Consider the following 57,061-nt stretch of genomic DNA (forward strand, 5'->3'; position numbering starts at 1 on the left):
CACGCTCCGGCAAGATCATGCGCCGCATCCTGCGCAAAATCGCCGAAAACGACTACGCAGCCCTCGGCGACACATCAACACTCGCAGACCCAACAGTCGTCAACGACCTCATCGATAACAGAATGAACCGGGCGTGATGGCGATGGATGGCGCGAACACCCCCGCAACCGCCCCGGTTCTGATCCTGCTTGGCCCTCCGGGGGCCGGAAAAGGCACCCAGGCCAGGATCCTCGAAGACAGGTTTGGTCTCGTGCAACTGTCCACCGGCGATTTGCTCCGCGCAGCCGTCGCCGCAGGCACGGATGCGGGCAAGCGCGCCAAGGCTGTGATGGAAGCGGGCGATCTGGTCAGCGATGACATCGTCATCGCGATCCTGCGCGACCGTCTGGCCGAAGCGGACTGCGCCAAGGGCGTGATCCTGGACGGTTTTCCGCGCACCACGGTGCAGGCCGAGGCGCTTGACGCGTTGCTGGCGGAAAGCGGCCAGCAAATCAACGCAGCCATCAGCCTGGAGGTGAACGACGCGGAAATGGTTACCCGGATCTCGGGCCGGTTCACCTGCGGCACCTGCGGCGAGGGCTATCACGACACGTTCAAGGCACCGGCCAAGACCGAAACCTGCGACAAATGCGGCGGCACGGATATGAAACGCCGCGCCGACGACAATGCCGAAACCGTTGCCAGCAGGCTGGAAGCCTATCACGCCCAGACCGCTCCGCTGATCACCTATTATGACGAAAAGGGGGCGCTGCACGGTATTCCAGCGATGGGTGCAATCGACGAAATCTCGGCAGATCTGGCCAAGGTCGTGTCCAAAGCTACCGGCTGAGGCGCGCGGTCAGCCGGACAGAATTCCCGCCCGGAAACGGGCGGGCCCTACAACGCCCGGCAGCGGGCATTGCGAAATATGTCCGTTTTACGGGCATTCATGAGGAAGAGGAGGACTCACATCATGGCGGATAAAACACCGCAAAGTGCTGCACCAGCGACCGAAGCCGACAAAGGCTATTGGGCGGCGAATGTACGCATCATCATCATCAGCCTGATCATCTGGGCAATCGTATCTTTCGGGTTCGGCATTCTGCTGCGCCCTGCCCTGTCGGGCATCTCGGTCGGCGGTTCCGACCTGGGCTTTTGGTTCGCGCAACAAGGCTCGATCATCGTCTTTCTGGCGCTGATCTTCTTCTACGCCTGGCGCATGAACAAGCTCGACCGTGAATTCGGCGTCGAGGAGGAATAATACATGGATCAATTTACCATCAACCTGATCTTTGTGGGTGCAAGCTTCGCGCTTTACATCGGCATCGCGGTCTGGGCCCGCGCCGGGTCCACCTCGGAATTCTACGCTGCGGGCCGCGGCGTGCACCCGGTTACCAACGGCATGGCCACGGCGGCCGACTGGATGTCGGCGGCCTCTTTCATCTCCATGGCAGGTCTTATCGCGTTTGTGGGTTATGACAACTCCACCTACCTGATGGGCTGGACCGGCGGCTATGTGCTTCTGGCGCTGCTTCTGGCACCCTATCTGCGCAAGTTCGGCAAGTTCACTGTCTCCGAATTCATCGGCGACCGGTTCTACAGCCCGACCGCCCGCATGGTTGCGGTTGCCTGTCTCATCATCGCCTCGACCACGTATGTGATCGGACAGATGACCGGCGTGGGCGTGGCCTTTGGCCGTTTCCTTGAAGTGTCCAACACAACCGGCCTGCTGGTCGGTGCGGTCATCGTGTTTGCCTATGCTGTTTTCGGCGGCATGAAAGGTGTGACATACACGCAGGTCGCGCAGTATTGCGTGCTGATCCTGGCCTATACGATCCCGGCCATTTTCATCTCGCTGCAACTGACAGGCAACCCGATCCCGGCGCTTGGCCTGTTTGGCGATCACGTCGCAAGTGGCGAACCGCTGCTGACAAAACTTGATCAGATCGTTCGTGAACTGGGCTTCAGCGAATATACCGCCCATCACACCGACACGCTGAACATGGTGCTGTTCACGCTGAGCCTGATGATCGGTACTGCCGGTCTGCCCCATGTCATCATGCGTTTCTTCACCGTTCCCCGCGTGGCTGATGCCCGCTGGTCGGCCGGTTGGGCGCTGGTGTTCATCGCGCTGCTGTATCTGACGGCCCCGGCTGTCGGCGCAATGGCTCGTCTGAACATCACAGAGCTGATGTGGCCCAACGGCACGGATGGCGAAGCCGTTTCGGTGCAGATGATTGCCGAAGATGACGAGTATGACTGGATGGCCACCTGGCAGAAAACCGGTCTTCTCGGCTTTGAGGACAAGAACGGTGACGGCCGCATCCAGTATTACAACGATGCCAACCCGGAAATGCAGGCCAAAGCGGCAGAAAACGGCTGGGAAGGCAACGAGCTGACCAACTTCAACCGTGACATTCTGGTGCTTGCGAACCCTGAAATTGCCAACCTGCCGGGTTGGGTGATCGGCCTTGTTGCGGCGGGTGGTCTTGCGGCTGCTCTGTCCACGGCTGCCGGTCTGCTTCTGGCGATTTCCTCGGCTGTCAGCCACGACCTGATCAAGGGGCAGCTGAACCCGTCGATTTCGGAAAAGGGCGAGCTGTTGTCGGCGCGTATCGCCATGGCGGTTGCCATTGTTGTGGCCACCTATCTGGGCCTCAATCCTCCGGGCTTTGCCGCGCAAACCGTGGCGCTCGCCTTTGGTCTTGCTGCGGCTTCGATCTTCCCTGCGCTGATGATGGGCATCTTCTCGAAGAAGGTGAACAATGTCGGGGCTGTGGCCGGGATGCTGGCAGGTCTGGTTGTGACGCTGGTCTACATCTTCCTGCACAAGGGCTGGTTCTTCATCCCCGACACGAACAGCTTCACCGATGCTGATCCGCTGTTGGGTACCATCCAGTCGACATCCTTCGGCGCGGTAGGGGCAATGATCAACTTCGTCGTGGCCTATGTCGTCTCCGGCATGACCAAGGAAACCCCGCAGGAGATCAAGGATCTGGTCGAAAGCGTCCGGTTCCCCCGTGGTGCGGGCGCGGCCCAGGACCACTGATCATGAACAGACCGGGACCATACCGGTCCCGGTCTACACCCCAAGCTTCCGCTCCTGTCCGGACTCGTTCGGGCAGGAGTTTCTTTGAAATGACGGGACGGACAGACCCATGACCCTCACACCGGACGAGCTGAAACGCTTTCTCGACGGCGTCCATCCTTACGACACCCTGCCCGCCCCCCGACTAGAAGCGATCCTGCCCGAAATTCGGCAGGAAACGGTATCGGTCGGAACCTCGATCTACGAATTGGGCGATGACCTTCAGGGCCTTTATATCATTCATCAGGGCGAGGTAGAGATCCAGGACGCAAATGGCGTTCAGGTGTCCCTGCTCGGCCCAAGAAATTCTTTTGGCGAGCGTGGCTTGCTGCGCGGCGGAGTTGCAGTGACACAGGCTCGCGCGGTCACCGACAGCCTGCTTCTGGTGCTGCCGCGCGATGTTCTGGTGCAGTTAATCGACGACAGTGACACCGCCGCACGATTCTTCAACAGGAAGGGTCCCGTCCGTCCACGCCGCCATGATCTTGCCACCACCATGGTCGACACACTGATGGCGCGTCAGCCCGTCACCTGCCCCTCTACCGCCACGGTGCAAGATGTCGCCCGGCAAATGCGCAAGGCACACACCTCGTCTGTCTGCGTAACCGACGCCAGCAGATTGACCGGCATCGTCACCTCGCGCGATCTGGCGGAAAAGGTGGTGGCCGAGGGATTGCCCGCCACCACGCCTGTGGCACAAGTGATGACGCCGGACCCCGTGACATTGTCGCCCGCCTCCATCGGATCGGACGTTCTGCACATGATGCTTGAACGGCGCATCGGCCATGTGCCGGTGACAGAGGCGGGTCTGTTGGTCGGCATCGTCACCCAGACCGACCTGACACGGTTTCAGGCGATCAGTTCCGCCGAATTGGTGGCAGAGGTTTCCAGCGCCGATGACGCCGCGCGCATGGCCGAGATTACCGCCCGCATCCCGCGCCTTCTGGTGCAGCTGGTGGCAGGCGGCAACCGGCACGAGGTTGTCACTCGCCTGATCACCGACATTGCTGATACGGCCACACGGCGGCTGCTCATCCTGGCAGAGCAAGCCATCGGCCCCGCGCCAGTGCCCTATCTATGGCTGGCCTGCGGCAGTCAGGGGCGGCAGGAACAGACAGGCGTCAGCGATCAGGACAATTGCCTGATCATCGACGATGCCGTGACCGAAGCGCACATGGGCTATTTTCACGAGCTTGCGCAGTTTGTCTGCGACGGGCTGAACACCTGCGGCTACGTCTATTGTCCCGGCGATATGATGGCCAGCAATCCGCGCTGGTGTCAGCCGCTGAAGGTCTGGCAGGGGTATTTTCAAGGCTGGATCAAACGCCCCGATCCAGAGGCGCAAATGCTGGCCAGCGTGATGTTTGACCTGCGCCCGATCGGCGGAACCACCTCGCTGTTTGACGGGCTGCAAACCGAGACGCTGAAAGCCGCCTCCGACAACTCGATCTTCGTGGCGCATATGGTGACCAACTCGCTGAAACACGCGCCACCCCTGGGGCTGCTGCGCGGTTTCGCTACAATCCGCTCGGGCGAGCACAAGAACCATGTTGATCTGAAGCATAACGGAGTCGTGCCGGTGGTCGATCTTGGGCGGATCTACGCCCTTCGGGGGCAGCTTACACAGGTCAATACCCGCGCCCGACTGGCATCTGCGATTGCGGCGGGGGTGTTGTCGACATCAGGTGGGCAAGACCTTCTGGACGCTTACGATCTGATTGCAGAGCGGCGGCTGGCGCATCAGGCCGCTCGGGTTCGCAGAGGGTCCGCGCCGAACAACTATCTGTCGCCTTCGGATCTGTCGGATTTTGAACGCAGCCACCTGCGTAACGCCTTTGTCGTGGTCAAGACGATGCAATCTGCCATCGGGCATGGCCGCGGAATGCTGGGATAGCGCTGGCGCGTCGGCCAAAAATAGCATTGCTTTCCTCTCGTTTCGGGGGAGAGTCACCAATACGGGCCGGCTTTGGAGCGGCAACCATGGGCTGCTACGCCGTGGGCCTTGCCGGAAAAGACCATTAAAGGGAAGAGTAAGCGATGTTTCTGGAACTGATCGCCACATTCGTGGCCGGCATTGCGGGCGCAGGCATCATGATGCTGCTCAACCGGATAACCGGTAACCGTTTGCCCCGCTGGCTGGTCCCGGTCGCGGCCGGGGCGGCGATGCTGACCATGACCATCTCCAGCGAATATGCGTGGTACGGGCGCACGACGCAGAACATGCCTGACCGGCTTGAAGTGATCAAAACCGTCGAAAGCCGTGCTGCGTACCGTCCCTGGACCTATGTCGTGCCATATATAAACCGTTTCATCGCCCTGGACCGCGCCGGGGTGCAGGCCAATGCCGAACAACCGCAGATGCGTCTGGCCGATCTGTTGTTCTACGGGCGCTGGAAGCCCACCAAAGCCGTTCAGATCATGGTGGATTGCGACCGTAACGCCCGCGCCGATCCAGGCGAAAGCGGGCTGGAAACGCAAAACCTGCGCTGGCGTGAGGTCGGCGCGGACGATCCCTTTGTCGCGTCGATCTGTAAAGAGGGGTAGCGCATGTTTTCGCTGCGGACGCGGGTCTTTCTGTTCTTCTGCCTCATCGCGGTAAGCGGTCTGGCAATCCTATGGGGTGCCTTGTGGCTTGGCGTCTCGCGCAACCCTGACGATCTGAGCGGCGCAATCGTGCTGGCGGGTATTTCGGGGAGCTTTGCGTTGATCGCACTTACTGTCGCGGCTTGGTTGCTCTTTGACGAAATCGTGGTGAAACCGATCCAGCGACTGGCGGCCTCCATGCGCGCACGCGCGCATACCGGTGTAGATGTCGAGGTGGACACATATTCGGCGCGTTTTCTGGGTGACCTTGCCCCAGCGGTTCACGCGGTCAGCCGCCGGATTTCCGACAGCGCCATGGAGACCGCGCGCGCCGTCACATCCGAAACCTCTCGGCTGGCCGAGGAAAAGGCCCGTCTGACCGCCCTTCTGACCGAAATTCCCGTCGCCACGATTCTGGCAAATGCCGCGCATCAGATCGTGCTGTATGACGGACAGGCCGCCGAAGTTCTGGCCCAAGGCGGCGTACCGCGTCTCAACGCGCCGCTTTTCGATTATTTCGACGAAGACAGCCTGCGTGTCGGGCTGGACCGGATGAACAAGACCGGGCTGGAACAGAAATTCGAGTTGAAAGGCCTGGACGATGGGCTGGTCTTCGAAGCCGTGCTCAAACCGCTGGATGAGGGCGATTACATGCTTCTGATAGAGGGTCAGACCATGAACACGTCCCCCAACGTCGCGCGTCCGCTGGTCTATGATTTCGAGCTTCTCGGACAACGCCCGACCGGCGATCTGGCTACAACGCCGCTGCGGTCCTTGGTCTATACGGTGTTTGATACTGAAACGACGGGCCTGTTGCCGCATAAGGACGAGATCGTCCAGATCGGTGCCGTGCGTATCGTCAATGGCCGCATTGTTGCCGGCGAAGAGATCAACCAGTTGGTCAATCCCGGCATTCCGATCCCTACCTCCACCACGCAGGTGCATGGCGTATCCGACAGGATGGTGCAGGACGCCCCCGATATTGTCCACGCAGCCGGCCGGTTTCACCACTTTGCCCGTAATTCAGTGATCGTGGCGCATAACGCGCCCTTCGACATGGCCTTTCTGCGCCGCCATGCAGAGAAATGCGGACTGGTCTGGGATCATCCCATTCTGGACACGGTGCTGCTGTCCGCGGTGCTGTTCGGGGCAAACGAAACCCATACGCTGGACGCGCTTTGCACCCGGTTGAAAATAGAGATCCCCGAGATGCATCGCCACACGGCGCTTGGCGACGCGACTGCCACGGCACAGGCGCTGGTGCAGATGTTGCCGATGCTCGAAGGCTGCGGTATGCGCAGCTTTGGCGAGGTCATCGAAGAGACGCGCCGCCATGGACGATTGTTGCAGGACATGAACTAATAATGCCTTCGCCGGGGTTCCCTCAGCCCTGTGCAGCGCCTGCCTGCCGGGCCAGCGAAAGTGCACCGTCAAGCGCGGTGCCGACCGGCGGCACAACCGCCTCTGATAATTGTGCGGGCAAAGCGCGAGTATAGAGCGGTCCCAAGCCCCCCAACAGACATAACCGCGCACCGGGTCGCCAACCAAGCCTGTGCAGCCCGCGTTCGATCCACCCCGCCCCGGTGTTCAACAGATCAGCGGCAGCCGGGTCTCCGGCATCCAATGCTTCGGCGATCAAGGGGGCAAATACCGCGAAATCCGCTGGGGTGGCGGTTGACGCGAACCGCACAAGCTCGGCCGGGTCGTTGCCGAACCTGTCCATCACCCTGGCAACCAGCGCCGACGGTTCTGCCAGCCCGTCACGAACATGCAAGGAACGCGCCAGCAGCGCCCGGCCCAGCCAGGCCCCCGACGCCTCATCCCCCAGCGCCAGCCCCCAGCCGCCGACGCGCCGAACCGTGCCTTGCTGACGCCCGGCGAGGAAAGAGCCTGTTCCCAGCCCTGCAACAAACCCGTCGCCCGACGGTCCCAAAGCCCCCGCGACGGCGCAATCAAGATCTTCGCTTGCCGTGACCTCGCCAAGCAGATCCTCAAGCGCTCGGCTCAACGCGGTTGCGTCACTGCTGCTGACAATCCCGGCGGCACCGATATGCGCGCGCGCGCGGCGCAGCTCGGTCACTGCAAGTCCAGCCTTCACCGCACATGATTGCAAGACCGCGCGGATCGCGGCAATGGTCCGGGCCGGATCGGTGGTCCAGTTGCACCCCGGCCCCGCGACCTCGACCCGACCGCGCACGCCTTCGATGATTGCCCGGCACAGCGTGCCACCGCTATCGACGCCAATGAACAACTGAGATTTCTGCATTCCGCCCCTCGCACCGCCGCTCACCCTGATAAGGGGACGCGGCGGCGGAGACCAGCCACGAAGCCTGAATTAAGCGGTAGGCGGCCCACCGCACGGCCGCGGTGATAGCGTGGCCCCCATGACACTCGGGCACCATCGCCAAATATTGCCTATCGTGGTTCGCTGCGAAGGCCCTTGAAGATCGTGTAGCACATCACCAGCATGAGGACCGAGAATGGCAGGCCGGTGGCTGTAACACCCGCCTGTAGGGCTGACAAACCACCACCGATCAAAAGCACAATGGCGATCAACCCTTCGACGACACACCAGAAGATGCGCTGTGGCACCGGAGCATCGACCTTGCCACCCGCCGTGATCGTATCGACCACAAGCGAACCGGAATCCGAGGATGTCACGAAAAACACAAGCGCAAGGAAGATTGCAATGGTCGATGCGATCTTGGTGAATGGCAACTCGTTGAGCATCCCGAAGAGTGAAAGCTCGGGCGAATAACTGTCGATCACGTTGGCTTTGACCAGCGACGTTTCGGGGCTGGTGATAATCTGCTCAATCGCAACACCGCCGAACACCCCCATCCAGATGAAGATGATAAGCGACGGGATCAGCAAGACGCAGATGATGAACTCTCGTACCGTGCGGCCTCTGGAGACGCGGGCGATGAACATGCCGACGAACGGTGCCCAAGAGATCCACCACGCCCAATAGAACGCGGTCCAGCTTTGACGATACGCATCGTCCGTACGGCCGAACGGGTTCGACAGCGGAATGATTTCTCTGGTGTAGGCGACAAGCCCTGTCCAAAACCCGTTCAGACCAACCAGCGTCGGTCCAACAAGCAGAACGAAGAGGAAGAAGAGGACAGCAAGGATCATGTTGAGTTCAGAAAGAACTTTCACGCCGCCATCAAGGCCGCGATAGACCGACACCAGAGCCACCGCTGTCACAAGAATGATGATGACAACCTGCGCGTTGGTCGAGATTTCCAGCCCGAAGGCAAAGTTGAAGCCTGCATTGGCCTGTTGTGCGCCAAGGCCCAAGGATGTTGCCAGCCCGAACAGCGTAGCGAAGACCGCCAGAATATCGATGCAATGACCCCACCAGCCCCAGACGCGATCACCCAGGATCGGGTAAAAGCAAGAGCGGATGGAAAACGGCAAACCCTTATTATAGGTGAAAAGCGCCAGGGCCAGAGCCATGATGGCGTAAACTGCCCAGCCGTGCAGCCCCCAATGGTAAAAGGTTGCCGCCAGCCCCATGGCGCGTGCGGCCTCGACGTTTTCGGCGATGATGCTGCCATCTTCCGCGATGGGGGAGGCAACGCCCAAGGGCCCCGAGACGTTCATGTGGTAGACAGGTTCGAGAACACCGAAAAACAGCAGGCCGATACCCATACCGGCCGCGAAAAGCATCGCAAACCATGCGAGATAGGAATATTCCGGCACGGCGTCCTGTCCGCCCAGCCTGACCTTCGACATTGGCATAAAGATCAATGCGATACAGAATATCACGAAGAAATTCACGACGATCATGAAGAACCAGTCAAGTTTGGTGATCGAAAAGTCGCGTACCGCCGCGAATGCGACCCCCGCCTGCTGCGGAAAGATGAGTGTGAGGATCACAAAGACGACTGCGGTGAGACCGGAAATGACAAATACCGGATTGTGAATATCGAACCCCAGAGGTCCAAGATTGCCGTCTATATTGTCTTGCCCAACCTCAAAGTCCGCTTCAATTTCGCCACTGTCGCTTGCCGGATCTACCATGAAGTCTCCTGCTGTGTTCAGTTTCCAGCGTACGTTTGCACGACGGTCTCGCATCTTTTTCTATCGGTGCAGCGTTGCACGCTCACCTGCACACTGCAAGTTTTACGGGTAACCGTCTTGGCTTGTCCTCTGGGTCGGGCGTGGTCCGGGGCCCGGATCTTCGCTGCCGCGCGCCGCTTCATGCCCTGAGCAAACGAGGCCACTGGGACACGCGTCGCGGTGCGGCTAGATCGGTTGAAAAAACGGAGACTTTCGGCGCTGCCGACCATGCGGCGCGGCGCTTGCGGCGGGCGACCGGTCTGGGCCGCCCCGAGTTTTGCTTTGTCCGCTCGCGATGCGACCTGCTCGAGGCGTGGGCCTCTCTGCGTGGCGCTATCAACCGCGCCCGATATAGGGCATGGCGCTGGCCATCACCGTCATGAACTGGACGTTCGCCTCTAACGGCAGCGACGCCATGTGCAGGACGGATTTGCCGACATTGGACACATCCATCACCGGCTCTACCGCGATGGACCCATCGGCTTGCGGCACGCCCTTGGTCATCTTGCGCGCCATCTCTGTCAGCGCATTGCCGATGTCGATCTGCCCGCAGGCGATGTTGAACGCGCGCCCGTCAAGCGAGATCGTTCGCGTGAGCCCGGTAATCGCGTGTTTGGAGGCGGTATAGGGTGCCGAACCCCAGCGCGGGACATGCGCGGAAATCGAACCATTGTTGATGATCCGTCCGCCCTGCGGGTCTTGCCGCCGCATCTGACCAAAGGCCGCGCGCGCACAAAGGAACGCCCCGTTCAGGTTGACGTTCATCAGGTTCATCCAGTCCTCGACGGCGATCTCGTCGATGGGCGCGCCCTTCAGGCTGACACCGGCATTGTTGAACAAGGTATCCACCCGCCCCCATTCACCGGCCGCCTTGGCGAAGATCGCGTCAACCTCGTCAGGCACGGTTACATCGCCGGACAGCACCAAAGCGTTGTCATAATCGCCTGCGGTCTCCTCCAGTGCCTGCGCGCGACGACCGACAAGGCCGACCTTCCAACCCGCTTCCAGGAACGTGCGGGCAGTGGATTGTCCGATGCCGCTACCCGCGCCTGTGATGATGATGCTTTTGGGGTCGCTCATGGGTTGGTCCCTTCAGTGGTTGTCGCGTGGCAGGTTGCGAACAACCCGTTGATAGGTGGTGGCCAGTTCCAGACAGCCGCCATCCGATAGCTGCCCGACATGGGTGCGGTAGATCTCTTGCCACGGGGTCTGGCTGACAATCTCGGGCGCCTGCCATGCGTCGATGCGGGCCTGCCAGTCGGCGTCATCCACCAGCGCGTTCAGCGTCGAGTCGTTGAGGTTCAGCCGCACGCGGTCGCCGGTTTTCAGATAGGCCAGACCGCCGCCCACCACTGCCTCGGGCGAGGCATTCAGGATAGAGGGGCTTTCGGAAGTGCCTGACTGTCGGCCATCCCCCACGGTGGGCAAGTGCTGCACACCCCGCTTGATGACGGCGTCCGGCGGCTGCATGTTCACCACCTCGGCAGAACCGGGATAGCCCACACATCCGACATTGCGGATGAAGAGGATGCAGTTCTCGTCAATCTCAAGCGACGGGTCGTTCAACCGGTCATGGTAATCCTCGGGGCCTTCAAAGACGATGGCCCGCGCCTCGTAGACGCCTTCGCTACCGGGTTCGGACAGGAACCGTTTCTGGAAGTCCGGCGAAATGACCGAAGTTTTCATCAACGCAGAGTCGAACAGGTTGCCGGATAGGACCAGAAAGCCTGCATTCTTCCGCATCGGATCATCATATGTCTTGATGACGCGCGTATCGCGGCTTTCCCAGCCGGACAGGTTCTCGCTCATCGATTTGCCGGTCACGGTCATGACGTCCTCGTGCAGACGGCCCGCCTTTTTAAGCTCTCCCATCACCGCGGGCACCCCGCCTGCGCGGTAGAAGCTTTCGCCCAGATATTCGCCCGCTGGCTGCATATTGACCAGAAGCGGCACATCGAAGCCGATCTTCTGCCAATCGGTCACATCCAGTTCCACCCCGGCATGGCGCGCGACGGCTTGCAAATGTGGCGGCGCGTTGGTGGACCCGCCGATGGCGGAGTTCACGACAATGGCGTTTTCGAACGCCTCGCGCGTCAGGATGTCCGAGGGCTTGAGGTCGTCATAGACCATATCGACGATGCGGCGACCGGTTTGGTAGGCCATGTTCATCCGCTCGCGGAACGGTGCGGGGATCGCAGAACAGGTGGTCAGGGACATGCCCAGCGCCTCGGCCATGGCGTTCATCGTGCTGGCCGTGCCCATCGTGTTGCAATGACCAAGGCTGGGGGCGGACGCGCAAACCCGGCTCATGAATTCTTCGTAGTCGATCTTGCCTTCGGCCAGCAGGCGGCGGCTTTCCCAGACGATCGTGCCGGACCCTGCCAGTTTGCCGTTCCACCAGCCGTCCAGCATCGGGCCGCCGTTCAGCGCAATGGCGGGCAGGTCCACCGTTGCGGCCCCCATCAGCATGGCGGGCGTGGTCTTGTCGCAGCCGGTGGTCAGCACCACGCCGTCGATCGGGTAGCCATGCAGAACCTCGACAAGGCTGAGATATTGCAGATTGCGGTCCAGCGCCGCTGTCGGCCGTTTGCCGGTTTCCTGGATCGGATGCACCGGAAATTCCATCGGGATGCCGCCAGCGTCGCGGATGCCCGCCTTGACCCGGTCCATCAGGAAGACGTGGATCTTGTTGCACGGCGTCAGGTCGCTGCCGGTCTGGGCAATGCCGATCACCGGACGTTCGCCCTGCAATTCGTCGCGGGTGAAAGCCTGGTTCTGATACCGCTCGACATAGAGCGCGGTCATGCCGGGATTGTTGGGATTGTCGAACCATTCCTGAGACCTGAATCGCTTGTTTGCACGCGTATCGCTCATGTCGGTGAATCTCCCTGCGGATCGTATACGTTGGTTTCAGGTCCACCCTGTCAATTTGGTATACCATTTGCAAGGGCGTTTTCTGGACGAGGTACAAGGCCCCGGATCAGGTCCGGGGCGGGTTGTGATCCGAGGCAGGCGTTACGAGCCAGTCTCGGCAAAAGAGGCGCGTCAAGTGAAGGCGCTTTTCGCGCCAGCGCTTTCCTGTGTGCGAAAGATCGAGGACACATCGCTTGCAGGCGGTAATGGCAGGCGGACCGGCACCTGTTCCAGCCGAGGCGTCAGACAGGGTGCGCCGGTGACCGTGCGGGCCTGCACGTCTTGCCACAATTCGGCTTGCGACAAGCGGTGAAAATAGGAATTCGACCCCAGCAGCGGCCATGCGTCAGCACTTGCAAGTTCGTAGAACAGGATCAGCCGGTTGCGATCGCTGAGGTTCGGCGCGGACCCGTGAAGCGTACGGACGTGATGCACGGTCATGCTGCCCGCCTTCCCGGTCAGCGTCACGGCCCGATCCCGGTGGAAATCCGGATCATCCGGATCGACCGCCCCCGCGAACACGTCGTTCAGGTTGTGGCTGAGGACCGGTCCGCGATGCGATCCGGGGATGACCATCAACGGCCCGTTATCCTCGGTCACATCTTCCAGCATCAGACCAAAGGCCAGAAGGTCATCATTCGTATGTGGATAAAATGCCCAGTCCTGATGCCATTCCACCGCGCGCCCGCCGCCCGGTGCCTTGGTGTTCAGCTTGGAGGTCAAGATCATCGTATCCGGCCCCAGCAGGTCGTTCAGCACCTGCGTCATCCGGGAATTGCGCAGAACATCCCAGAAATAGGGATTCTGCTTATGCGGCACCTTCACCCGCGTCAGGCGCGGCGTTGCCGCACTGTGGCCGCGATCCAGATCATAAAGCGCATTGCTTTCGCTCACAGTGCGCGACCCTTCGATATAGTCGTAGGTCAGGCGTCGCAATTCGGCCAACTGATCAGGGCTGACAGCGTCCTCAACCAGCAAATAGCCATTCTCGGCAAAGTCGCGTTTCTGTGCATCGCTTAGCATGATTTCTCCTCCCTTGGCGGTAAGCTCAGCTCTTGGCGTGGTTCGCGACAATGGCTGCCAGATCCAGCCCGTTCATCTCTGCCACATGGTCGGCCAGCATCGGGACGTAGTGATCGCCCTTGCCCGCGCCTTCGGCCAGCGTGAAATAATGCTTGATCGCCGCCCCCATGATATTGGCCACGCCAGCATCACTGGCCATGTTTGCGGCATAGCGCACATCCTTGGAAGCGTTTGCGATGGCGAATTTATGCGCATCACGATCCCGGCCCACGGCATATTTCATAAACGTGTCGAAGAACCCGTTGCCCAACCGGCTGGAGCCGATCACCTGTTCGATCATCTGCGGCGCCAGTCCGACGCCCGCTCCCAGCGTCACCGCCTCTGCATACAGCGCGGCATAGCCCATCGAGATGAAATTCATAATCAGCTTCATCTGATGCGCTGACCCGCTCTCGCCCACATGGTTGATATTCCCGGCCCAACATTCGACGACCGGCAGGATCTTTCGATAGGTCGCGTCATCGCAACCGATCATCGCATCCAACGTGCCCTCTTCGGCCTCTTTCGGCGTGCGGCCCAATGGGGCGTCGACCAGCGTCATGCCCTTCTCGGCCAGTTCTGCCGCCAAGGCGGTGGTCGAGGTCGGATCGGCAGTCGTCGCATCCAACACGATCAGGCCTTTGCGACCGCCTGCGAGGATACCGTCTTCGCCGCGAATGATCGCCTCTACCTGCGGCGAGTTGGACAGGCACAGATGGATCATGTCGCATTGCGCGGCCATTTCCGCAGGCGTCTCGACCTCCGTCGCCCCCTTCGAAAGCAGATCTTCGACCGGCACGCGGTTGCGGTTGCCCTTCACCACCAGAGGATAGCCGCCGCGCAGGATACTGGCCGCCATTCCGTGCCCCATAAGGCCCACGCCGATGAAGCCGATGACTGGTTTATCACTCATAGTCTTTCCCCTCAGGTCAAAGCGAAACGGAAATGCCGCCATCCACGAACAGCGTATGCCCGTTGACAAAGGTCGACGCGTCCGAACACAGGAAGACACACGCGCCCACCAACTCGTCGATCTGACCCCATCGGCCGGCGGGGGTGCGTTTTTCCAGCCAAGCACTGAACTCCGGATCGGCGACAAGCGCGGCATTCAACGGCGTGTCGAAATAGCCCGGTGCAATGGCATTGCAGGTCAGCCCGTGCTTGGCCCAGTCGGTCGCCATGCCTTTGGTCAGGTTCGCCACCGCCCCCTTGGAGGCCGTGTAGGGCGCAATTCCGGGCCGGGCCAGAGCGGTTTGAACGCTGGCGATATTGACGATCTTGCCGCGCCCGCGCCCGATCATGTGCCGCGCCACGGCTTGCCCGACATAAAAAACCGAATTCACGTTCGTCCGCATCAGCGTATCAAACCTGTCGGGTGGGAAGTCTTCCAACGGACTGCGGTGCTGCATGCCCGCATTATTCACCAGAATATCGAAAGCGCCATGTTCGGCTTCGAACCCGTCAATCGCGCTTGCCACCGCCTTGGCGTCGCAAACGTCAAAGACCAGCGTATCGATCGTGTAGCCGTCGCTGCGCAATGTTTGAGCGGCTTCTTCCAGCCGCTCTGCGTTACGGGCGTTCAGGACAACGCTTGCGCCTGCCTGCGCCAATCCACGCGCCAGCGCAAAGCCGATGCCCATGGATGATCCTGTGACCAAAGCCCTGCGACCGGTCAGATCGAAAATTTTCATGTAGTCTCCTTCGCTGTGGATCCGACAGCATTGATGAAACCGCCAAAAGGCTGCTTGATGATCTCGAAAAATGGTATACCATTTCTGTCGCAATGCAAGCCGCGACGATCAACCGGGCCACCGGGCGGCACGCAGGGAGACAACAATGACCGCGAGTTTCACAACAAACGCCCAGCGGACGCGCTGGCACATGGCCGGGCGACGGCTTGGCGAACGGGATGTTGCGCCCACATGCTGACTTTTGTGACCCCTTTCTTGGTCCTGCGCCACTCCGCAAGACCCGATGTCTGGGAGAAGACGGGTTTGGGGGCGTCCGTTACGTTTGGAAAGCTCTATACTGGCGGGGCGCTATACGGCGTGAACCTGTCCGGCGCAGCGCGATGCCGGATCAACCATAAAACGGTCAAGTCGATGCTGTTGGTTGTCGTGCTGGCCATTGTTTTTGCCACGGGAACAACATGAAGATCACCGCGCTGGAAACCATTCGCATTGCCGAACGACCAAACCTTCTGTGGTTACAGGTCCATACGGACGAAGGCATCACGGGGCTGGGCGAAACCTTTCGCGGTGCCGCAGCGGTCGAGGCCTATATCCACGAGACGCTGGCCCCACGCATGCTGGGCGAAAATCCCGCCCGGATCGAACATCTGTCGCAGCGCGCCAAGGGCTATCTGGGGTTCCGGTCTTCGGGCGTAGAAGTGCGCGGCAATTCAGCCTTCGACATCGCGCTGTACGACCTCTGGGGCAAGGCAATCGGGCAACCCGTGGCGCAGCTTCTGGGCGGGTTCACGCGCGACCGCATCCGCACCTACAACACCTGTGCCGGCACCGAATACATGAAGACCGATACCGGGCAGCGGACTGCCAATTTCGGGCTGAGCAAGGGCGGCGAATATGACGACTTGAACGGATTTTTGCACCGCGCAGACGAGCTGGCGCATTCCCTGCTGGAGGATGGTATAACAGCCATGAAGATCTGGCCATTCGACTTCGCGGCCGAAAAGACCGGCGGGCAAGACATCACGGCCGAGGATCTGAAATCCGCGCTGGAACCTTTCGACAAGATCCGCAAAGCCGTGGGCGACAAGATGGAGATCATGGTCGAGTTCCACTCGATGTGGAAGCTGCTGCCCGCGATGAAAATCGCCCGCGCGCTTGCGCCATACGGCACCTATTGGCACGAAGACCCGATCAAGATGGACAGCCTTGCGCTGCTGAAACGCTATGCCGAGGCCAGCGAAGCGCCAATCTGCGCCTCGGAAACCCTGGGCGGGCTTGGCGCTTTCCGAGACTTGCTGGAAACCGGCGTTGCGGGCATCATCATGCTGGACATCGCCTGGTGCGGCGGGCTGACAGAGGCACGCAAAATCGCCCATATGGCAGAGGCCTGGCACCTGCCCGTCGCCCCGCATGACTGCACCGGACCGGTGGTTCTGACGGCCTCTACCCACCTGTCGCTGGCAGCGTCCAACGCCTTAGTGCAGGAAAGCGTGCGCGCCTACTACCGCACCTGGTATCGCGATCTTCTGACCGCGCTTCCCGATATAGCCGGCGGCACCATCACCGTCCCTCCCGGCCCAGGCCTGGGGACAGAACTCAATCCCGACCTCGACCAGGCCTTCAACACCTCTCGCAGGATTTCAACGAAAGACGAACGATGACACATGCAACCTATTCCGGCATCTGGCCGGTCGCTCCGACCCCTTTCAACCCCGATGGCAGCCTTGATCTGCCGGGCATGCGCCGCGTTCTGGACTGCATGATCGACCAGCATGTCGACGGCATCTGTATCCTGGCGAACTACTCGGAACAGTTCCTTATTTCCGATGCAGAGCGCGAAACGCTGACCCGTCTTAGCCTGGAACATGTCGCGGGACGTGTGCCGGTGATCGTGACCATCAGCCATTACGCAACCCCTATCGTGGTCGAGCGCGCGCAGCTGGCCAAGGATCTGGGCGCGCATAGCGTGATGATCATGGCTCCCTATCACGGTGCCCTCCTGAAAGGCACAGCCGAGCAGACGTATGAGCAGTTCGCCGCCGTGGGCGAGGTCGGCATTCCCATCATGTTGCAGGACGCGCCCCTGTCCGGCGTCGATCTGCCTGTGCCGCTGCTGGTTCGGATGGCAAACGAGATCGAGATGCTGAAGCTGTTCAAGATCGAATGCCCACAGGCAGCCGCCAAGCTGCGCAGCCTGATCGCCGAAGGTGGTGCAGCCATCGAAGGGCCGTTCGACGGTGAAGAGGCCATCACTCTGCTGGCCGATCTGGACGCCGGTGCCACGGGCACGATGACCAGCGCGATGATCCCGGACCTGATCAAGCCCATCCTGACCGATTTCCTTGCCGGAAACCGACAGGCGGCAATTGACGGCTATGCCCGCGTGCTGCCAGCCGTGAACCATGAAAACCGGCAATGCGGTTTTCGGGCGGCCAAGGCGGCCATGCTCGAAGGTGGCGTGATCGCGTCCGACTTCTGCCGCCATCCGGTTGTACCGCTGCACGCGGACACTCGCGCGATGTTGCTGGAACTGATCCGCCCGCTTGATCCCGTGGTCCTGAAATGGGGGAAATGACAGCATGAGCATCGCGTCCGCCATTGACGCATTGACGTCGATATTCGGCGACCGGTTGTCCACGTCGGACGCGCTGCGCGAACAGCACGGCACGAATGAAAGCCATTTCGCGCTGACCCTTCCGGATGCCGTGGTCTTTCCCGAGACCACGCAGGAAGTGTCCGAGCTTATGCGCCTGTGCCATGCGCATAGCTGCCCGGTCGTGGCCTTTGGGACCGGCACCTCGCTGGAAGGTCATCATCTGGCCGTTCAGGGCGGCATCAGTCTGGATATGAGCCGGATGAACAAGGTCTTGCAGGTCAATGCCGAGGATCTGGATGTCGTGATCCAACCCGGCCTGACCCGCGAAGAGCTGAATGTGGATCTGCGCGCGACGGGCCTGTATTTCCCCATCGACCCCGGTGCCAATGCGTCGCTGGGCGGCATGGCCGCAACGCGGGCCTCTGGCACGACGGCGGTAAAATTCGGCACGATGAAGGACAATGTTCTGGCGTTGGAGGTTGTGCTGGCCGATGGCCGGGTGATCCGCACCGGGTCTCGCGCGCGCAAAACCAGCGCGGGCTATGACCTGACGCGGTTGATCGTCGGCTCCGAAGGGACGCTTGGCATCATCACAGAGCTGACATTACGGCTGCAAGGCCAGCCAGAGGCCGTATCCGCAGCCACCTGCCGGTTTGCCTCGGTCGAGGATGCGGTGAACTGTGTCATCACCACGATCCAGACCGGCATTCCCATGGCCCGGATCGAACTGGTCGATGAAATGATGGTGCGCGGTTTCAACCTGCATATGAAAAAAGACCTGCCTGAAGCACCGCATTTGTTCCTCGAATTTCAAGGCTCGCCCGCCAGCGTCGCCGAACAGGCAGAGACCTTCGGGGCCATCGCCGAGGATTTTGGCGGCAATGGATTCAACTGGACCGACCGCGCCGAAGAGCGCAATGAATTGTGGAAGATGCGCCATAACGGGCATTACGCCAACAATGCGCTCAACCCCGGCAAAAAGACTTTGGCAACGGATGTCTGCGTGCCGATCTCGCAACTGGCAGAGGCTGTCACCACGGCACAAAGGCGCAGCCGCGAGTTGGGCATCACCTGCACCATCGTCGGCCATGTGGGCGACGGCAATTTCCATTGTGGATGCCGGGTTGATCCGACCGATGCCGAGGAACTGGCCCGCGTCACCGGCTTTGCAGAAGAACTTGCCGACATGGCGCTGCGCCTGCATGGCACCGTCACTGGCGAACACGGCATCGGCCTTGGCAAGATGAAATACATGCAAAAAGAGCACGGGCCCGACGCTTTGGATGCCATGCGCGCGATCAAGCTGGCGCTCGATCCCAAGAATATCCTCAATCCCGGCAAGATCCTGCCAGCGACCAATCAATAGGGAGACATAAATGTTGCCTGTAACCAATGACCACGCAAATGCCACACTGATCGGCCGTATCTGGCGCGAAGGGGTTGGGCCTGCGCTGGTCCGGCTCGACGGTGACGCCGTGATCGACATCACCAGCGCCGAGGCACCGACCATGCGCGACCTGCTGGAGCTTGACGATCCGGCGGCCTATGCGCGCAATGCGCCGGGCACGCAGGTCACGACGCTGACGGATCTGGTGGCGGGCTCTGTCGAGGGCGCGGAAGGGCTGCGCCTGCTGCCGCCCTGCGATTTGCAGGCGATCAAGGCCAGCGGCGTCACCTTCGCGGAATCGATGGTCGAACGGGTCATCGAGGAACAGGCCGCAGGCAATGCCGACCGCGCGCAGGAAATCCGGCTGAAAGTGCAATCGGTCATCGGCGACTCGCTGTCGGGGATCGAACCGGGCAGCGATCAGGCGATGCAGGTGAAGGCCGTGCTACAGAAGGAAGGCCTTTGGTCGCAATATCTCGAGGTCGGCATTGGCCCGGATGCCGAGGTGTTCACCAAGGCCCAGCCGATGGCCTCTGTCGGATACGGTGCCAGTGTCGGTCTGCACCCGATGTCACATTGGAACAACCCGGAGCCGGAAATCGTGCTGGCCATCGACAGCCGCGGGCGCATTCTGGGCGCGACGCTTGGCAACGACGTGAACCTGCGCGATGTCGAAGGGCGCTCTGCCCTACTGCTGGGCAAGGCCAAGGACAATAACGCGTCCTGTTCGATCGGACCGTTCCTGCGGTTGTTCGATGACAGCTACGGCATGGAAGACGTCCGCCGCGCCGAACTGACTTTGCGGGTCAAGGGCGAGGACGGTTTTGTCATGGACGGGCATTCCAGCATGACCAAGATCAGCCGCCGCCCCGAGGATATCGTCTCGCAGACCATCGGCAGGCATCACCAATATCCGGACGGGTTCATGCTGTTTCTGGGCACGCTGTTTGCGCCGATACAGGACCGCGATGCGCCGGGACAGGGGTTCACCCACAAGACCGGCGATGTGGTCACGATCAGCGAACCGTCGCTTGGGGCCTTGACGAACACCGTTCGCCTGTCCACCGAATGTCCCGAGTGGACGTTTGGCACAGGCGCGCTGATGCGCAGCCTGTCGGAAAGGGGTCTTTTATGATCGGTATATATGACGAGACCCGCTGCTCCTTGGGCGAAGGCCCTCTGTGGCATCCGGACCTGTCGGCGCTGTTCTGGTGTGACATCAACAATCGTCGCATTCTGACGCGCGGCGTGGAAGATACTGCGTTCTGGCAGATGGGCGAGCATGTCTCGGCGCTCGGTCGGCTGGGAAACCGCCTTTTCGTGGCCGGGGAAACCGGGCTGTTCGCCTTTGACCCCGCCACAGGCGACCGCGAGGACATCGCCCCGCTGGAGGCCGAGAACGAGGTCACACGCTCCAACGATGGCCGCGCCGACCCGTGGGGCGGCTTCTGGATCGGCACGATGGGCAAATCCGCCGAAGAGGGTGCCGGGACGATCTATCGCTTCTATCGCGGCGAGATCCGCGCAATGTATGGCAAGATCACCATCCCCAATGCGATCTGCTTTGCGCCGGACGGATCCTGCGGCTATTTCGCTGACACATCGACACGCCAGATCTGGCGGCAGCCGTTGAACCACAAGGATGGCTGGCCAAAGGGCGATCCTGAAAAATTCGCCTTGTTGCCCCGCCCCGATGGCGCGGTCGTCGACACGGATGGCAACCTGTGGTGTGCCAATTACGGCGTCGGGCTGCTGACCTGCCATGACAAGGCGGGCAACCTGATCCAGCAAATGCAAATGCCTGCAAGTCAGGTGACCTGCCCCGCTTTTGGCGGCGAGGGAAGTTCGCGGATGTTCATAACCAGTGCGGCCCAGGGCCTGTCCGATCCCAATCCCAAAGATGGCCAGACATTCGAGATCGAGGCCGATGGCGAAGGCCAGCAAGAATTCGAGGTGATCCTGTAAGATGAAGCGTTTTCTGACACTTGGCGAGTGTATGGTGGAACTGGCCCCGGCGGGCGATCAACTCTACCATAGGGGGTTTGCCGGCGACACGTTCAACACCGCCTATTACGCGCGCCGCCTGCTGCCGCAGGACTGGACCGTTGGGTATTGCAGCGCCGTCGGCCAGGACGCGGTCTCGGAGGATATGCTGGATCTGATGCGCGGCCACGGGATCGACATCAGCGCCATTCGGCAGGTCGCGGACCGCACGCTGGGGCTTTACATGATCCAGCTGAAAAATGGCGAGCGCAGCTTTTCCTATTGGCGCGGGCAATCAGCGGCCAAACTGCTTGCTGACGACCCCGCATGGCTGGCAGCGCAGCTGGAAGGCGCGTCCATGGCGCAATTTTCGGGCATCACACTGGCGATCCTGTCGCCCGAAGGGCGCAATACGCTCTGCGCCGCGTTGGCGCGGGCGCGCGCAAACGGAACGCATGTGGCCTTTGACACGAACCTGCGGCCCCGGCTTTGGGAAGATGAGGCCACGATGCGCGCGGGTCTGCGCATGGGGGCCGAGGTGTCCGACACGGTCCTGCCTTCATTTGACGAGGAAGAAGGGCTGTTTGGCGATGCCACTCCGACAGACACAATTGCCCGCTACCGCGACTGCGGTGCGTCCACCATCGCGGTCAAGGACGGCGCGGGCACGCTGACCATCTGGGACAAGACCGAAGGCACACAGGAATTCCAGCCGGTCAAGATTGACCCGGTGATCGACACGACCGCCGCAGGCGACAGCTTTGGCGCGGGCTTTCTTGCGGGCCTCGCGATGGAACGCGGCATCGCCGCCTCGGCGCATCTGGCAATGGCCGTCGCGGCACAGGTGGTGCAGGCCCGCGGCGCATTGGTGGATTTGGACATGACGGATATCGAAGGAACACAGGCATGAACATTCTTATCATTGGCGGTGGCGGTCTGATTGGCCAGAAACTCGCACATAAATTGATCGACAAGGGCGAGTTGCGCGGGCAGGAAATCACGGGCATGGTGCTGGCCGACATTGTCGATCCTGCCCTGCCCGACGCGCCGTTTCCCATCAGCGCCGCAAGCTGCGACATCGGCGAGCCTGAGGCTGTGGCCGGACTGATCGACAAGGACATCGACGTCATCTATCTGCTCGCGGCCGTGGTCTCGGGCCAGGCTGAAAGCGATTTCGACATCGGGATACGGGTCAACCTGCATGGCACGCTGAACGTGCTGGAACGGTGCCGGGCGCTGGAAACCACGCCGGTGGTGGTCTTCACCTCTTCGATGGCGGTGTTCGGCGGCGACGTGCCGGACCCGATCGAGGATTGGACCATTCCCAATCCGCAAACTTCCTACGGCACGCAGAAGGCGATCGGCGAACTTCTGGTCAACGACTATTCCCGCAAGGGGTTTATCGACGGGCGGGCCTTTCGGCTACCGACAATCTCGGTCAGGCCCGGCAAACCGAACCTTGCCGCATCCAGCTTCATGTCCTCGATCTTCCGCGAACCGCTGAACGGACAAGAGGCGATCTGCCCGGTCGACAAGGATTTTGCGCATTTCTACCTGTCGCCACGGCGCTGCGTGGAGAACTTGGTTCACGGCGCAGAGATCGACGGCGATGCGATGGGCACCAGCCGCACAATGATGATGCCGGGACGCACCTGGACCATCGGTCAGATGATCGACGCCATGACCGCGGTGGCTGGCCCAGAGCCTGCGCGCCTGATCCGGTTCGAGGATCAACCCGAAATCCAGGCAATCGTTAAAGGTTGGAAATTTGATCTCAACCCTGCAAAAGCCCTGTCGCTGGGACTTTCGGCAGACGAGAGTTTTGAGGAAAATATACGCTATTATCTGGAGGACGACCTGCCCCGGGCGTAAGACCCGGGGCCTCGCGGTCCTGATGTCACCGCACTGGCGGCGTAGGCTTCGCAACATGTCCCAGCCTACGCTCCCGCCACCAGATATAGATGCCGGACCCCACGATGATCAGGGATCCGACAAGCGTCCAGATCGTCGGCCAGGTATTGAATACCAGCACACCCGCCGCAGTGGCCGAGATCAACTGGACATAGGCCATAGGTGCCAGCAGGGACGCATCCGCCAACCGATGCGCCGCAGTCGCTGCCGCATGCCCGCCAAACCCGAACGCGCCGATGACACCCATCACGATCCAACCGAGCGGGCTGTCAGGCCATTGCCAGCTTTGCATCACGAATGGCAATATGCAGATCGCCGCCAGGCCGCTGCTCCAGATCTGGCTCGTGGCGTTGGATTCATGCCCGGCCAGCATCCGGGTTACGACGAAATACAGCGACGCGCAGCAAAGCGCGCCCAGAGACAGGAACATCGCGGGATGAAAATCCGCGCCCCACGGCTGCACAACCACAAGCACGCCGCTAAATCCCGCAAGCACCGCCAGAAATCGACGCAATCCGACAGTTTCCCCCAAAAGCAGAACCGAAAGCAGCGTCACAGTCACCGGCATGCTGAACATGATCGCTGTCGTCACGGTGATCGGCAGAAATTGCAGCGCCGCGAAATTAAGCCCGGTGCTGCCCAGAAGAAAGGCTGACCGGGCAAGCTGAAGGCGCGGGCTTTGCGACCGCAGCGCCTCTTTGCCTTCGGTTGGCAGAAACACCGCAAGCGCCAGCACAAAATGCCCCAGATAGCGCATGAACACGACCTGCAACGCCCCCAGCCCCGACAGCATCAGCCATTTGGCCGAGGTGTCGATACAGGTAAAGCCCAGAACGCCCAAGGCCATCAGGGCCAGCCCGGCGCTGGCCCTGTCCTCCTTTGGTTTCAGCGCGCGCATGGGACCGTCAACCGTTGGCCCAACCGCCGTCGATCACATGCGCCTGTCCGGTGGTGAACCCACTTTCATCAGAGCCAAGGTAGACCGCAAGATGCGCAATCTCTTCGGGCAGTCCGATGCGCCCCATGGGTTGACGCGCGATGAAGGCCTCAAGCGCCGCTTCATAATTCCCGGTCGCACGCAGCCGGTCATGCAGGCTGGGACTGTCCACCGTGCCGGGGCAGATCGCATTGGCCCGCACACCCTTTTGAACATAGTCGACCGCCACCGATTTTGTCGATGCGATGACCGCCGCCTTGGAGGTCGCGTAAAGATAGCGATTGGGCGCGGCCAGGATGGTCGAGGCGACCGAGGCGATATTCACGATCGACCCGCCCCCCCGTTCGACCATGCCCGGCAGCGCTGCCTGCATGGAGTGAAACTGTGCCCGTACATTCAGGTTCATCGCAAAGTCGAATTCGTCATCCGTCGCGTCGGCGATGCTGCCCGCGTGCACCACGCCCGCGCAGTTTACCAGAATGTCCGGGGCCGCATCGGCCACCGCAGATTGCAGCGCCGCCCTGTCGGTCACGTCCAGCGCAAAGCAGCGCGCGCCATCCAGCCCTGCCAGAAGCCCGTCGTTCAGATCCGTCGCGGTCACGTCGGCACCTTCGCGCAGATAGGCTTCTGCGATGGCACGTCCGATACCTTGCCCTGCGGCGGTGATGAATGCCCGTTTACCTTGCAGCCTCATTTCGCTTTCATCTTTCCGTGTAGAAAATCAACCATTTCCGGCACCATATGGTCACCGAACCCGTCCGTGACCGCCTCGTTCAGCGTGGCATCGGCAGCACCCGACATGCGCGAGGTCACGCCCAGATCCTTGGCCATGGTGCGGTAATAGCCCACATCCTTGCTGGCATTCGCGACCGAGAAGGCCAGATCGATCTGGCCGTCCTTGGCGTAGTTGCGGATGAATTCCATCATGCCGGACTTCAGCGGCCCTGCGGACACGGCGCTATACATCGTCTCGCGGGGGATACCGGCCGCGTCAGCCATCGCAAACGCCTCTGACATGGCGCAGGCGGTGGTCATGGCGAAGAAGTTGTTGATCAGCTTGATCGTGTGCCCGGCACCGGACTCGCCCAGATGAAAGACGTTCTCGCCCAGATCGTCCAGCACCGGCTTTAAGCGCGCGTAGGCGGCCTCGTCGCCTGCGCACATGATGTTGAGCAGACCGTCCTTGGCATGGGCCGGAGTGCGCCCCAGAGGCGCATCCAGATAGGCCGAGCCGCGCTCTGCCACATCTGCGGCAATCTTGCGGGTGGAGTCGGGAAGCGAGGTGCCGAAGTCGATCACGACAGAGCCAGAGCGCAACCCTTCCAATACGCCATCCGCGCCGTAAACACGGCTTTCCACCTGATCAGAAGTGCCCATGCAGAACATGATGATGTCGCTGACCGCTGCGAGCGATGCGGATGTTTCGGCTTCGGCCGCACCACGCGCGACAGCGGCATCTACCGCCTGGCGCGATTTGTTTGCCATGACCGTCACGGAATAGCCCTTGTCCTGCAACCGGCCGACCATGGCCGCGCCCATCAGGCCGAGGCCGATAAATCCAATGCTGGGTTTGCTCATGTGAGTCTCCATTTTTTGATGCGTGAACGACGTCCGGCCCCGCAATCATGTGTTTCAATCCTTGTGGCGCATTCCAGCCGGGCCGCGCCCTGCCCGTCGCTACATCACGGCACCGATCTGCCACGGCACGAATTCATAATCGCCCAAGCCCTGTGCTTCGGACTTTGTCTTCTCTCCGCTGGCCACACGCAAGAGCGTCTCGTAGATCTGTCGGCCGACCTGCTCAACACTGGCACCATCGCTCAGAATCGTGCCCGCGTTGATATCCATATCCTCGGTCATGCGGTTATACATCTCGGTATTTGTCGCGATCTTCAGAGACGGCGACGGCTTTGCCCCGAAGGCCGATCCGCGGCCGGTGGTAAAGGTCACAAGGTTGCACCCGGACGCGATCTGCCCTGTCACGCTGGCCGGGTCGTAGCCGGGGCTGTCCATGAAGGCAAAGCCGGGTTTGGTCACCGGCTCGGCGTATTTATAGACGCCGGTCAGGGGGGTGGTGCCCCCCTTGGCCGCGGCACCCAGCGACTTTTCAAGGATGGTGGTCAGGCCACCCTTCTTGTTACCGGGGCTGGGGTTGTTGTCCATGCTACCCAGATTTCGGGTGGTGTAATCCTCCCACCAGCGGATGAGACCGATCAGCTTGTCGCCGGTCTCCCGGTCTGCGGCACGGGCGGTCAGCAGATGCTCGGCGCCATAGATCTCGGGCGTTTCGGCCAACACCCCGGTGCCGCCCTGCGCCACGAGCAGATCGCAGGCATAACCAAGCGCCGGATTGGCGGTGATGCCGGACCAGGCGTCGGACCCGCCGCATTGCAGCGCGACCATCAGCTCCGATGCAGGGCATTCCTCGCGCTGCACGTCATTGACCAGCGGCAGCATCGTCTCGATCTTCTTGATGCCCAGTTCGACCGACTTGCGCAGCCCGCCCACGTCCTGAATGTTCATCGACTGGAACAACGGCCCCGGCACCAGACCGTATGCCTCGATCAACCAGTCGATCTGGTTCATCTCGCAGCCCAGCCCCGCCATCAGCACGGCGGCCACATTGGGGTTGCGGGCATAGCCCCACATGACGCGCTGCAATGCCTCGAACCCGTCGCCGGACCCGGCCATGCCGCAGCCGGTGCCATGTACGAAGGCCACCACGCCATCGACATTGGGATATTCCGCCAGACGCTCGTCGGTGAAATGCGCGGCGATCTTGCGCGCGGCGGTCGCCGAACAGTTCACCGATGTCAGCACGGCAATATAGTTGCGCGTGCCCACGCGTCCGCTGGCGCGGCGATACCCCATGAAGGTATCACGCGTCTCGGTCGGCGCGACAGGGCGCAGGTTGGTCGAATATTCGTATTCCGTATCCACGTTTCGAAATTCAAGGTTCTGCGTATGCACATGCGCGCCCTGAGCAATATCCTCGGCGGCGTAGCCGATGACCTGCGCATATTTGATCACCGGCGCACCCTTGGGGATCGCCACGGCAGACATCTTGTGGCCACGCGGTATCAGCGCCGAGGCACCTGCGTCCCCGACAGCAAGCGGGGAAATGGCAGTGACGACATTGTCCTCGGCGGACAGTCGAACGGTTTTCATGGTGAGTCCTCACACGGGAATCGGGCCTAGAGCAAGCCCGGTAGGTCTGTTGTACGGCCCGGCGACGCAATGGCCGCCGGGCCGGGTTATTCAAGCGCTACAAGAAGAGTGTGACGATCGGCGGCCAGATCAGCAAGATCGCCAATGCGATCAACTGAATGGCGATGAACGGCAGGAACCCTTTGAAGATGTCGGTCAGCGAAATCTCGGGCGGGGCCACTGATTTCAGATAGAAGGCCGCCGGACCAAAGGGTGGCGACAGAAAGCTGACCTGCATGTTCATGCAGAACACCACGCCGAACCAGATCGGGACGTAGCGCGCGTCGACATGACCCAGAAAGCCGATCTCTTCGGCCGGAAGCCGCACGACGATGGGCAGGAAAACCGGCATGATCAGCAGCACGATACCCACCCAGTCCATGAACATCCCCATGATCAGGAAGATGAACATCATCACGAGGATGACCCCCATGGTCGGCATCTCGGCCCCGACGATCAGGTTGGCGACATAGGTCGGCCCGCCGGCCAGCGTATAGGCCGCCGCCAGCGCCGCCGCACCGATCGTCACCCAGATGATGGTGCCGGTCGACTTCAGCGTCCGGATCAGGCTGTCCCAGACGATGTCAAAGCTCATCTCGCGGCGCAGCGCACCAATGACAAAGACCGCGACGACCCCCATGCCGGCGGCCTCGGTAATGCCGGTGATGCCGCCATAGATCGACCCCAAGACAACGCCGATCACCACGGTGGGCGCGATCAGACCCTTGCCCATTTCCCAGCCGATGGCGGTGCGTTCTCTGCCGACGATGACAAAGACAACCACCGCGAACAGGACGAACGCCCCGATAAGCCAGGGCAGATCAGACACCATGCCAAGGAAGATCGGATCAACCCCTTCGGTGACGATATTCGCGCTGGTGACGGTGAAGAACAGTGCCCGCAGGATCAGAACAGCGGTGACCCACATGCCGAAACGCGCCAGAAATCCAAGGAAGAGCAGCCCCTTTTCCTTGCCCTTCGGATCATCGGGATCGTCCGGCGGAAGCGGTGCCAGACTTGGGTTCAACTGGGTGCGGATGATGATGTAGATGATGAAGAATGACGCCAGCATGAACCCCGGCAGGAAAGACGCGGTGAACAGCGCCTTGATCGAGGTTTCCGTGACCAACCCGTAGAAGATCAGCACGATCGACGGCGGGATCATCGTCCCGAGTGACCCGCTCGCACAGATCGTCCCGATGGCGAGGTTCTGGTTATAGCCAAGGCGCAGCATCTGCGGCAGCGCGATCAGGCCCAGCAAAACGACCTCGCCGCCGATGATGCCCGACATTGCCGCCATGATGACCGCCATGATCGAGGTGACAAAGGCGATGCCGCCACGGGTGCGCGACAGCCAGACATTGAGCGAGGAATACATATCGCGGGCGATGCCTGATCGTTCCAGTAGCGCCGCCATGAAGATGAACAGCGGCACAGAGATCAGCACGTAATTCGTCATCTGCCGGTAGACCGCCTGCCCCAGCACCGACAAAGGCCCCTGTCCGAATGTGCGGAACAGAATGTCGACGTCGAACTTCAGCACAAGTGTGACCACAGCCAGAAACGCAGAGGCAAACCCAAGCGGCATACCAATGGCCAGCAGCGCGAACATACCCAGCAACAGGATCAGGGACAGTGTTCCGATATCGACCATTACTTGTTCTCCGCAAGCGTGCGGCGGATATTCTCGATCTCCACCTCGTCGATATCGTCAGCGGCCGAATGATGTTCCGGCGACTTGTTCCAGTCGGCAATCAGATTGGATATGGCCTGAATGGTCACCAGCACGATGATGATCAGGATCGCAGGCTTCACCGTGCCCGGAATGGGCGGATCCCAGGCGGTGCCAAATGTTTCCATCCGCAGAAGGCGCCGCATGGCGTCATTATAGCCACCCCAGACCAGCGCGAAGGTGAAGGTGCAGATCAGCCCGACAGAGATGACATCGGCGGTCTTCTGCATCCAGCGGGGCATGATGTCGTAGACAACATAGATCCGGATATGGCTGCGTTGCTGCATGGCGTATTGTCCGGCAAGCAGGAAGACCAAGGCGGCAATCCACAGTGACAGTTCATTGGCCCAGAGTGTCGGCTTGCTGAAGACGTAACGCGACACTACCTCATAGAACATCACCAACACGATCAGCCCGATGGCAATCATCGACAGCCTTGCGCAAACCAGTGAGAAATAGTCGAAGAACCCCTCTGGCTTTGCTTCAATGGCGCCGACGGTGTCCGACAGAAACAGCGACGTGCTCAGCAACGTCCCCGCCACCAGAAACAACATGAGTACCACCATGGGTCGCCCGGCAGGCCGGATCATTTCCTGCATTCCGATGGCATTGTCGGAGATGAAGATCATCGCCACCATCCAGAGAAAAATCAGTCCCGTCGCCGCGGCAAATCCGATCATCGCGATGCGGATCGGCTCCCGCAATGGACCGAGCCAGACACTCTTGCGTTCCATTATTGCCTCCCAGTCTCACCCTGCATGCGTCTACGCAGGAGATTTAGACAAAACGGGCGGGCTCGGAAGGAGCCCGCCTCATAGTTTCAGGCATGCATCACACGCTGACGGATCACTCGGCAATCAGACCAAGCTGCGTCAGGTACTCGCGGTGGCTTGCTACCAAAGCTGCGGCTTCCGGGGTCTTTTCCGCCCAGCCGTCCCACGCGGTTTGCGCAGCAGCACGGAACGCAGCCTTGTCCTCGTCGGACCAACTGTGAATCGTCACGCCCTGCTCTTTCAGCATGGCCGCTGCTTCGGCATTGTTCTTCTCGTTTGAAATAGCAGTATGTAGCGCCAGCTTCTGCATCGAGGTGTCCATGATGCGCCGCTGTGCATCGGTCAGCCCGTCCCAAACGGCCTTGTTGCACGCAAGGTGGTCAGACGGCATCGAGTGGAAGCCGGGATAGTTGGCGTGCTTGACGATATCATAGAGCCCAAGGCCCACGTTGTTGGCCAGACCCGAAGCATCCGCCCCGTCGATGATGCCGGTTTCCAGCGCGGTGAAGATCTCGGTGAAATCCATCACGATCGGAGTGGCTCCGAGTTCTGTGAAAATCTCGGTTTCCAGACCCGGAGGTGAACGGAATTTCCAACCCTTCAAATCTTCTGGACCTGCAATCGGTTTGGACGAGGCCAAGGATTCTTGACCGTAGATCCACCAGCCCACCAACTGCATCTCATTGGCGTTATAGAGTTCCTGAGCCGCATCGTAGCCGCCACCATAATACAGCCACGACAGCTGTTGGTAAGGCGTGTCATAGCCGCCCATGATATCACCGACGAACTGAAATGCCGGATTCTTGCCGGTCTGATAAGCGCCGCCGGTCATATCACAATCGATAATGCCGTTGACGGCCGCGTCCCATGTCTCGGTCGTGGCGACGACGGAAGAAGAATAGAACATCTCGATATCAATGGAACCGCCGGACATGGTTTCGACGTCGTCGACGAACTGTGCCGCCAGTTTGCCCGAGGGGTGCTCGGTTGCATAGTGGGTCTGGATGCGCAGTGTCACGTCCTGCGCGTTCGCAGTGCCGGCAAGCAACGCTGCCGCTGCGGCCGTTTTCATCATCTGAGCAATATTCATGTTTTCCTCCCTAAAAGACATGTTCTGCTTCTGCATGCTGCGATCTTGGTTCGCGGCGCCAAGTGGTATACCACCAGTAGTGGCACGCTAACGATGTCGTTATCGACAATCAATCTTTTTTGGTATACCAAATAAAACAATATCGACCAACAACAGCAGCGCTTTGAAAAATAAGACCTTTTCAAACGGCGGAGGTGAAGCGGAGACCATGACGGACAACAGCCTGGCCGAAAAAATCGCCACTTCGCTGCGCCGAGACATTCTGCGCGGAGCCCTCGCACCCGGTGCCCAGATCAAGGAACGCGACAGCGCGCAGGAGATGGGCGTCAGCCGCACGCCCATGCGCGAAGCAATCCGCATTCTTGCCAAGGAAGGCCTGGTGATGTTGCGCGCGTCGCGTAGTCCTGTGGTTGCCGATCCGTCTTTGAAAGAGGTCACAGACGCAATCGTCGTCCTGTCGGCGCTGGAGACGTTGTCGGGCAAACTGGCCTGCCGCAACGCCACCGACCAGGACATCGCAAACATCCGCGGTATCCATGAGCATTTCGTCAACGCTTACGATCATTCCGATACGCTTGATCTGTTCGAAATCGACATGTCGTTTCACCTTGCCATCGCCAGCGCCTCGCAAAATACTTCGTTGGCCGACACCCACCGCAGCTATCTTGAACGCCTCTGGCGGGCACGATTTCTGTCAGCGCGCAGGCGCAGGGCGCGGGACCGCGTCCTGAAACAGCATGGCGAAATCATCGCCGGACTGGAGGCGCGAGACGTGATCCGCGTCACTGGAGAAATCGAGCGACATCTGGAGCATCTTGTGTTGAATATCGAAACCTATTTCGAAGAACGCGCAGCGGAAGACGCATCTGGGGCCGCGCCACAGGACAAACACGACCAACCCCGAAAGGAAGAAAAATGAAACTACTTAGATTCGGCAATGCTGGACAGGAAAAACCCGGCTTGCTGGATGGCGACGGGAACGTCCGCGATCTGTCCGCCCATGTTGATGATTTCGCCGGGCCGACCGTGGCGCTCGACGCGTTGGAGGCCTTGCGCGCCCTTGACCCCGCAGATCTGCCATTGGTCGCAGAGCCGGGTCGGATCGGCTCTTGCGTCGCCAGTGTACCGAACTTCTTCTGCATCGGGTTGAACTATACCAAACATGCCGAAGAAACCGGATCGAAGCCCCCCAAGGAACCGATCATCTTTTCCAAGGCCAGTTCTGCCTTGTCCGGGCCGTTTGATCCTGTGATCATTCCGCGTGGCTCTGAAAAGGGCGATTGGGAGGTCGAGTTGGGCGTCGTGATCGGGCGCGAGTGTCTGTACGTTTCCGAAGACGAGGCGCTGGACTATGTTGCGGGCTATTGCACCATCAACGACGTGTCGGAGCGATCGTTCCAGATCGAACGTGGCGGCCAGTGGATCAAGGGCAAATCGGCCCCCACCTTCGGCCCTGTCGGTCCTTGGCTGGTGACCGCTGACGAGGTCGGTGACCCGCAGAAGCTGGATGTGAAGCTGACCCTGAACGGCGAAGTCGTGCAGGATTCCAACACCTCCGACATGATCTTCACCGTCGCGCAGTGTATCTCGCACATGTCGCAATTCATGAAGCTGGTGCCAGGCGACATCATCGCCACCGGCACGCCGTCCGGTGTTGGCATGGGCATGAAGCCGCCGCGCTTCCTGCGCCCCGGCGACGTGATGGAAATAGAAGTGCAAGGGCTTGGCGCGCAGCGTCAGGATACCGTCGCCGCAAAGTAACCAACGATCTGTCCGATTATTTCGGATCGGGCGTCAGCCCGATCCGACCGGGGGCGCGGGGTTTAATCCCGCGCCCCCGAACGCAAGAAGGATATGAAATGCGCGTCATTTCCGGCCCACGCCGTCCGTGAAGCTGCTATCGCTGAGGTCCGGCCTGATCTTTATGGCATGCGCTTGTGCCGGAACACTGTCAGGCTGAAGAACCTGATTTCCGTCGCAACGGTTACTTGTCTCAAGACGTATTTCGGTGGCGGCAAACCGGTGCGCGGCCTCCCGCCCCTTTAAGTGGCTTCCAGACCGGTCGCTGCTTAATTCACCGGCGTTTTCAGAGGATCACCGGCAAGAAATGCCTCGATATTCGCGAGTTGCAGCTTCGCCATACGGCCGCGCGTCTCGCTGCTGCCGGAGCCTTGATGCGGTTGCAGATGAACATTGTCGAGTTTCAGAAAGCGCGGATCGATCTTCGGTTCGTTCAGGAACACATCAAGTCCCGCACCGGCGATCCGGCCTTCCTCCAACGCGTCGAGCAATGCGGCCTCGTCGATCGTGCTCCCGCGCGAAATATTGATGACAATGCCGCGCGGCCCAAGCGCATCTATCACCTGCCGGGAGACGTGCTTTTCCGTCTCGGCACCGCCAACCAGCGCCACGACAATAACATCCACCGCCTTTGCCATCTCTTCGAGAGAGGCATGGAACGTCCAGCCCGGCGTTTCTTTCTGACTGCGCGATGTGTAGTGGATGTCGCATTTGAAGGCTGCGAGCCGGTCGGCAATCTCGCGTCCGATGCGCCCCAGCCCGACGATACCGACCTTGCTGCCGCTCATCTGCCGGTTCAGCGGCAGGTTTTCACCTGCGGACCAACGGCCGGACCGAACCAGATCATCGCCGGCCACCATGTTGCGACATTGCGCAATCAACATCGCGACGGCCAGATCGGCCACATCGTCGTTCAGCACGTCAGGTGTGTTCGTCACCTTGATGCCACGTTCAGTCGCGGCCGTGACGTCAATCGCGTCATACCCCACGCCGTAATTCGCAATCACGCCAAGGTTTGGAAACAGATCCATTTCCGCGCCGCCAAGCGGGTGGTGTCCTTTCACGGCTATGGCGCGGACCGAACTGCGCACAGCGTCCGGCAGGGCGGCCATGTCGGACGGCCCGGCGACGAAGGCGGATGCCAGCGCAGTTTCAAGACGGGTGCGTTCTTGTTCGGAAAAGCTGTCACCAGAGATAAGAAGGATGGGGTCAGACATGGATAACCTCTTATTGTCAGAGTATTGCGGCGATACGTTCAATCGCGGAACGTATATTCTCGGTTGAGTTGGCGTAGGAGAAACGCAGATACCCCTCGCCGAATTTACCAAAGCTGGTGCCCGCAACCGTGGCAACGCCAGCCTCGTTAAGGAACCGGTCCTGCGCTTCGCGCGAGGTCATTCCGGTGCCTTCGATATTGGGGAACGCATAGAAAGCCCCCGCCGCGTCCGGGCAGCGAAAGCCCGGCAGGCCATTCAGCGCATCCACGATCACCTGACGGCGGGTGTCAAACTGCGCGACCATCTCGCGCACCGCGTCCTGCGGGCCGTTCAGCGCCGCGATCCCGGCGAATTGAGTCGCCGCGTTCACGCAGGAATGATCGTTGATGCACAGCCGCGTGACATGTTCGACGCAGGCATCCGGCCAGACCGCATAGCCCAGCCGCCAGCCGGTCATCGCATAGGTCTTGGACCAGCCATCCAGCATGATCAACCGGTCGCGGATCTCGGGATATTGCAGCAGGCTGGTATGTTCCCGCCCGCCGTATAGCATGTTGGAGTAGATCTCGTCGGACATGAGCGCAACATGAGGATGCGCCTCCAGCCCCTTCACCAGCTTGTCAATTTCCTCTTTTGGCGTGACGCCGCCGGTGGGATTTGCGGGCGAGTTTATGATGATCAGTCGGGTGCGGTCGGTGATCTGCGCCAAAAGCGCCTCGGCCGAGAAGGCAAACCCGTTCTTTTCCTCCAGAGCGATCGGCACCGGCGTGGCACCGGAATAGCGGATCACGGATTCGTAGATCGGAAAGCCGGGATTGGGATACATGATCTCGGTTCCCGGCTGCCCGAACATCAGCACCGCAAAAAACATCGTCGGCTTGCCGCCGGGTACGACGACAACATTGTCAGGATGGACCTCAACCCCGTGTCGGCGGTGCAGATCGGCTGTGACCGCTTCGCGCAAGGGCAGCAACCCGTTTGCCGGAGTATACCCGTGGTGGCCGTCCTGTAGCGCCTTGATGCCCGCCTCGACGATATGATCGGGCGTGCGAAAATCCGGCTGGCCGATGCCAAGATTGATGATGTCGCGCCCCTCGCCCGAAAGCTTTGCGGCACGCGCCAGAACCTCGAACGCGGATTCCGTCCCCAGCCGTCCCAGCGAGTCGGCAAATTTCAACTGTGTCATCTGTGGCTCTCCCTACTGCCGCCGGCGCGAACGCCCCTGTCCCGGATGTCTGATTTGAACAGGTTTCGGACCTTATTCGGGCTTGGTATACCAAACATCCGGGCACGGCAATCGTGCCGAAACACATGCCGCGCAAGGGGATCGCTGCAAGACAAGCACCAACGGCGGAGGGCATATGATTTCGGACCTGCGGGCCTTGGCCGCAAGGCGCGGCAGCCGGCCAAGTTTGACCGCAAGAACGCGGAAAAATGTGCAGATCAACCATGAATAACGCATCAGAGCCGCTTTGGTTCCGGTTAAAAAGCGTCCCTCGCGACCTTTCCCGAAATCTATGCGCTTCTTCGTTTTTTGGATGCAGATCGTGGAACTTTAGCCTGTCGTCGCGCCTTCTTTCAGCAATAGGCGGTCGCGATGGCCGCTGCAATCACCGCGCGATTCAAACCGCGGAATGTTCAGAAGGATGGATATGATGACGCAAGATGACACCGTCCAGAAAGACTTCGAAAGCACCAAAGCTGACGTGAAGGCGGCGGCAGAGGATCTGCGTGACGACGCCCGAGGCGCGGCGCGCCATATGCGCTCTGAGGCAGAAAAGATTGCCGGAGATCAGGCCAACGCTGCCCGCCAGCGTGTTGCCGACGAAGTTGGCAGTCTTGGGGGCGCACTTCGCAAGGCGGCCCGCGACCTTGAAGCCGGCACGATTCAGGAACAGGCGATGTCGCGCGTTGCCGAAGGCATTGCCGACCTGTCCGACAACATCGCCACCGCTGACCTGCGCCAGGGTGTTGACGACATGGCCGGATATGCGCGCCGCCAGCCGGTGGCGTTTCTGGGGGCCGCAGCGCTGCTGGGTTTTGCCGGGGCGCGGTTCCTGAAAGCATCGGATCACGCGCCGTCGCGTGCCGACGACCTGTCGGAAGATTGGCCGGAGTATAGCTGATGACGCCAAACGACCATCCCAAGACCTCTACAGCATCGCTTCTTCAGTCGCTCTTAGAGCAGCTGTCAGGCCTGTTCAGAGGCGAGGTGGACCTGCTGAAGGCCGAGATGTCCGAGAAGGCATCCTCCATAGGCGGAGCGCTGGGGTTGGTTGTCGCGGGTGTGGTGGTGACGCTGGTCGCGTTGCACGCATTCGCCGCCGCCGCCGTGTTCGGGTTGATGGAATACGGGCTGCATCCCGGCCTTGCCGCGCTGGCGATTGGGGCGGTGCTCGCGCTGATCGCGCTGATCATGGTGAAGATCGCCATCGCCAGATTGAAAAACACGTCGCTCACACCCGAGCGTACCGCGAATAACGTCCGCAAGGACGCTCATGTCATAAAGGAGAAAACCCATGCCGGTTGATTCAAGCGAACTCGAACGTGAACTCGAACGTCGTCGCGCCCGTCTCGGTGCGACTCTGGAAGATCTCGGCGACAGGCTGTCGCCCGAAAAGGCCCTGCAAAACGCTTCGGAAATGGCAAATGATCTGGGCCACACTGCCGTGCAAGTCGCCAAGCGCAATCCATTGGCACTGGCCCTTGTCTGTGTCGGTGTAGCGCTGGCCTTGTCGAACACCGGCCCGACTGCCGGACAAATCCGCCGCGGCGGTGAGCGTCTGGGCGACAAGGGTCGCGATCTGGGGCGCAGCCTGCGTGATCGCCTACCCCATGCAGACGATGGTGATGATACAGTTCAAGTCGGTGCCGTGACCGGGCATACAGTCCGCGCCACACCGATGATCAACAGAAGGTCGCCAGCGTGGATGGCCGATGTGCATGATACCCCTGCGGTATCGCAAAGCCGCATCGAAGAACTGCGCGAGAACGCCCGTGCCAAGGGCGAAGAAATCAGCGACGCGGTCGCCAGCCGCCGGGCACGGCTTGTCGCAAAGGCCGAACGGTTGCGCGAAAGGTTTGCCGAAGGCACCGACCATCTGAGCACCGAGGCCCGCAACCGGGTGGTCGAGGCACGCGAGCAGGCTTATGTGCTGAGCCGCCGCGCTCAGGATGCGGCCAGTGAAGGGGCTACGAAGGCGCGTGGATTCTATGAGGAACACCCCTTGGTGGTGGGCGCGCTGGCCATCGCCGGTGGCGCGGCTGTGGGCGCGCTGTTGCAACGCACCGATCGCGAAAACCGGGCCTTCGGTGGGTATTCCGACCGTTTTGTCTCAGAAGCAGAGCGTGTGTTCGAAGAGGAAAGCCGCAAGGCGCTGGACGCCGGACGCGCCGCTTATGAAGAAGGCAAAGCGACGCTGAAGGAAAAAACCGGGGATGCATCGGCAGCAGACGTCAAGGACGCAGCCGAAGAAACCGGAAAACGCGCCGCACAGGCCGCCAAGTCAACGGCAAAAGACGAGGGGCTTGGCAAGCCTACCCACTAGTCCAAAGTTTTTTTTATGAGTTTGCCCGGTGCCCTGCGCACCGGGCTTTTTTTTGGTATGCGCTAAAGACATCGAGCGGTTCGGGCCGAGAGGTGCAGAACCGGGCATCGCAAAAATACGCGGTTTGCAGTTATGCCGGGGTCTCCAAGCGGATCCGCATATCTCGTCGAAAGGTCTGTCAGCGCGTGTTTGGGCGGGCCTCTGTGCCAGATAAACAGCCGACAGCCATTGATTTGGCCTTCCGCAAGTCAGCGCCAGCAGAATGCGGAAGGCAATACAGCACCTTTGGCCTACCCTAAGCGTTCCACGGCCGATCGCCGCTGTCGTCCCGGATCATGGTGGGCAGCCCCATACGGTCGAGCAGCGTGAAGAACGGTTTCGGGTCCAGTTCCTCGACATTTTTCATCGCCTTGGCATCCCATTCGCCCGAAGCGACCAGTATGGCCGCAGCAACAGGCGGCACGCCGGCGGTATAGCTGATGCCCTGGCTGCCCACTTCCTTATACGCTTCGGCATGATCGGCGACGTTATAGACAAATAGTTCGATTTCTTTCCCGTCCTTCACACCTTTGACAAAATCGCCAATGCAGGTTTTGCCGGTATAGCCCGGCGCAAGCGAGGCCGGATCGGGCAGCACCGCCTTGACCACTTTCAGCGGAACAACCTCCTGCCCCTCGGCGGTCGTCACCGGTTGTTCGGACAAAAGCCCAAGGTTCTGAAGAACGGTGAACACGTTGATGTAATGTTCGCCAAAGCCCATCCAGAACCGGACATCCGCCTGCGGGTAATTTGCCGAAAGCGAATGCACCTCGTCATGCCCGGACATATAGGCCATCTGCTTGCCCACCACGGGCAGATCCCATTCGCGGCCGACCTCGAACATGGCGTTTTCCTGCCATGCGCCGTTCTGCCAGGAATAGACGGTCCCGGTGAATTCACGGAAATTGATCTCGGGGTCGAAATTGGTTGCGAAATACTTGCCGTGTGAGCCTGCGTTGATGTCAACGATGTCGATGCTGTGCACCTCGTCCATCCGGTCGGCGGCAAAGCGGGCGAAGGCGTTGACGACGCCCGGATCGAATCCGGCGCCAAGGATCGCGGTCACGCCCTTTTCGGCACACAGGTCGCGCTTTTTCCATTCGTAATTGCCGTACCAGGGCGGCGTTTCGCAGATCTTGTCAGGGTCTTCGTGAATCGCCGTGTCGATATAGGCGGCACCGGTTTCAATACAGGCATCCAGCACCGTCATGTTCACGAAAGCCGAACCGACGTTGATCACGATCTGCGCGCCGGTCTCGCGGATCAGCGCGGCCACCGCGGCACTGTCCATCGCGTCAACCTGATGTGCGGCCAGCACGCCATCCTGCTTCATCGCCGATTTCTCGTGGACCGAGGCGATGATCCCTTCGCATTTGGACAAGGTCCGGCTGGCGATATGAATATCGCCCAACACATCATTGTTCTGCGCGCATTTATGCGCAACGACCTGAGCAACGCCGCCGGCGCCGACGATGAGAACGTGTTTTTTCAACTGACAGAACCCCTTTTTCGTTCGCAAGTATTCCTGGCGCGTAATTTTAACGCCCATGCGCGAGAGTCACGACAAGGCCGCCGCAAAATCGCCATATGTGAAGTCGCGGACCAGCCGCTCTGTCCCGTCCATCTCGCGGATCGCTATGGCGGGCATTTTCACGCCATTGAACCAGTTTTTCTTGACCATTGTGTAACCACCCGCGTCTTGCATCGACAACCGGTCACCGGGTTTCAGCGGCGCAGGAAAGCGGAACTCGCCAAAAATATCGCCCGCAAGGCAGGATTTGCCGCAGATCATCCACTCCTCCGGCCCGTCATTCGGCGTGACCTTGGCGCTTTCGCGGTAGATCAACAGATCAAGCATATGTGCCTCGATCGAGCTGTCGACGATGGCAAGGTTCTTGCCGTTGAACAACGTGTCCAGCACAGTGACTTCCAGCGTGGTGGAATTGGTGATCGCGGCCTCGCCCGGCTCCAGATAGACCTGCACCTCGTTCTCGCCTGCGAAGCGCTTCAACCGTTCGGCCAGCTTGTCCAGCGGATAGCCTTCGCCGGTGAAATGGATGCCGCCGCCAAGGCTGATCCAGCCCATTCGACGGATCAACGTGCCAAAACGCGCCTCGATCATGTCAAGCATCTCGTCGAACCGGGCAAAGTCGCTGTTTTCGCAATTGTTGTGGAACATGAAGCCGCTGATAAGGTCCGCGACGGGTTCTATATCGGCCGGATCATGTTCACCCAGACGGCTGAACGGGCGCGCGGGATCGGCCAGATCAAAACCGGATGTGGACACGCCCGGATTGACGCGCAGCCCGCGAACATGATCGCGGCTGACCGTTTCGAACCGGCGCAGTTGTGCTGCGGTGTTGAAAATCACCTTGTCGGAATTGGCCAACACCTCATCGATCTCATGGTCGGCCCAAGCGACGGAATAGGCATGTGTCTCGCCCGGAAACTTTTCACGCCCCAGCTTTACCTCGAACAGCGAACTGGAGGTGGTGCCATCCATATACCCGCTCATCAGATCAAACACCGACCAGGTGGCGAAACATTTCAACGCCAGCAGTGCCTTGGTGCCTGATGCCTCGCGCAGAAACGCGATCTTTTCGAGGTTCGGCAGCAGCCGCGACTTGTCGATCAGATAATAGGGTGTGTGCAGCATGTCTTTCGCCTTCCGATACGCAGGCACGGAACTGGCGGTATAGGCGAATTGGACCGGTGGAACAAGCCACCGGAGCGCAAGGAAACCCTCGCCAGAGACGCAAGTGCATCTCCTCTGATGTGCCTTTTGACACAGCGTTGCGAGCGTAGATTGCATGTAGCGGACCGGCACTTTCGATCCTCTGCCATAGACGATCTACCAACTCCATCCGACACCGCGCCGGACAAGATTCACTGTCCATAAACCCTGACGCCTTAAGACCGTCGCAGGAAGGGTGCGGTACAGATCGGTCATCGCCCGAACCATTTGAGGACGAAACATGCGCGGTGCCAACCGATATTCAAGGCGTTTATGTCTCTGCTTCGGAATGGCATTAAAACGGCTCGCCCCGTTGCTTTTCCTGTTGTTCCCCTTCGCCGTCGGTGCCGCCCCCCAAGCCGCGTTGGTCATGGACACCCGCAACGGTCAGGTTTACCTGGCCGAGGATGCTGACAAGCAACTGCATCCCGCATCTCTGACCAAGATGATGACGCTCTACATCGCGTTTCAGGCGGCGGGTGCGGGCGAGGTTGATCTTGACGCGCAAGTCACCGTATCGGCCAAAGCCGCAGCAGTGACGGGGTCGTCATTGCATCTGCAAACAGGCGAAAGGATCAGTCTGCGCGACCTTGTAATCGCCACCGCCATCAAATCCGCCAATGATGCGGCCACCGCGCTGGCAGAGGCAATTTCGGGCAATACCGAAGATTTCGTCGCCCGGATGAACACCACGGCCGCGCGGATCGGCATGACCCGGACGCATTTCCGCAACCCCCACGGGCTGACGGCTGACGGCCACCTGTCGACCGCTCGGGACATGTCGCTGCTGGCGCGCCAATTATTCTTCGACCATCCGGCATATTTCGACCTGTTCAGCAAGGTTCACGCATCGGCAGGTGGACGCAAGATCGCGCATACCAACCGGCGGTTTCTGGGTGCCTATTCCGGCGCTGACGGGATCAAGACCGGCTACACGCGCGCCGCCGGATACAACCTGACCGCCTCGGCGCAGCGTGGACAGAAACGTCTGATCGTGACCGTATTCGGCGCGAGGTCCTCCGCTGACAGAACCGCTCGCGTCGCGGCATTGATGAACAAGGGATTTCGTGCTGCCCTGGCTCAGGTCGAATGGGTTCCCCCTGCCCCATCACGACCGAAACTGCCTGGCCACCCGGCAGCTGCCGCTCTTCTTGTCAGCACGCATATGGGGATCAAGCCCGTGCGAGGCCCGCAAGTTGATGGCACACCACATCCCAAAGCCAGTCGGTTCGGGTCGGTCCTCGACCAGCCCCAGACAGCGCGCTTGACGCATCCCTCGGGCAATATGGGATTGCTCAGACCCGACAGCGAGACAACAGACGCGCCGCTCCCCGCCCTGCGTGCGGCCAGCCTTGGCGGTGTCAGTCTTGGAGCCATGCTGCGATAGCTGGGTGTTCCGTCCCGGCACTTGGTGGACTGAATTGACGGTGAGTTGAATGGGTTCTGACGTCCGGATCCTACAGATGTATTCATAGGGCGTGATGCCCTGAATGTGTTGCGCCTTCAGACGAAATTGAGAACCGCCATGACGTCGGCGAGGTGCATTCGCACCTGATCGTGGTTGTCGGAATGGAAAATGCGACCGTGGCGCTGACGCGCGCAGCGACCTCATCGCACTCCACCACTTGCCAAATGGCATTTATTACGTATATATATGCCATAGGAGATTTACCATGCAGTTTGCCACGATCGAACCCACCGCGTCGCGCCCTGACCTTCCCGCCATCACGGACGAGGAGGCCGCAGCCCTCGCGCGCACCACCGTCAACCTGTTTCGCGCCTGGCAGCTCAGCGATATCGAGGCCCGCACGCTGCTGGGCGACATGGCCCAGCGCACCTGGGCCCGCTGGAAGGACGGGAGCATCGGCCGGATCGACCGCGACCTGCGAGCGCGCATGGCGATCCTGATGGGGATTCACAAGGGCCTGCGCTATCTCTTTACCGATCCTGCGCGCGGCTATGACTGGATCAGAAAACCGAACGCGGCCTTCAACGACCAAAGCGCGCTCGACATCATGATGCGCGGCGAGATCACCGACCTGATCGACCTGCGCAGCTATCTGGACGCAGAGCGCGGGGCATGGTGACAGCGCCGGCACGCCGCGTGGTCTGGCCGCGCAGCGTCCGGATCATCCGCTCGATCTATCCGCCGATTGACCTGTTCGAGGACATTGCCGACCCTGCCGATTGGGAGGCGTTGGCCTCGGCCGAAGCCAAGTTCAACCCGCGCATCCGCGACAGCATCGGCGATCTCGCGAAGGTCCCGGTGGGCCGGCGCGTCACAGGAACCGGCGCAAGCTGGGTCATGGCCCCCTTTGTTCACTGCTCGCCTTTGCGGCCGGGGCGGTTCAGCGATGGGACGTTCGGCCTGTATTACGCGGGCGACAGCACCGAGGTAGCCATCGCGGAAACAATCTACCACCACACGAAAACCATGCTGGCCACGGAGGAAGCCCCAGGCTGGACATCGCAGTTCCGCGAATTGATCGGGTCGGTGGACGCCGAGATGGACGATGTGTCGGGCTTCGGTGACCTGCTGGACCCTGACGATTACGGACCCTCTCAGGTGTTCGGTGCCGAACGGCGCGCGGCAGGCTCGAACGGCATAACCTGGCCCAGCGTCCGGTTTGCGGGCGGCACCTGCATCGCCGCATTCTGGCCCGATGTCGTTCCGATCCCCGCACAGGGGGCGCATTTTGCCTACCACTGGAATGGCAGCGCGGTAGATTACGTCAAGAAGCTGGATACCGGAGATATGATGCGGGTTCGATGACCGCTCGTCGGGCGCAGTCAGCCGAACCGCGCAACCGCCGGAATTGCCCTTCGCGAATTCTCCCGCGACTATCCCATGAATTTCGCTGATAAACAGATTTGACCAATGCCTCACGATCTTTCGGGCTTGGGCGAGGTTGGCGAAGATATGTTCATTCAGACACGCATCTCGCTGCCGGCCATTGACGCTTTCCACGACTGCGTTTTGCATTGGCTCGCCGGGGGCGCGATGCAGTGCCAGCCGACACCAGTCCCGCCTTGACCTCGGGCGGCACTCTACATCACGACCGCGCTGCGCGCCTGCGTTTGGCGCGGATCAGGTTCAACCCCTCGACCCCACCCGCAAACACCATCGCCGCGTAGATGAAGCCTCGCTCGACATGCACACCGAATCCATCGGCCATAAGCGCCATGCCGACCATCACCAGAAAGGCCAGCGCCAGCATCTTGGTGGATGGATGCGCCTCGACAAACCGGGAGATCGGCTCGGCCGCCACCATCATCACGAGAATCGCGATCACCACGGCCGCGATCATCACCTCCAGATGATTTGCGATCCCCACGGCGGTAATGACTGAATCGAGCGAAAACACCACGTCAAGCACCATGATCTGCACCAGAACAGAGGCAAAGCTGGCGGCAACCACATTGGCTTCGTGCTTCACGCCTTCGACCTCGTCGAAAATCTCGGTCGAGGCTTTCCAGATCAGAAAAAGGCCACCGGCCAGCAGGATCATGTCACGCCAGCTGAACGGATGCCCGAACACCTCGAAGAGCGGATCCTTGAGCGAAACGATCCACGCGATTGAAAACAGCAGCGCCACACGCAGAACCAGCGCACCAGAAAGCCCGATCAGCCGGGCGGATCGGCGCTGTTCTTCCGGCAGTTTTGCTGCGGCAATCGAGATGAAGATGACGTTGTCCACGCCAAGCACGATCTCAAGCACCGTCAGCGTCAGGAAGGACGCCCAGACGGCGGGATCAGATAGCAGATGCATCATTGTATTACGTCCCGGAACAGTTTCTGCTGCACAAGCATCACACCGACCGATGGGTCAGGCATTGCTCAACACGCGTAAACTTGTGTCGCCGCCCCGGTTCGGCAAGGTTCCGGGGCGACGAATTTCCTAGGCTTCGTATTCGACCAGCAGATCCTTGGCATCAATCTGGGCCCCGGGCTGGACATGCACGGCCGCGACCACCGCGTCACGCTCTGCATGGATGCCGGTTTCCATCTTCATCGCCTCGATTGTCAGCAGCAGGTCGCCATGTTTCACGGGACGTCCAGCCTGCGCCGCAACAGAGGCGACGACACCGGGCATCGGGGCACCGACATGGTTGGCATTGCCCAGTTCCGCCTTGGACCGTGCAGCGGTGCTGGCCTTGGATTTGCGGTCCGGCACGCGGATCACGCGGGGTTGGCCGTTCAGTTCGAAGAACACCCTGACTTCGCCGTTCTCGTCGGTCTCGCCCAGCGTCTGAAGGCGGATCTCCATAGTCTTGCCGGGATCAATCTCGGCCGATATTTCCTCGCCCGGTTCCATCCCGTAAAAGAACGTCCTCGTCGGCAATGACCGCACCGGACCATAGGTCTGGTGGCGCGCCATGTAGTCCAGAAACACCTTGGGATACATGAGATAGCCGTTCAGATCCTCGTCATCCACCTCTGCCCCGTCGAGAAGATCCGAAAGCTCCTTGCGCTTGGCGTCCAGATCAACGGGCACAAGATGCTTGCCCGGACGTTCTGTGTTGGGCTTTTCGCCTTTCAGGATCTTCTTGAGGATACCGTCCGGGAAACCGCCCGGAGGCTGACCAAGGTTGCCGCGCATCATGTCGATGACGGAATCCGGGAAGGCCACATCGGTCTTGGGGTCCTCGACTTCGGCGCGGGTCAGGTTCTGGCTGACCATCATCAACGCCATGTCGCCCACAACTTTCGAGGACGGCGTGACCTTCACGATATCGCCGAACATCCGGTTCACATCGGCATAGGTCTGGGCGACCTCGTGCCAGCGTTCCTCCAGCCCCAGGCTGCGAGCCTGCGCCTTGAGGTTGGTGAACTGGCCGCCGGGCATCTCGTGCAAATAGACCTCGGATGCGGGGGCTTGCAGGCTGGATTCAAACGCCGCGTATTTGCCGCGCACGGCCTCCCAGTAGTTCGAGATTTCGCGCACCGCGCCAATGTCCAGCCCGGTGTCGCGCTCGGTCCAGCGCAAGGCCTCGATCACAGAACCGAGCGTCGGCTGGCTGGTATTGCCAGACAGCGCGTCCATTGCCGCGTCCACCGCATCAACCCCGGCCTGCGCCGCAGCCATCACAGTGGCGATTGCGGCACCGCTGGTGTCATGCGTGTGGAAATGGATCGGCAGGCCCACCTCTTCCTTGAGCGCGGTGATCAGCGGCCCGGCGGCGGCGGGCTTCAACAGCCCTGCCATATCCTTCAGCCCCAGCACATGCGCGCCTGCGGCTTTCAGCTCCTTGCCCATGGCGACATAGTATTTCAGGTCATACTTGGCGCGATCCGGATCGTTGATGTCGCCGGTATAGCAGATCGTGCCTTCGCACACCTTGTTGCTGTCCAGAACCGCATCCATCGCGACGCGCATGTTCTCGACCCAGTTCAGGCTGTCGAAGACGCGGAACACATCCACGCCGGTCTCGGCTGCCTGTTTGACAAAGCTCTGCACCACGTTGTCGGGGTAGTTGGTATAACCGACGCCGTTTGACGCACGCAGCAGCATTTGTGTCATCAGGTTGGGCATACGCGTGCGCAGATCGCGCAAACGCTGCCACGGGCATTCCTGCAAGAAGCGGTATGCCACGTCGAATGTGGCACCGCCCCAGCATTCGACGCTGAACAATTGCGGCAGGTTGGCCGCATAGGCAGGCGCTACATTGATCATGTCGATCGAGCGCATCCGCGTGGCAAGCAGGGACTGGTGCCCGTCGCGCATGGTAGTGTCGGTGATCAGCACCTGCTTCTGGGCCGCCATCCAGTCGGCCACGGCCTGCGGGCCTTTTTCTTCCAGCAGGTTGCGGGTGCCCGGCGCAGGCTCACCACGCACTTGTGGAGCACGCGCCGGCTTGAGATCCGAGGCAGGCAGCACACGGCCCGCTGTCTCGGGATGGCCGTTCACCGAGATGTCGGCGATATAGGTCAGCACCTTGGTGCCCCGGTCCCGCCGCTTGGAGAACTCGAACAGCTCGGGCGTCTCGTCGATGAACTTGGTATGATACTGGTTGTTCAGAAATGTGGGATGCTTCAGCAGGTTTTCGACAAAGGCGATATTGGTGCTGACGCCCCGGATACGAAATTCACGCAAGGCACGGTCCATGCGCGAGATCGCCTTTTCCGGCGTCTGTGCCCAGGTCGTCACCTTTTCCAGCAGGCTGTCGTAAAACCGCGTGATGACCGCACCGGAATAGGCGGTGCCGCCATCCAGCCGCACGCCGTTACCGGTGGCGACGCGGTAGGCTACGATCCGTCCATAATCGGGGATGAAATTGTTCTGCGGATCCTCGGTGGTGATCCGGGTTTGCAGCGCATGACCATTGAGCCGAATGTCATACTGACTGGCCTTGCCCGTCGCCTCGGCAAGCGATTTGCCCTCGGCAATCAGGACCTGCGCCTGGACGATGTCGATTCCGGTGACTTCCTCGGTCACGGTGTGTTCGACCTGCACGCGCGGGTTCACCTCGATGAAGTAGAACTTGCCGGTCTCCATATCCATCAGGAATTCGACCGTCCCCGCACATTCGTAATTCACATGCGCGCAGATCTTGCGGCCAAGCTCGCAGATCTCTTCTCGCTGTGCCTCGGACAGGTAGGGCGCGGGTGCCCGTTCAACGACTTTCTGGTTGCGGCGCTGGACCGAACAATCACGTTCATACAGGTGGTAGATATTGCCGTGGCTATCGCCCAGGATCTGCACCTCGACATGCCGGGCGCGGATGATCATCTTTTCCAGATAGCCTTCGCCATTGCCGAACGCGGCCTCTGCCTCGCGGCGGCCTTCCAGCACCTTTTCCTTCAGCTCGTCAGGGCCGTTGATAGGCCGCATACCGCGACCACCCCCACCCCAGCTGGCCTTGAGCATCAGCGGATAGCCGATCGCTTCGGCCTCTTTCGCAATGGCGTCGAAATCGTCGCCCAGAACCTCGGTCGCGGGGATGACCGGGACCCCGGCATCTATTGCCACCTTGCGGGCGCTGGCCTTGTCGCCCAGAGCGCGCATGGTTTTCGCCTTGGGCCCGATGAAGGTGATGCCGTTCTCGGTGCAGGCATCCACAAAATCCGGGTTCTCCGACAGCAACCCATAACCGGGATGGATCGCGTCAGCGCCGCATTCCTTCGCCACGCGAATGATCTCGTCAATGCTGAGATAGGCGGCTACCGGCCCCATCCCCGCGCCGATACGATAAGCCTCGTCGGCCTTGAACCGGTGAAGCCCCAGCTTGTCCTCTTCGGCGTAGATCGCCACCGTGCGTTTGCCCATCTCGTTCGCGGCGCGCATGATGCGGATCGCAATTTCTCCGCGATTGGCAATGAGGATCTTGTTGAAGTCTGTCATCGTGGCGTTGTCCTGTACTTAAAGTCCATTCGGCATGTCATTTTAATCGCTTACAGTAGCGGCAGATTACAAAGATGCGAATAGTTTTTCGCACATGCAGCATTGCATGGTTCTGGTCACGCTAACGTAAGCAATTTGAAAGGTCCGCGAGGTTTTTTGCCCCGATTTGCCCCATATTGGCGGCCATATCGCGGGTCAGCATGTCAATCAGATGCGGCGGCCCGTCATCGCCCAATGCCGCAAGCGCGAAATGCCAGGCGCTGGCCATCATCACGAAATCGGCCCCCAGCGCCACGGCGCGCAGGATGTCCAGACCGCCCTCGATGCCGCTGTCGAAGATCAAAGGCAGATCGGTCGCGGCGCGGATTTCCGGCAGAACCTCGATGCTGGCCGGTGCGGCGTCAAACTGGCGCCCGGCATGGTTGGACACCCAAAGCGCGTCGACGCCCGCAGCCTCCAATCGCTCGGCGTCGTCGGCACGCATCACGCCCTTGACGACAAACGGCCCGTCCCAGCCATCGCGCAGCCAGCGCAGATAGTCCCATCCCGGCGACGTCCGCAGAAGATAGCCTGCATGTTCCGTGCTGCTGAGGCCGGTCACCTTGGCGGCGTAATCATCAATCAGGCGCATCCTCGGCATGCCCTGCTGCAAGGTCCCCAAGGCCCAAGCCGGGCAGCGCGCCACCTGTGCCAGCACCCGCGGCGTCAGGCGTGGTGGTGAGGTCAGACCAGAACGCAACTGCCGTTCGCGGCGGCTTGCCACGGGCACATCCACCGTCAGCACCAGCACCGAGAATCCCGCGTCTTTGGCGCGGCGCAGCATGTCGGTACGCACGGCCTCGTCCCGTGGTGGATACATCTGAAACCAGCCATTGCCGTCGATATGCGGGGTCAGATCCTCTGGAGTGCGGGTGGCGACGGTCGACAGGCTGTAGGGCAAACCCGCGCGCGTTGCCGCTGCCGCCAGTCTGCGCTCGGCATCCGGCCAAAGCAGCCCGGACATGCCCACCGGGCTGACACCGAAAGGCAAGGGATAGCTTTGGCCAAACAGCGTCGTGGACAGGTCGGGCGTGAATTCGCCATGAAGAATCGAGGGCATGAAAAGGACATCATCCAGCTTGGCCCGGTTGCGTGCCCTCGTGGCCTCGGTTCCGGTAGCGCTGGCCAGATATTCCCATGCGAAATGCGGCACACGCCGCTGCGCGCGGTCCTTCAGGTCGGCGATTGCCGGAAAGCGAGCGTGAAGATCCATGCCGCTTATGTGCGACGGAAGCCGCGTCTTGTCCAGCAGATCGCGGGTCGGCAGAACGCTAAAGTCGGAAATTTCTCCGAAAAGCGGCACGAACATAGCAGGAACGAGCCTTCCCTTCCGTCATATCCTCGACTAGGTTCGGCGCATGAGCAGTTTCGACGAAATGGACGCCTTTGAAGGCGCATCACTTTCCGCACGCGCCATGGCTGCGCGGCCCACCCCCTATCTGGACGGGCTGAACCCCGCGCAGCGCGCTGCGGTCGAGGCGTTGGACGGCCCCGTTCTGATGCTGGCAGGGGCCGGCACCGGCAAGACCAAGGCGCTGACCGCCCGGATCGTGCATCTGCTCAACACCGGACGCGCCCGCCCGAACGAGATCCTCGCCGTGACCTTCACCAACAAGGCCGCGCGCGAGATGAAGAACCGCGTCGGCGGCATGTTGGGGCAGACGATCGAGGGCATGCCATGGCTCGGCACGTTTCATTCGGTCTGCGTCAAGCTGCTGCGCCGCCATGCCGAACTGGCCGGGCTGAAATCCAACTTCACCATTCTGGATACGGACGATCAGATCCGGCTGTTGAAACAACTGATCCGTGCCGCAAACATAGATGACAAGCGCTGGCCCGCGCGACAGTTGGCTGGCATCATTGACGGTTGGAAGAACCGCGCCCTGACGCCATCCAAGGTGCCTGCTGCGGATGCCGGGGCATATAATCAGCGCGGCGCGGAACTGTACGCCCAATATCAGGCGCGGCTGCGAGAGTTGAACGCGGTCGATTTCGGCGACTTGCTTTTGCATGTCGTGACGATCTTTCAGGCGCATCCCGATGTGCTGGAACAGTATCAACGCTGGTTCAAATACATCCTCGTGGACGAGTACCAGGATACCAACGTCGCGCAGTATATGTGGTTGCGGCTGCTGGCAGCCTCGCATAAGAACATCTGCTGCGTGGGCGATGACGATCAGTCGATCTATGGCTGGCGCGGGGCCGAGGTGGGCAATATCCTGCGCTTTGAAAAGGATTTTCCCGGCGCGCATGTGGTGCGGCTGGAACAGAATTACCGCTCTACCCCGCATATCCTTGCCGCCGCATCCGGTGTGATCGACGGCAACACCGGACGGCTGGGCAAGACGCTGTGGACAGAGGCACAGGACGGCGAAAAGGTCCGCCTGATCGGCCATTGGGACGGCGAGGAAGAGGCCCGCTGGATCGGTGAGGAAATCGAGGCGATGCAGAAAGGCACGCGCGGGATGCGCAGCGTGTCGCTGGACGAGATGGCGATTCTGGTCCGCGCCTCACACCAGATGCGGGCGTTCGAGGACCGTTTCCTGACCATCGGCCTGCCCTACCGCGTGATCGGCGGCCCGCGTTTTTACGAACGGTTGGAAATCCGCGATGCGATGGCCTATTTCCGCTGTGTGGTCAGCCCCGATGACGACCTGGCGTTTGAACGCATCGTCAACACGCCCAAGCGCGGGCTGGGCGACAAAGCGCAACAGGTGATCCAGACCACGGCCCGCACCAACGGCGTGTCCCTGATCGACGGAGCCGCGCTGGCCATTGAGCAAGGTTTACTGAAGGGCAAGGGGGCCAGGGAACTTGGCAAGCTGGTCGTGGATCTGGCGCGCTGGGGCCGGATGGCGGGCGACGACGATCTGACCCATATGGAACTGGCCGAGATCATCCTCGACGAATCCGGCTATACCGGCATGTGGCAGAATGACAAAACGCCCGAGGCACCGGGACGGCTGGAAAACCTCAAGGAACTGGTGAAGGCGCTGGAGAATTTCGAAAACCTGCAAGGGTTCCTCGAACATGTCAGTCTGATCATGGACAACGAGACAGACGACGGCGGTGCCAAGGTCAGCATCATGACGCTGCATGCCGCCAAGGGGTTGGAATTCCCTGCGGTGTTTCTGCCCGGTTGGGAGGATGGGCTGTTTCCCTCGCAACGATCCATGGATGAAAGCGGCGTGAAGGGGCTGGAGGAAGAACGGCGACTGGCTTACGTCGGCATCACCCGTGCCGAAGAAATCTGCACCATTTCCTTTGCCGCGAATCGCCGTGTCTTCGGCCAGTGGCAATCGGCCCTGCCGTCGCGCTTCATCGACGAATTGCCCGAAGAGCATGTCGATGTGCTGACCCCGCCGGGCCTTTACGGTGGCGGCTACGGTGCGGCGGGCATGGGCGGATCATCGGGCATCGAACAGCGCGCGGCCGATGCCAATGTCTACAACTCGCCGGGCTGGCGACGCTTGCAGGAACGCTCTGCCCAGCGACCTGTCAGCCAGCCGCGCGAGACCCGAAATACCGTGATCGACCTGCAAGCCGTCTCAAGTTTTGAGACCGGAGAGCGCGTGTTTCACCAGAAATTCGGCTATGGCAGCATCATCGGGATCGAAGGTGACAAGCTGGAAATCGCGTTCGAGAAGGCCGGGACCAAGAAGGTCGTGGCCAGCTATATCTCAGCCGCGGACGACATTCCTTTTTGACCTGATCCTGCGGGGCTGGATTGCAGAACCCATGCGTCCGTCTAGCAGGATAGCAGCACGGAGCGTCCACCTTGTTTGGTTGCACGCATGTTCGGCCATTTTGATCTGTCTTACCGATCTCATCAACAGTCAGCGCAGATCCGTCAGACCCGTGGCGAAGACTGACAAAGAAATTTAATACACGACAGAAAGAGTCGGATTGACATATCTGACTAAATAAGTCACCTAATGGGTGTCCAGCCACCCCACCTGCATCCGGGGAAGCCCGACCACATCATGTGGAGGTATCCCAATGCAGAAATCCTACGACGAACCCACCTATGAACACGTTCAAAGCACCGAACCCCCCGCCTGCCGGTCAGAGCTATGGAGCCTGGCCGAAATCAACAGGGTGCCGGGCGGGGTCAGCATTGAATGGCTGCTCGACCATTTCACGGACCGGGTGGAGGCCGTGAGATGACCGCCCAAATCCCGAACAGAACGCCAAGTGCGGCGGTCCCTGCCCTGCCCCGCTATGAAGCGACGGATCTGACCTGTGGCGGCGATCTCGCGGAAATCGTCCTTGGCGACCAGATCTACCGTCTTCGCATCACGAAGGCCGGCAAGTTGATCCTGACCAAATGACCCAGACAGCACATAATCGCGGCGGCGCGCCCGTCGGCTACCTCACGGAACTTGGCCCGGTCGAGGCCGGTGCCGTCCTTTATCTGCGGCTCTGGTGCGACGGTGCCGAGGCGCAGCAGCAGGTCTGGAACGACTTCTCGACAAGTCTGGGCGCACAGCATGGCCGTTCGGCGCTGCGCAACCTGGAGGATCTGTGCCAGCTTTGCGCGGATCACGGCCGCCGTCCGCTGATGCGGCACCATGTTACCTGCAAATGTCTTGGCGCGGACGAGGCATGTTTTGCCAATTTTGTCGGTGCCGCCACTGACGGTGCCCGCGAAGACGCGATGTTGATGGCAACCTTGCTGGTTCGACCGGACGTCGCCCCCTCTATCGTCGAACTTGCCCAATCACTTGGCCTCGCGCTGCGCAGGATGGCGCGTCATGTTCCTACAACCACTCATCGCCAACCTGCCGAAACCTTGCACTGAAAGGGGTGCCGCATGATCATCTGCCATTGTCAGAACATCACCCACCAAGACATTGATGCAGCCATTGACTGGATGCGCGCGGCGGATGAGACTACACTGATCACTCCGGGTAAGGTCTATCGCGCATTGGGCAAATCCCCTGATTGCGGCGGCTGCATGTCGCTGTTTCTTGGCACGATGCGCAAGAACGATAATCTGGAAGTCCCCATGAACCTCCGCCGCCTGCGCGCCGGAGAAACACAGGAAAACCAAGCATGCAAGGCGACACCAAAGTCATCCAACATCTGAACGACGCTCTTCGGGCCGAACTGACGGCGGTCAGCCAATACTGGCTGCATTACCGTCTGCAAGAGGACTGGGGGCTGGGTCACATGGCCAAGAAAAGCCGCGAGGAAAGCATCGAGGAAATGCACCACGCAGATAAATTGATTGCCCGCATCCTGTTTCTGGGTGGTCATCCGAATCTGCAAAAGCTGGATCCGCTGCGCATCGGCGAGACCGCCAGGGAAACGCTGGAATGCGATCTGGCGGCAGAGCTTGACTCCGTCGCGATGTACAAGGAAGCCCGCAAATATTGCGAGTCAGTCGGTGATTTTGTCTCCAAGAATATTTTCGAGGAACTTCTGACCGACGAAGAAGGCCATGTCGATTTCCTGGAAACACAGCTCGATCTGATGACCAAGATCGGCGAAGAGAAATACGCGCAACTCAACGCCTCGACAATGGATGAGGCCGAGTAACGCGGGAGCTTTCACAAGGCAGCAAGCAATCGGGGCAGGTCAATCGACCTGCCCCGAAACGCTTTGGAAACCGCCTGAATGAGTGATGCTGTCCGGTTTTGTTCGCGGCATCGAACGGCACCAATCTTCGTTCCCGACGATGGAAACCAAAACCGGTGCCGCCCCCTGTACAGTTAACCGAGCACCTGCGCCACGGCCTCGGCCGTCTTGGACGCGATCTCGTCCGCCTGATCTTCAGTCAGGCAGAACGGCGGTGCCAGCCCCAGAATGTCGCCCTGCGGCATCGCGCGACCAATCACGCCGCGTTCCAGAAGGGCTGCAGCGATGCTCGGCCCGACCTTGGCGGATGGGTCGAAAAATTCGCGCGTTTCACGGTCCTTGACGAATTCCACGGCGCATAGCATGCCTTCGCCCCGGACGTCACCAACATGGGCATGTTCGCCCACTGCCTCGGCCATGACCTTGTTGAGATACGCGCCCACCGTACCGGCATTCTCGATCAGGTTCTGCTCGTCCAGCAGCTTCAGGTTGGCCACGCCCGCAGCCGCACCAATCGGATGCGCGGAATAGGTCCAGCCATGCCCGATGGGGCCGTTTTCATCCGTGCCCTGCTCCAGCACCTTCCACATCTTGTCAGAGACAATAGAACCCGACAGCGGCGCATAGGCCGAGGTCAGCCCTTTGGCGATGGTGATAAGATCCGGCGTCATCCCGTAATGCGTGGACCCGAACATGCTGCCCAGACGGCCAAAGCCGGTGACGACCTCATCCGCGACCAGCAGGATGTCGTGGCGGTTCAGCACTTCCTGAATGGCCTCCCAATAGCCAGCGGGCGGCGGAACGATGCCACCTGTGCCCAACACCGGCTCGCCGATGAAGGCGGCGATGGTGTCGGGGCCTTCGGCCTGGATCAGCTCTTCCAGCTCTGACGCGCAATGGGCCGAGAATGCCTCCTCGGTCATCTCCTGCTTGGGACGGCGGAAGTAATAGGGCGCTTCGGTATGGATCACCTGCGCCATCGGCAGATCGAATTTCTTGTGGAACAGTTCCAGCCCGGTCAGCGAGCCTGTGACCAGCCCGGACCCGTGATAGCCGCGCCACCGGCTGATGATCTTCTTCTTCTCGGGACGACCCAAGATATTGTTGTAATACCAGATCAGCTTGACGTTGGTTTCGTTCGCATCCGATCCTGACAGCCCGAAATAGACCTTGGACATATGATCGGGCGCGCGATCAAGGATCATCTTGGACAGGGTGATCGACGCCTCGGTGCCGTGACCGACATAGGCATGATAATAGGCCAGCTCGCGCGCCTGATCGGCAATCGCCTCGGCGATCTTTTGTTGCCCGTAGCCCACGTTCACGCAGTACAGCCCGGCAAACGCATCCAACAGGCGCGTGCCCTCGCGGTCGGTGATATGACAGCCCTCGCCGCCGGTGATGACGCGATGCGGCGCGTTGCCCCGCGCGAATTCGGCAAGATGTGTCGAGGGGTGGAAAAAGTTGTCCCGGTCCCAGGCTTCGAGTTGATCATTCTTCAGCATTGTCAGTTCCTTTGCGTAATTTCGTAGCGTCGGCGTTCAAATCCCTGACCAGGTCCGGACGCCGCAAAAGTCATGCCCAGTCACGACAGACGTATTTGATTTCCATGAACTGTTCCATGCCCCGACGCGCCCCTTCGCGACCAAGGCCCGACTGCTTCACCCCGCCAAAGGGGATCGGCGCGCCCGTCACCTTGGTGCGATTTACGGCGACCATGCCGAATTGCAGCGCCCGGCTAACCCGGTAGATTCGGCGCGGATCATGGCTGTGGACATAGGCGACAAGACCGTATTCGCCCGCGTTGGCACGGGCCACAACCTCGGCTTCGGTATCGAAGGGCGTCAGGGGCGCCACCGGGCCGAAGGTTTCCTCGGACATGATGGCAGCATCGTCCGGCACATCCGTCAGCACCGTCGGTTCATAAAACAGTGGACCGAGCGCATGGCGTTTGCCGCCTGCGACCAGCTTCGCGCCCTTGGCCAGCGCATCCGCGACATGCGCCTCTTGCTTGGCGATGGCGGCTTCGTTCATCAGCGGCCCAAGGTCACAATCCTGAGCGCCCGGCCCGATGGTCAGCGCCTTGACGGCTTCGGTAAACCGGGCGCTGAACTCTGCATAGATGGCGCGTTCCACATAGATGCGGTTGGCGCCAAGGCAGTCCTGCCCGGTGGTCGCGAATTTCGCCTTGATCGTCTCGGCCACGGCTTTATCGAGATCCGCGCCCTTGAAGACGATCACCGGCGCGTGGCCGCCCAGCTCCATGACCAGCCGTTTGATCGTGTCAGCAGAGGCGCGGTACAGCAGCCGCCCCACCTCTGTCGAGCCGGTGAAGGACAGCGCCCGCACGCGGCTGTCATCCGTCCAGGGCGGCACCACGGTCGAGGCGCGCCCGGTGACGACGTTGAACACGCCCGCAGGCAGGCCCGCGCGTTCCGCCAGTTCCGCCAGTGCCAGCGCGGAAAACGGCGTCTCGTGGCTGGGATGGGCGACCACGGTGCAGCCTGCCGCCAGCGCGGCCGCGGCCTTGCGGGTCAGCATTGCGGCCGGAAAATTCCACGGCGTGATCAGCGCCACGACACCGACAGGTTCCAGCCACAGTTCCACCTCTGCATCGGGCAGATGGCTGGTGACGCCTTCGATATTCGGGCGCTTGGCCTCTTCGGCGTAGAATTCCACGAAGGACGCGGCATAGTCGATCTCGCCGCGCGCTTCGGACAGCGGTTTGCCCTGTTCGGCCACCATCAGCCGGGCCAGATCTTCGCGATGCTCAATCATCAGATCGAACCAGCGGCGCAGAATGGCGGACCGTTCCTGAGGCAGCCGACCCGCCCAACCATCAAATGCGGCTTGTGCGGCATCCACGGCCCCAGCGCTTTCGGTGGCGGACAGGCTGGCAACCTCGCCGATCACCCGGCCCGTCGCGGGGTCTGTCACATCGACAACATCACCGGATGCCGCAGCGCACCATTTGCCGTCAACATAGGCAAAGCTGCGTTGCAGTCGGGGATCTTCAAGCGCGAGAGCGTCAGGCAATTTCACGTCATACATGGCAACACCTCCGGGATTGTTGCCCGTAGTATCGCCCTCGCCGTCCAGCGGTTGAGGCTGAAATCACCTGACTCGAAAGAAAATTCGACTATATGAAGCGGTCAAGGCAGACGATTCCTCTGCCGCTTACTCGTCTATCCCTGCAAGCAGCGCCAGAGGCGGGGGATTTGGCCCCTTCACCGGTTTGGTCACGATATAGGTGAAATAGCGCGCCAGGCCGATGCGGGCCTCCAGCATGCTGTCAATCAGGCGTTGATAGGCGTCAATATCGCGGGTGACGACCTGCATCAGATAATCAAAACCGCCGCCCAAGGCCCAGCAGGCCGTGACCTCGTCATACCGGTGCAGCGCATCCTCGAACACGCGGAAGGTGGCGGCAGTGTGATCGGCAAGTTCCACGGCGACAAAGACGAACACATGCGGGCCAAGCTTGCGCAGATTGACCTGCGCGCCGTAGCCGTCGATCAGGCCTGCCCGCTCCAGCTTGCGCAGACGTTCCCAGCAAGGCGTGGGCGACAATCCCACGGCCTCGGCAAGGGCGGCCTTGGTGATGCGCCCGTCCCGGCTGAGCACCGTCAGGATTTGCAGATCGCGCGCGTCGAGCCGCTGCATCATGTAACCAAAGGAGAAATCTGGAGGATCACTTTCTGGACGTCCTTAGGAAACATGCGCCTGCACTGCGCTTTGTTCCTAGCACGGACGCGCGTGCG

General features: G+C 60.7%; 52 protein-coding genes and 1 pseudogene. 28 read left to right on the forward strand and 25 right to left on the reverse strand.

Annotated elements, in window-relative coordinates; translation table 11 throughout:
- The first annotated feature begins 142 nt into the window (after positions 1-142).
- The 6 genes from ACN0WV_RS15455 (at position 143) to ACN0WV_RS15480 (ending at position 7,012) form a co-directional block, all read left to right on the forward strand.
- Positions 143-829, forward strand: a complete 687-nt coding sequence (locus ACN0WV_RS15455; RefSeq protein WP_417607052.1) for an adenylate kinase — start codon at positions 143-145, stop codon at positions 827-829.
- A gap of 123 nt (positions 830-952) precedes the next feature.
- A complete protein-coding gene (locus ACN0WV_RS15460) occupies positions 953-1,240 on the forward strand; it encodes a DUF4212 domain-containing protein (protein ID WP_417606966.1) in 288 nt (95 codons plus the stop codon).
- 3 nt (positions 1,241-1,243) lie between these two features.
- Positions 1,244-3,028, forward strand: coding sequence for a sodium:solute symporter family protein (locus ACN0WV_RS15465; protein ID WP_417606968.1), 1,785 nt, complete (start codon positions 1,244-1,246; stop codon positions 3,026-3,028).
- A gap of 109 nt (positions 3,029-3,137) precedes the next feature.
- Positions 3,138-4,961, forward strand: coding sequence for a DUF294 nucleotidyltransferase-like domain-containing protein (locus ACN0WV_RS15470; RefSeq protein WP_417606970.1), 1,824 nt, complete (start codon positions 3,138-3,140; stop codon positions 4,959-4,961).
- A gap of 143 nt (positions 4,962-5,104) precedes the next feature.
- Positions 5,105-5,611: a hypothetical protein gene (locus ACN0WV_RS15475; RefSeq protein WP_417606972.1), complete on the forward strand. Its 507-nt coding sequence runs from the start codon at positions 5,105-5,107 to the stop codon at positions 5,609-5,611.
- Positions 5,612-5,614: 3 nt separating this feature from the next.
- Positions 5,615-7,012: a 3'-5' exonuclease gene (locus ACN0WV_RS15480; protein ID WP_417606974.1), complete on the forward strand. Its 1,398-nt coding sequence runs from the start codon at positions 5,615-5,617 to the stop codon at positions 7,010-7,012.
- A 22-nt stretch (positions 7,013-7,034) separates the two neighbouring features.
- Here ACN0WV_RS15480 and ACN0WV_RS15485 read toward each other — a convergent pair whose 3' ends face one another.
- The 7 genes from ACN0WV_RS15485 to ACN0WV_RS15515 all read right to left on the reverse strand — a co-directional run bounded on the left by ACN0WV_RS15485 (position 7,035) and on the right by ACN0WV_RS15515 (position 15,384).
- Complete coding sequence (locus tag ACN0WV_RS15485; RefSeq protein ID WP_417606976.1) at positions 7,035-7,916, reverse strand: glucosamine kinase nucleotide-binding domain-containing protein; 882 nt, start codon at positions 7,914-7,916, stop codon at positions 7,035-7,037.
- Positions 7,917-8,065: 149 nt separating this feature from the next.
- On the reverse strand, positions 8,066-9,679 hold the full coding sequence (locus ACN0WV_RS15490; protein ID WP_417606978.1) for a BCCT family transporter: 1,614 nt from the start codon (positions 9,677-9,679) through the stop codon (positions 8,066-8,068).
- A gap of 375 nt (positions 9,680-10,054) precedes the next feature.
- A complete protein-coding gene (locus ACN0WV_RS15495) occupies positions 10,055-10,798 on the reverse strand; it encodes an SDR family oxidoreductase (protein ID WP_417606980.1) in 744 nt (247 codons plus the stop codon).
- 12 nt (positions 10,799-10,810) lie between these two features.
- The gene (locus tag ACN0WV_RS15500) at positions 10,811-12,592 is read right to left on the reverse strand and encodes an IlvD/Edd family dehydratase (protein ID WP_417606982.1); all 1,782 of its coding nucleotides are present in this window, start codon (positions 12,590-12,592) and stop codon (positions 10,811-10,813) included.
- 171 nt (positions 12,593-12,763) lie between these two features.
- The gene (locus ACN0WV_RS15505; protein ID WP_084353189.1) at positions 12,764-13,654 is read right to left on the reverse strand and encodes a phytanoyl-CoA dioxygenase family protein; all 891 of its coding nucleotides are present in this window, start codon (positions 13,652-13,654) and stop codon (positions 12,764-12,766) included.
- A 25-nt stretch (positions 13,655-13,679) separates the two neighbouring features.
- Entirely contained in the window at positions 13,680-14,606 is a 927-nt protein-coding gene (locus ACN0WV_RS15510; RefSeq protein ID WP_417606984.1) for an NAD(P)-dependent oxidoreductase, read from the reverse strand.
- Positions 14,607-14,622: 16 nt separating this feature from the next.
- Complete coding sequence (locus ACN0WV_RS15515; protein WP_417606985.1) at positions 14,623-15,384, reverse strand: SDR family oxidoreductase; 762 nt, start codon at positions 15,382-15,384, stop codon at positions 14,623-14,625.
- A 231-nt stretch (positions 15,385-15,615) separates the two neighbouring features.
- Between ACN0WV_RS15515 and ACN0WV_RS15520 the strand changes: the two genes are divergently transcribed.
- The 8 genes from ACN0WV_RS15520 to denD are packed head-to-tail and all read left to right on the forward strand — an operon-like array spanning position 15,616 to position 23,222.
- Positions 15,616-15,846: a hypothetical protein gene (locus tag ACN0WV_RS15520; protein WP_417606987.1), complete on the forward strand. Its 231-nt coding sequence runs from the start codon at positions 15,616-15,618 to the stop codon at positions 15,844-15,846.
- On the forward strand, positions 15,843-17,045 hold the full coding sequence (locus ACN0WV_RS15525; RefSeq protein ID WP_417606988.1) for a mandelate racemase/muconate lactonizing enzyme family protein: 1,203 nt from the start codon (positions 15,843-15,845) through the stop codon (positions 17,043-17,045). Before ACN0WV_RS15520 ends, ACN0WV_RS15525 begins: the two co-directional genes overlap by 4 nt.
- On the forward strand, positions 17,042-17,959 hold the full coding sequence (locus ACN0WV_RS15530; protein ID WP_084353194.1) for a dihydrodipicolinate synthase family protein: 918 nt from the start codon (positions 17,042-17,044) through the stop codon (positions 17,957-17,959). The genes ACN0WV_RS15525 and ACN0WV_RS15530 overlap by 4 nt, the downstream gene beginning before the upstream one ends.
- A gap of 4 nt (positions 17,960-17,963) precedes the next feature.
- Complete coding sequence (locus ACN0WV_RS15535; RefSeq protein WP_417606990.1) at positions 17,964-19,346, forward strand: FAD-binding oxidoreductase; 1,383 nt, start codon at positions 17,964-17,966, stop codon at positions 19,344-19,346.
- 10 nt (positions 19,347-19,356) lie between these two features.
- Entirely contained in the window at positions 19,357-20,502 is a 1,146-nt protein-coding gene (locus ACN0WV_RS15540; protein ID WP_417606992.1) for a fumarylacetoacetate hydrolase family protein, read from the forward strand.
- Entirely contained in the window at positions 20,499-21,332 is an 834-nt protein-coding gene (locus ACN0WV_RS15545; RefSeq protein WP_417606994.1) for an SMP-30/gluconolactonase/LRE family protein, read from the forward strand. The genes ACN0WV_RS15540 and ACN0WV_RS15545 overlap by 4 nt, the downstream gene beginning before the upstream one ends.
- Position 21,333: 1 nt before the next feature.
- A complete protein-coding gene (locus tag ACN0WV_RS15550) occupies positions 21,334-22,260 on the forward strand; it encodes a sugar kinase (RefSeq protein WP_417606996.1) in 927 nt (308 codons plus the stop codon).
- On the forward strand, positions 22,257-23,222 hold the full coding sequence (denD, locus tag ACN0WV_RS15555) for a D-erythronate dehydrogenase (RefSeq protein ID WP_417606998.1): 966 nt from the start codon (positions 22,257-22,259) through the stop codon (positions 23,220-23,222). Before ACN0WV_RS15550 ends, denD begins: the two co-directional genes overlap by 4 nt.
- A 25-nt stretch (positions 23,223-23,247) precedes the next feature.
- Here denD and ACN0WV_RS15560 read toward each other — a convergent pair whose 3' ends face one another.
- From ACN0WV_RS15560 to ACN0WV_RS15590, 7 genes are all read right to left on the reverse strand, one after another.
- Positions 23,248-24,159 carry a DMT family transporter gene (locus tag ACN0WV_RS15560; protein WP_417607000.1) on the reverse strand — a complete coding sequence of 304 codons (912 nt, stop codon included), beginning with the start codon at positions 24,157-24,159 and terminating at the stop codon, positions 23,248-23,250.
- A 7-nt stretch (positions 24,160-24,166) separates the two neighbouring features.
- The gene (locus ACN0WV_RS15565; protein WP_417607001.1) at positions 24,167-24,892 is read right to left on the reverse strand and encodes an SDR family oxidoreductase; all 726 of its coding nucleotides are present in this window, start codon (positions 24,890-24,892) and stop codon (positions 24,167-24,169) included.
- The gene (locus ACN0WV_RS15570) at positions 24,889-25,776 is read right to left on the reverse strand and encodes an NAD(P)-dependent oxidoreductase (protein ID WP_417607003.1); all 888 of its coding nucleotides are present in this window, start codon (positions 25,774-25,776) and stop codon (positions 24,889-24,891) included. The genes ACN0WV_RS15565 and ACN0WV_RS15570 overlap by 4 nt, the downstream gene beginning before the upstream one ends.
- Positions 25,777-25,875: 99 nt before the next feature.
- Positions 25,876-27,366, reverse strand: coding sequence for a UxaA family hydrolase (locus tag ACN0WV_RS15575; protein ID WP_417607005.1), 1,491 nt, complete (start codon positions 27,364-27,366; stop codon positions 25,876-25,878).
- Positions 27,367-27,463: 97 nt separating this feature from the next.
- Positions 27,464-29,059, reverse strand: coding sequence for a TRAP transporter large permease (locus tag ACN0WV_RS15580; protein WP_417607006.1), 1,596 nt, complete (start codon positions 29,057-29,059; stop codon positions 27,464-27,466).
- On the reverse strand, positions 29,059-29,871 hold the full coding sequence (locus tag ACN0WV_RS15585) for a TRAP transporter small permease subunit (RefSeq protein ID WP_417607008.1): 813 nt from the start codon (positions 29,869-29,871) through the stop codon (positions 29,059-29,061). Before ACN0WV_RS15585 ends, ACN0WV_RS15580 begins: the two co-directional genes overlap by 1 nt.
- Before the next feature lie 112 nt (positions 29,872-29,983).
- On the reverse strand, positions 29,984-31,036 hold the full coding sequence (locus ACN0WV_RS15590; protein WP_417607010.1) for a TRAP transporter substrate-binding protein: 1,053 nt from the start codon (positions 31,034-31,036) through the stop codon (positions 29,984-29,986).
- A 172-nt stretch (positions 31,037-31,208) separates the two neighbouring features.
- Here ACN0WV_RS15590 and ACN0WV_RS15595 point away from each other — a divergent pair, with 172 nt between their 5' ends.
- Entirely contained in the window at positions 31,209-31,919 is a 711-nt protein-coding gene (locus tag ACN0WV_RS15595) for a GntR family transcriptional regulator (protein WP_417607012.1), read from the forward strand.
- A complete protein-coding gene (locus ACN0WV_RS15600; protein WP_084353208.1) occupies positions 31,916-32,761 on the forward strand; it encodes a fumarylacetoacetate hydrolase family protein in 846 nt (281 codons plus the stop codon). The genes ACN0WV_RS15595 and ACN0WV_RS15600 overlap by 4 nt, the downstream gene beginning before the upstream one ends.
- A gap of 308 nt (positions 32,762-33,069) precedes the next feature.
- On the opposite strand, the gene ACN0WV_RS15605 is transcribed toward ACN0WV_RS15600, so the two are convergent.
- Positions 33,070-34,017, reverse strand: coding sequence for a 2-hydroxyacid dehydrogenase (locus tag ACN0WV_RS15605; protein WP_417607014.1), 948 nt, complete (start codon positions 34,015-34,017; stop codon positions 33,070-33,072).
- 16 nt (positions 34,018-34,033) lie between these two features.
- Positions 34,034-35,203 carry a pyridoxal phosphate-dependent aminotransferase gene (locus ACN0WV_RS15610; RefSeq protein WP_417607016.1) on the reverse strand — a complete coding sequence of 390 codons (1,170 nt, stop codon included), beginning with the start codon at positions 35,201-35,203 and terminating at the stop codon, positions 34,034-34,036.
- Positions 35,204-35,672: 469 nt separating this feature from the next.
- Here ACN0WV_RS15610 and ACN0WV_RS15615 point away from each other — a divergent pair, with 469 nt between their 5' ends.
- From ACN0WV_RS15615 to ACN0WV_RS15625, 3 genes are read left to right on the forward strand one after another with little or no spacing between them, the layout of a single operon-like run.
- Positions 35,673-36,143, forward strand: coding sequence for a hypothetical protein (locus tag ACN0WV_RS15615; protein WP_417607018.1), 471 nt, complete (start codon positions 35,673-35,675; stop codon positions 36,141-36,143).
- Entirely contained in the window at positions 36,143-36,547 is a 405-nt protein-coding gene (locus tag ACN0WV_RS15620) for a phage holin family protein (RefSeq protein ID WP_417607019.1), read from the forward strand. Before ACN0WV_RS15615 ends, ACN0WV_RS15620 begins: the two co-directional genes overlap by 1 nt.
- Positions 36,537-37,565, forward strand: a complete 1,029-nt coding sequence (locus ACN0WV_RS15625) for a DUF3618 domain-containing protein (protein WP_417607021.1) — start codon at positions 36,537-36,539, stop codon at positions 37,563-37,565. The genes ACN0WV_RS15620 and ACN0WV_RS15625 overlap by 11 nt, the downstream gene beginning before the upstream one ends.
- A 295-nt stretch (positions 37,566-37,860) precedes the next feature.
- Here ACN0WV_RS15625 and ACN0WV_RS15630 read toward each other — a convergent pair whose 3' ends face one another.
- On the reverse strand, positions 37,861-39,096 hold the full coding sequence (locus tag ACN0WV_RS15630) for a saccharopine dehydrogenase family protein (RefSeq protein ID WP_417607023.1): 1,236 nt from the start codon (positions 39,094-39,096) through the stop codon (positions 37,861-37,863).
- A gap of 66 nt (positions 39,097-39,162) precedes the next feature.
- Positions 39,163-40,257, reverse strand: a complete 1,095-nt coding sequence (locus ACN0WV_RS15635; protein ID WP_417607053.1) for a carboxynorspermidine decarboxylase — start codon at positions 40,255-40,257, stop codon at positions 39,163-39,165.
- Between the two features lie 406 nt (positions 40,258-40,663).
- Here ACN0WV_RS15635 and ACN0WV_RS15640 point away from each other — a divergent pair, with 406 nt between their 5' ends.
- From ACN0WV_RS15640 to ACN0WV_RS15650, 3 genes are all read left to right on the forward strand, one after another.
- Positions 40,664-41,725, forward strand: coding sequence for a D-alanyl-D-alanine carboxypeptidase family protein (locus tag ACN0WV_RS15640; protein ID WP_417607025.1), 1,062 nt, complete (start codon positions 40,664-40,666; stop codon positions 41,723-41,725).
- Between the two features lie 286 nt (positions 41,726-42,011).
- Positions 42,012-42,425, forward strand: a complete 414-nt coding sequence (locus ACN0WV_RS15645) for an MbcA/ParS/Xre antitoxin family protein (RefSeq protein WP_417607027.1) — start codon at positions 42,012-42,014, stop codon at positions 42,423-42,425.
- A complete protein-coding gene (locus ACN0WV_RS15650) occupies positions 42,419-43,111 on the forward strand; it encodes an RES family NAD+ phosphorylase (protein ID WP_417607029.1) in 693 nt (230 codons plus the stop codon). The genes ACN0WV_RS15645 and ACN0WV_RS15650 overlap by 7 nt, the downstream gene beginning before the upstream one ends.
- 111 nt (positions 43,112-43,222) lie before the next feature.
- Here the strand turns inward: ACN0WV_RS15650 and ACN0WV_RS15655 are convergent.
- The 4 genes and pseudogenes from ACN0WV_RS15655 to ACN0WV_RS15670 all read right to left on the reverse strand — a co-directional run.
- Positions 43,223-43,351 (reverse strand): annotated as a pseudogene (locus ACN0WV_RS15655) (integrase core domain-containing protein); the annotation flags it as partial.
- A gap of 40 nt (positions 43,352-43,391) precedes the next feature.
- Positions 43,392-44,111: a TerC family protein gene (locus tag ACN0WV_RS15660; protein ID WP_084353218.1), complete on the reverse strand. Its 720-nt coding sequence runs from the start codon at positions 44,109-44,111 to the stop codon at positions 43,392-43,394.
- Positions 44,112-44,237: 126 nt separating this feature from the next.
- The gene (locus tag ACN0WV_RS15665; protein WP_417607031.1) at positions 44,238-47,681 is read right to left on the reverse strand and encodes a pyruvate carboxylase; all 3,444 of its coding nucleotides are present in this window, start codon (positions 47,679-47,681) and stop codon (positions 44,238-44,240) included.
- 121 nt (positions 47,682-47,802) lie between these two features.
- Entirely contained in the window at positions 47,803-48,933 is a 1,131-nt protein-coding gene (locus ACN0WV_RS15670) for an alpha-hydroxy acid oxidase (protein WP_084353281.1), read from the reverse strand.
- A gap of 145 nt (positions 48,934-49,078) precedes the next feature.
- Here ACN0WV_RS15670 and ACN0WV_RS15675 point away from each other — a divergent pair, with 145 nt between their 5' ends.
- The 6 genes from ACN0WV_RS15675 to bfr all read left to right on the forward strand — a co-directional run bounded on the left by ACN0WV_RS15675 (position 49,079) and on the right by bfr (position 53,261).
- A complete protein-coding gene (locus ACN0WV_RS15675) occupies positions 49,079-51,427 on the forward strand; it encodes an ATP-dependent helicase (protein WP_417607033.1) in 2,349 nt (782 codons plus the stop codon).
- 292 nt (positions 51,428-51,719) lie between these two features.
- Positions 51,720-51,887 (forward strand): hypothetical protein, encoded by a 168-nt coding sequence (locus ACN0WV_RS15680; protein ID WP_417607034.1) that lies wholly within the window; start codon positions 51,720-51,722, stop codon positions 51,885-51,887.
- The gene (hemP, locus tag ACN0WV_RS15685; RefSeq protein ID WP_084353221.1) at positions 51,884-52,051 is read left to right on the forward strand and encodes a hemin uptake protein HemP; all 168 of its coding nucleotides are present in this window, start codon (positions 51,884-51,886) and stop codon (positions 52,049-52,051) included. The genes ACN0WV_RS15680 and hemP overlap by 4 nt, the downstream gene beginning before the upstream one ends.
- Positions 52,048-52,521 carry a hypothetical protein gene (locus ACN0WV_RS15690; protein ID WP_417607035.1) on the forward strand — a complete coding sequence of 158 codons (474 nt, stop codon included), beginning with the start codon at positions 52,048-52,050 and terminating at the stop codon, positions 52,519-52,521. Before hemP ends, ACN0WV_RS15690 begins: the two co-directional genes overlap by 4 nt.
- Before the next feature lie 12 nt (positions 52,522-52,533).
- On the forward strand, positions 52,534-52,809 hold the full coding sequence (locus ACN0WV_RS15695; RefSeq protein ID WP_417607037.1) for a (2Fe-2S)-binding protein: 276 nt from the start codon (positions 52,534-52,536) through the stop codon (positions 52,807-52,809).
- Positions 52,776-53,261 carry a bacterioferritin gene (bfr, locus tag ACN0WV_RS15700; protein ID WP_417607039.1) on the forward strand — a complete coding sequence of 162 codons (486 nt, stop codon included), beginning with the start codon at positions 52,776-52,778 and terminating at the stop codon, positions 53,259-53,261. The genes ACN0WV_RS15695 and bfr overlap by 34 nt, the downstream gene beginning before the upstream one ends.
- Before the next feature lie 173 nt (positions 53,262-53,434).
- On the opposite strand, the gene ACN0WV_RS15705 is transcribed toward bfr, so the two are convergent.
- The 3 genes from ACN0WV_RS15705 to ACN0WV_RS15715 form a co-directional block, all read right to left on the reverse strand.
- Positions 53,435-54,805, reverse strand: a complete 1,371-nt coding sequence (locus ACN0WV_RS15705; RefSeq protein WP_417607040.1) for an aspartate aminotransferase family protein — start codon at positions 54,803-54,805, stop codon at positions 53,435-53,437.
- 70 nt (positions 54,806-54,875) lie between these two features.
- Entirely contained in the window at positions 54,876-56,351 is a 1,476-nt protein-coding gene (locus ACN0WV_RS15710) for an NAD-dependent succinate-semialdehyde dehydrogenase (protein WP_417607042.1), read from the reverse strand.
- 126 nt (positions 56,352-56,477) lie between these two features.
- Positions 56,478-56,963 (reverse strand): Lrp/AsnC family transcriptional regulator, encoded by a 486-nt coding sequence (locus ACN0WV_RS15715; RefSeq protein ID WP_084353282.1) that lies wholly within the window; start codon positions 56,961-56,963, stop codon positions 56,478-56,480.
- Between the last annotated feature and the right edge of the window lie 98 nt (positions 56,964-57,061).

Source organism: Primorskyibacter flagellatus, assembly GCF_048268605.1.
GTDB lineage: Bacteria > Pseudomonadota > Alphaproteobacteria > Rhodobacterales > Rhodobacteraceae > Primorskyibacter > Primorskyibacter flagellatus.

Bases quoted from the DNA above. Each gene is read 5' to 3' on its own strand.
- ACN0WV_RS15455 (WP_417607052.1), top strand. From the start codon at position 143: ATGGATGGCGCGAACACCCCCGCAACCGCCCCGGTTCTGATCCTGCTT.
- ACN0WV_RS15460 (WP_417606966.1), top strand. From the start codon at position 953: ATGGCGGATAAAACACCGCAAAGTGCTGCACCAGCGACCGAAGCCGAC.
- ACN0WV_RS15465 (WP_417606968.1), top strand. From the start codon at position 1,244: ATGGATCAATTTACCATCAACCTGATCTTTGTGGGTGCAAGCTTCGCG.
- ACN0WV_RS15470 (WP_417606970.1), top strand. From the start codon at position 3,138: ATGACCCTCACACCGGACGAGCTGAAACGCTTTCTCGACGGCGTCCAT.
- ACN0WV_RS15475 (WP_417606972.1), top strand. From the start codon at position 5,105: ATGTTTCTGGAACTGATCGCCACATTCGTGGCCGGCATTGCGGGCGCA.
- ACN0WV_RS15480 (WP_417606974.1), top strand. From the start codon at position 5,615: ATGTTTTCGCTGCGGACGCGGGTCTTTCTGTTCTTCTGCCTCATCGCG.
- ACN0WV_RS15485 (WP_417606976.1), bottom strand. From the start codon at position 7,916: ATGCAGAAATCTCAGTTGTTCATTGGCGTCGATAGCGGTGGCACGCTG.
- ACN0WV_RS15490 (WP_417606978.1), bottom strand. From the start codon at position 9,679: ATGGTAGATCCGGCAAGCGACAGTGGCGAAATTGAAGCGGACTTTGAG.
- ACN0WV_RS15495 (WP_417606980.1), bottom strand. From the start codon at position 10,798: ATGAGCGACCCCAAAAGCATCATCATCACAGGCGCGGGTAGCGGCATC.
- ACN0WV_RS15500 (WP_417606982.1), bottom strand. From the start codon at position 12,592: ATGAGCGATACGCGTGCAAACAAGCGATTCAGGTCTCAGGAATGGTTC.
- ACN0WV_RS15505 (WP_084353189.1), bottom strand. From the start codon at position 13,654: ATGCTAAGCGATGCACAGAAACGCGACTTTGCCGAGAATGGCTATTTG.
- ACN0WV_RS15510 (WP_417606984.1), bottom strand. From the start codon at position 14,606: ATGAGTGATAAACCAGTCATCGGCTTCATCGGCGTGGGCCTTATGGGG.
- ACN0WV_RS15515 (WP_417606985.1), bottom strand. From the start codon at position 15,384: ATGAAAATTTTCGATCTGACCGGTCGCAGGGCTTTGGTCACAGGATCA.
- ACN0WV_RS15520 (WP_417606987.1), top strand. From the start codon at position 15,616: ATGCTGACTTTTGTGACCCCTTTCTTGGTCCTGCGCCACTCCGCAAGA.
- ACN0WV_RS15525 (WP_417606988.1), top strand. From the start codon at position 15,843: ATGAAGATCACCGCGCTGGAAACCATTCGCATTGCCGAACGACCAAAC.
- ACN0WV_RS15530 (WP_084353194.1), top strand. From the start codon at position 17,042: ATGACACATGCAACCTATTCCGGCATCTGGCCGGTCGCTCCGACCCCT.
- ACN0WV_RS15535 (WP_417606990.1), top strand. From the start codon at position 17,964: ATGAGCATCGCGTCCGCCATTGACGCATTGACGTCGATATTCGGCGAC.
- ACN0WV_RS15540 (WP_417606992.1), top strand. From the start codon at position 19,357: ATGTTGCCTGTAACCAATGACCACGCAAATGCCACACTGATCGGCCGT.
- ACN0WV_RS15545 (WP_417606994.1), top strand. From the start codon at position 20,499: ATGATCGGTATATATGACGAGACCCGCTGCTCCTTGGGCGAAGGCCCT.
- ACN0WV_RS15550 (WP_417606996.1), top strand. From the start codon at position 21,334: ATGAAGCGTTTTCTGACACTTGGCGAGTGTATGGTGGAACTGGCCCCG.
- denD (WP_417606998.1), top strand. From the start codon at position 22,257: ATGAACATTCTTATCATTGGCGGTGGCGGTCTGATTGGCCAGAAACTC.
- ACN0WV_RS15560 (WP_417607000.1), bottom strand. From the start codon at position 24,159: ATGCGCGCGCTGAAACCAAAGGAGGACAGGGCCAGCGCCGGGCTGGCC.
- ACN0WV_RS15565 (WP_417607001.1), bottom strand. From the start codon at position 24,892: ATGAGGCTGCAAGGTAAACGGGCATTCATCACCGCCGCAGGGCAAGGT.
- ACN0WV_RS15570 (WP_417607003.1), bottom strand. From the start codon at position 25,776: ATGAGCAAACCCAGCATTGGATTTATCGGCCTCGGCCTGATGGGCGCG.
- ACN0WV_RS15575 (WP_417607005.1), bottom strand. From the start codon at position 27,366: ATGAAAACCGTTCGACTGTCCGCCGAGGACAATGTCGTCACTGCCATT.
- ACN0WV_RS15580 (WP_417607006.1), bottom strand. From the start codon at position 29,059: ATGGTCGATATCGGAACACTGTCCCTGATCCTGTTGCTGGGTATGTTC.
- ACN0WV_RS15585 (WP_417607008.1), bottom strand. From the start codon at position 29,871: ATGGAACGCAAGAGTGTCTGGCTCGGTCCATTGCGGGAGCCGATCCGC.
- ACN0WV_RS15590 (WP_417607010.1), bottom strand. From the start codon at position 31,036: ATGCAGAAGCAGAACATGTCTTTTAGGGAGGAAAACATGAATATTGCT.
- ACN0WV_RS15595 (WP_417607012.1), top strand. From the start codon at position 31,209: ATGACGGACAACAGCCTGGCCGAAAAAATCGCCACTTCGCTGCGCCGA.
- ACN0WV_RS15600 (WP_084353208.1), top strand. From the start codon at position 31,916: ATGAAACTACTTAGATTCGGCAATGCTGGACAGGAAAAACCCGGCTTG.
- ACN0WV_RS15605 (WP_417607014.1), bottom strand. From the start codon at position 34,017: ATGTCTGACCCCATCCTTCTTATCTCTGGTGACAGCTTTTCCGAACAA.
- ACN0WV_RS15610 (WP_417607016.1), bottom strand. From the start codon at position 35,203: ATGACACAGTTGAAATTTGCCGACTCGCTGGGACGGCTGGGGACGGAA.
- ACN0WV_RS15615 (WP_417607018.1), top strand. From the start codon at position 35,673: ATGACGCAAGATGACACCGTCCAGAAAGACTTCGAAAGCACCAAAGCT.
- ACN0WV_RS15620 (WP_417607019.1), top strand. From the start codon at position 36,143: ATGACGCCAAACGACCATCCCAAGACCTCTACAGCATCGCTTCTTCAG.
- ACN0WV_RS15625 (WP_417607021.1), top strand. From the start codon at position 36,537: ATGCCGGTTGATTCAAGCGAACTCGAACGTGAACTCGAACGTCGTCGC.
- ACN0WV_RS15645 (WP_417607027.1), top strand. From the start codon at position 42,012: ATGCAGTTTGCCACGATCGAACCCACCGCGTCGCGCCCTGACCTTCCC.
- ACN0WV_RS15650 (WP_417607029.1), top strand. From the start codon at position 42,419: ATGGTGACAGCGCCGGCACGCCGCGTGGTCTGGCCGCGCAGCGTCCGG.
- ACN0WV_RS15660 (WP_084353218.1), bottom strand. From the start codon at position 44,111: ATGATGCATCTGCTATCTGATCCCGCCGTCTGGGCGTCCTTCCTGACG.
- ACN0WV_RS15665 (WP_417607031.1), bottom strand. From the start codon at position 47,681: ATGACAGACTTCAACAAGATCCTCATTGCCAATCGCGGAGAAATTGCG.
- ACN0WV_RS15670 (WP_084353281.1), bottom strand. From the start codon at position 48,933: ATGGATCTTCACGCTCGCTTTCCGGCAATCGCCGACCTGAAGGACCGC.
- ACN0WV_RS15675 (WP_417607033.1), top strand. From the start codon at position 49,079: ATGAGCAGTTTCGACGAAATGGACGCCTTTGAAGGCGCATCACTTTCC.
- ACN0WV_RS15680 (WP_417607034.1), top strand. From the start codon at position 51,720: ATGCAGAAATCCTACGACGAACCCACCTATGAACACGTTCAAAGCACC.
- hemP (WP_084353221.1), top strand. From the start codon at position 51,884: ATGACCGCCCAAATCCCGAACAGAACGCCAAGTGCGGCGGTCCCTGCC.
- ACN0WV_RS15690 (WP_417607035.1), top strand. From the start codon at position 52,048: ATGACCCAGACAGCACATAATCGCGGCGGCGCGCCCGTCGGCTACCTC.
- ACN0WV_RS15695 (WP_417607037.1), top strand. From the start codon at position 52,534: ATGATCATCTGCCATTGTCAGAACATCACCCACCAAGACATTGATGCA.
- bfr (WP_417607039.1), top strand. From the start codon at position 52,776: ATGCAAGGCGACACCAAAGTCATCCAACATCTGAACGACGCTCTTCGG.
- ACN0WV_RS15705 (WP_417607040.1), bottom strand. From the start codon at position 54,805: ATGCTGAAGAATGATCAACTCGAAGCCTGGGACCGGGACAACTTTTTC.
- ACN0WV_RS15710 (WP_417607042.1), bottom strand. From the start codon at position 56,351: ATGTATGACGTGAAATTGCCTGACGCTCTCGCGCTTGAAGATCCCCGA.
- ACN0WV_RS15715 (WP_084353282.1), bottom strand. From the start codon at position 56,963: ATGCAGCGGCTCGACGCGCGCGATCTGCAAATCCTGACGGTGCTCAGC.